Here is a 57,671-nt window from a genome sequence, read left to right as displayed (position 1 = left end):
CGTGATAGCAGTGGCGGCTACCCTGGTCCTCCTATTGATCTTTACCATCAACAAATTTTCTTGGTACCAGCGCTTTCTAAAAGTGCTTTTCAGGAGTAAACAGCACGATGACAATATTTAATCTTAAATAATTTAAAACCAAATCATATGGAACATAAGCATAAGTATGATGCACAGGGAAAACAGCTCTGCTGCAATCAGACAGAAAAAATCTACGATAATGCCGGTGCAAAAGATTTGTTGAAAGATAAGCACCATGCCGGTGATGGGCACGACCATGATCACGAGCATAGTGATGATGATGGCCATAACCATGATGTAACAGATAAAAGTGCTTTTCAGCTATTTTTACCGGCGATCATTTCCCTGGTACTGCTTTTGATCGGTATCGCCCTTGATAACTTTTTTCCCCAACCGTGGTTTACGGGCTGGGTTAGGGTAGCACTTTATGTAGCTGCCTACGCTCCTGTGGGTTTGCCCGTGATCAAAGATGCCATCGGTAGTATAAGTAAGGGCGAGGTATTCTCGGAATTCTTTCTGATGAGCATTGCCACCATAGGTGCATTCATTATCAAGGAATATCCTGAAGGGGTAGCTGTGATGTTGTTCTATGCCGTTGGTGAAGTTTTTCAGACGCTTGCCGTATCCAGGGCAAAAAGTAATATCAAGGCGCTATTGGACCAACGTCCAGACGAAGTGACCATTCTAGAGGATGGTAAGCCACGTACCATGAAAGCGGAGCAGGTAGAGATCGGTGCGGTCATACAGCTTAAGCCAGGGGAAAAGCTTGGATTGGATGGAGAACTGATTTCAGAGTCTGCATCCTTTAATACCGCTGCCCTGACTGGGGAAAGTAAACCTGATTCCAAAAATAAAGGAGAGACGGTACTTGCCGGGATGATCAACCTGAACACGGTAAGTCAGGTAAAGGTCAATACAGCCTACTCCGATAGTAAGCTGAGCAAGATCTTGGAACTGGTACAGAATGCGACAGCGCAGAAGGCTCCGACCGAACTTTTCATCCGAAAGTTTGCGAAAATCTATACGCCTATCGTAGTCCTATTGGCCATCGGAATTTGTGTAGTGCCTTATTTCTTTGTTGAAGGCTATGTGTTCAGGGACTGGCTTTATAGGGCATTGATCTTCTTGGTCATCTCTTGTCCATGTGCGCTTGTGATCTCTATTCCGTTAGGTTACTTCGGAGGGATTGGCGCAGCCAGTCGAAATGGCATCCTTTTCAAGGGCAGTAACTTTTTGGATATCCTTGCAACCGTAAAGAATGTGGTAATGGATAAGACGGGAACGATGACCGAAGGTGTATTCAAGGTACAGCAGGTAACTATCGAAGAAGGTTTTGATCAGCAGGAAATTCTGAAATTGGTCAATGCGTTGGAAAGTCAGAGTACACATCCCGTGGCAACGGCCATTCATAACCATGTTGGCGAAGTAGATAGTTCGGTCAAACTTGATAATGTTGAGGAAATCGCAGGCCATGGCCTGAAGGCTACCGTTGACGGTAAGGAACTATTGGTCGGAAATTTCAAGTTGATGGACAAGTTCCAGATCAAGTATGGTCTAGATCCGTCAGAAATTGTGTATACGGTAATCGCAGTCGCTTTTGGTGGTAAGTTTGCAGGGTATATCACTATTGCAGACAGTATTAAGGCGGATTCTAAACGAACTATTGAAAAGCTCCATGAACTGGGTGTTAGGGCAACCATGCTCAGCGGGGATAAAAGTTCGGTGGTGGCCTACGTGGCCAAACAATTGGGTATCGATAATGCCTTTGGAGATCTTTTGCCGGAAGATAAGGTCAATAAGGTAAAGGAACTGAAGTCGAGGAACGAGAGCGTTGCTTTCGTTGGAGATGGAGTTAACGATGCACCAGTAGTTGCCCTGAGCGATGTTGGCATGGCCATGGGCGGTCTGGGCAGTGATGCTACGATCGAGACGGCAGATGTGGTGATACAGGATGACATGCCAAGCAAGATTCCCATGGCGATCAATATCGGTAAGCAGACCAAAAAAATCGTTTGGCAGAATATCATCCTTGCTTTTTCGGTGAAGGCCGTAGTGCTTGTACTTGGTGCGGGAGGCTTGGCTACGATGTGGGAGGCGGTATTCGCTGACGTAGGTGTGGCACTGATCGCGATATTGAATGCGGTAAGGATACAGCGGATGAAATTTGGATAGGATAATGGGGAACTGATGAAGAAACGGAACAAGCGGTATAAGGGAGGTGCTGAATTTGACCATCCGCTTTTTAGGGCGCCTGGGGTAAAGAATGAAAAAAGACCCATAAAAAAATACCGGCTATGGAAAATCCTGTTGATGATGATCGTAGGACTGATCCTGCTGCTGGCAGTAATTTCGACCGCAAAACATTATTACAGGCATATCAGTGGGGATATACAACATAAGCCCCACCGATAGGAAAACGCTAAAAGATCCTGCTACTAGTTTATACTATCTGGCAGGATCTTTTTGATTCAATTCACAACAACCAGGAAATTAAAGATTTGCAAGTGGAGCTTTCTATAGCTGAATCGTCGTCTTTGTTGGCGACCCTCGGTGAATTTTCGGATGAGAACATCCAACAGTTCAAAAGTGAGACGCGCCTAAGGTGTTTTCGTAATGGGCAATATCTTCTTGAGGCGGGAGAAGTATGTCTAGCTATCTATTTGGTGGTGTCGGGCAATGCCTACCAGTTCGCAACCTTGGACGAGCATGAGTTAATACAGGCTTTCTACGGTAAGGGTGATTGGTGTCTCTGCAGCTTCAGCTTTATCCGTTCAGAACCATCACTGACCTCTATTAGGGCACTTGGCAATCTTGTCGTGCTGGAGCTTACCGCTCAATCCGTACAGAGACTGATCAAATATTCTCCAGCTTTCTGTCAGCTAGGCAGGCTCTTGGACAATTCGCCAACTTATTAGATGGATTTCCCGCATTGTTACCTCTGGGAACAGAAATATTGTAGGAATAATATGATAAAAGCTACGGTCGTCACTATTGCGGACAGTACATTTTTCAATAGTTTCATGTTTGGAATTATTGTATGATGTTTGCTGTTGGATATAATTGATCAGGACATAAATTCACGGACGAAAAGCAAATAGGCAATCCAAAGAATGGCCAATAGGATAGCTTCAGTTCGATGGGATAGGATAAATCCCTTCCAGTTTTTTTTATCGCGCCGGTTATGCGGTTCGTTGTTTTTTGGCATTGTCTGTGGTGGAGTGGTTGACGTGGACATATCTGGAACGTGTAGCAAAGTAGATAAGCACGATGATGGAAATGAAACCTAACAGAAAAAGCATGGCCTTAATCGCACGATAGACTTTTTCAAGCCGATCTCTTTGTTTTTTCAGTTTTGCTTTCTTCTCTACCTTACTTGCGCTCCGCATAATTTCAGATGATCTGGTCAATAGCTTGCTTAATGTTTTTTAGCTGAGATTGGCGATTAATAAACAGTCTGGTCGTTTAAATTCCATTCCATTCAGTGCCCATCAGAATTGGATAGGTGTCTTTTGAAACCGACTTGCGCCGTCCATACGGATACATAGAAAAATGTATACCATTCCTAAGCTACAAAAATTCAATGAAGAAGATCAGTCTGAAGTTTCCGGACTAAGATGGACAGTATGGTGCTAACCTATCAGGAGATGCAGATGGGAGGGCCGCGGAGTTGGTTCCGATAAGCGTATTGGTCACCAGATAGTTGGTTGTCCACATGGTAGTATGTTGCTGGTGAATTATTGATTTGCCTTTGGACCAAAGAGAAGGCTTTTCCTTGAGTTATTAGAATAGCTGCCTTTTTGATAGCGATATGGCTAGCGCCAGTCGTCCCGATGTAGTTTTCAACTTCCTGTCCAATATCGAAATTCGAGAAAAGGAAGCCAATAATGTCCTCTTCAAATTCTAATTGTTCGGGTGGGTGGTGATGGTCAAGTTTGCGGGAAGCTTCCAAGCTCCCAGTTTCGTGATGATGGTGGGTAGCCATGGTGGGACCAAGTGTTAGTATCTTGGCCAGCAACAATAGTATGGCGATATATATTCTCATCAGTTTGCCAAAGATACTTAAAGTTATCTTCGGACAGGGATTCGATAGCATTGTATGAACAGATTTAACATAATGATAACATAGCAAAGGACAGGGAAATGACCCTGTCCTTTAAGATCACTACTTTTTATTTTTGTCGTGATGCTCATTCTCATCATGGTGTTCAGACTCATCATGATGCTCTTTTTCGTTGTGATGTTCGTTTTCACTATGGTGTTCCTTTTCCTTGTGATGTTCCATCTCATTGGCATGACCAGGACCTTCGTGGTGCTCCTTGTGTGGATGGTGTTCCTGATGGTCATGGTGTTCTTTGTGCTGGTGATGCTCTTTGTGAGGATGGTGTTCGCCGTGCTGATGGTTTTCTTTTTTTGAATTTTCAGTGTTCATAACTTTAAATTTAAGTGAATAATTGATTGTGTCCGTGGGAAAATCCCACAGTATCTTGGCTGAAAGGCAAAACAATTTCAGTTCGTATCGATAATTCGATCGAAGGAATATAATCTGGAAATACGGTTAATGCTATCCTATATCAGGAAGCTCTGTTGTTGAAGATAGATTGGAGTTGCTTTTACCAATCGTTTTGGACGGGGTGGGTAGACTTTTAGCTTAGTAGATGCTGCGGTCGAATTATCTCTTATAAGTTGATCAACTATGAGTAAATGATCAAAATGTAGCGAAACGGCAGATGAGCTTTTATCTACTCGTGCCTGCACAGTTACGGAGATAGGGCAGTCACAACATGGGATTTCACATCCATCCGCTAAACTTTCTACAAGGATTTCTTGAGATTGATCCGAAACTCGTTGCATACTATGCTTTTGGGCTCCAACTTCAACTACGAAAAGGAGTAGATAACTAAAAGCAAGAATTGACGCAATGATTCTTCTCATGGTTTTCCACGTTATACTAGTTACTACAAGTGAGATTTGATTTTGTTTTGAAGTATTTCAGAGAATGTTGTTGAATCCGGTCAATCTTAACTTTATGCGGTAGTTCTAGGGCTTCAGCCTGGACTAACTCAGCCCGTCAAACTGATATCTCCAGTGAAATCGTACGGCATCCATCACTAGTATCACCGAAACTAAGGGTAATTGTTGACTTTCCAGAAAACCATATCCGTTGCGTGTCGATGTCTCCTAGGTCTTCATATTCGGTCACCTCCAATTTTCTTTTATGATCCATCGGCAGTCCGAAAAGCTTGATGCATTTATTGAGCAGGAAAATGAATTCTGCATACATAACACCCTGCCTGCGGCCCCTTGCAGATCTGAAAAGTATTAATGAATTCCCGTTTTTGGAAATAGCCGTCTGGAGGCGATCGAAATAATTCAGTACTGGATAAGTTAGTTTGATCACCTGTTGATCACTCCATAAGGAATGATGGATGACAAAGCCGTGCTTCAGCGAATACTTGATGCCCTTAGCAAAGGAGCTGAGGTCTTCTTCGTTATTAAGCAGAAAGGTAGATTTAGCGATAAAGTCCTTTACGGAAAGTACTTGCGTGGTAATCCCGAATATCTTGTAGGTGATGAATGCCTTGGTCTGTACCCCTTTGTCATCCGAGACAAAATAATCTGTCATACTCGCAAAGTAGGCATGGGCGGCATCTCTTTGGAGATCCATGTAGCTATTTTTCTTCCTCTTGCCTCCAGATCGTTCTTCGGTGACGCCCATAAACTCTAGCTGTATGTAGGTGTTGATAAAACGGTTGTAGTCATCTTCCGGTCCGACTGACGTGCTCACGATATCTACAAGCTCTGAAAAACTTTTTCCAAATGCAGTCTCCTTCATCCGCTCGTCAAAGTCAAAGGACCATGCCTCATAGCTGTATTCTTTTCGGTCAACATAGGATCTGAGGAACTGTTGATGTTTGGAAAAGCCTTCCTTGTCATTGATGAAACCACCCGTTTGGTTCAAACCTTTCAGCGCGTCCCTTATCGTACTGATTCCGCTGAACTCTTGACTTAAACCCATTGCCTGTAAGTTCGCTGATAGTAAGGGATCTTGTTTGGCCGCATCAAAGAGAGGAATATCCAGAAGTTGCTTGAACAAGGGTTGGAACGAACTAAGCTCTTCCAAACCAAAAGCTTCCTCGATGAAACCGTTCGGATCTTCCAAGATTTTTTTGGAAACTTCGAAATCAATAGAGCTATATGCTTCACTGGGGGTAGCTAGACTGATTTCGTCTTTTTTTTCGATATGGTCGCGATGGAAGTAGTTGTTTTTAACATATTCCTCCATATGCGCTAGGTCGACCTGACGGAAACTTGCCTCAGAACTTGAAAGGTCGTTCAAATGGGCCTCGGAAAATACAAAAAGAAAGGCATCCTTCAGTTTTTCGATGGTGCTCAACAACTCTTGGTTCATGTGCTTGGAGCCAGGTCTGATCTGTCTATAGATATTACTGTCTAGGTATAGTCTCATGGTTTCTATTTATTCCAACTAAATTTACTGTTTTTATTTCCAATGGCTGTATGAAAATTAAGAACCTCAAAAAATATTTAGGTAGCTGTTAGCCACTTGTCAAGTATAGCCAACTAAGCTGTCCATTTTTGTGTCTGTTAGATCGGTCATTCACCTGATCTTTTTAAGAGTTGCAAATTTAATTAACCGTAGTTCAGTAGCACAGTTCCATCGCCTTAGTTTAAACACCCTTGTGTTTGGCAAGATGTATTTTTGTCCACGGACAAAAACATCTTGCCGCCCTTGCGGTCGGAGCAGGCACTCGGAACTCGTGCCTGCCTGAACACCAATAATGTACCTCATGGGCTTTCAAAAAGAAGAGAAAAGTGAGCGTTTGGATTTTGCCTTAAGGACTAGGGTAGACAAGAAAAGCTTCGAGAGATTGGAGAAATTGCTCGCATCCAGTACCTGCCAATCTATGGGGGAACTGATCCGAAAGCTGATCAATCGTGAGAAGATTAACTGTGTTTACACGGATACGACAATGAATGCGCCAATGGAAGAATTGGTATCTATCCGTAGGGAGCTAAAATCGATCGGAGTAAACATCAATCAGATCACACGTAGCTTCAATCAGGAAAAGACCAAGGATGTAGCAAGGCAATACTATGTGATGCAGGTGGCTGACCTGTATAAAAAGGTGGATATCAAAGTGGATAGGTTGTTGGTCTTGGTTGGAGAGCTTACGGAAAAATGGTTACAAAGATCATAACGGGGAAGAGTATTCGAAGTATCATGCTCTACAATGAAAACAAGGTCAAGGAGCAAAAGGCGAAGATTGTTATCGCTAACAAATTCGGGACTGATATTGAAAAATTGACTGTCGCCTCAAAGCTCAAACGTTTCGAGCTATTGACCTTTCTCAAACCGAATGTGAAGACCAATGCACTACATATCATGCTCAATTTTGATAGCAGCGATACTTTGGATGCTGGCAAACTTCAAAACATAGCAGTTGAGTACATGGACAGGATTGGTTTTGGCGACCAGCCCTATCTGGTCTATCAGCACCTTGATACCGCACATCCGCATTTGCACGTGGTTACCACGAATATCACTGCTGATGGACAGCGGATAGATATGCATGGCATCGGCAGGACGCTTTCCGAGGACGCAAGAAAGGAATTGGAAATTATCTATGGTTTGGTCAAGGCAGAAGGCAGGCAGAGAAGTGAAATCCTTCAAACGGCACCAATCGATCTGGTCAAAGCAGTCTATGGAAAGGCCGCGACCAAGCGTACAATTACCAATGTGGTGTGGGCAGTGATCAGGGATTATAAGTATACCTCGCTTGCAGAGTTCAATGCGATTCTTGGACAGTTTGGAGTGGTTGCCGATAGGGGAAAGAAGGAGACTAAAATGTTTGAAAACCGTGGCCTAGTCTATTCGCTGATGGATGTGGGTGGCAAAAGGATCGGTGTCCCTTTCAAAGCTTCGCAATTGAGTGGTAGACCGTTATTGGATGTGGTAGAGAAGAAGTATGGAAGATGTAAGGAAATCAGGCAGACGTACAAGGAAACTGTTTCACAGCGGATTGATCGGGTGTTGAATAGATATAACCTGTTGACCAAGCACACTTTTGATCGGGAGCTTGCTGCCCAGAAGATCGGAGCGGTCTATCGGATGAATGCAGAAGGCAGGTGTTATGGCGTGACATTCGTAGACCATCGGACCAAATGTGTTTTCAATGGAAGTGATCTCGGCAAGGGATATTCGGCCAAAGCACTAACGGAAACCTTTGCGACTAGGGACGAACCAAAGACTTATTTGGGCGCTGCCATCAGGTCTGCTCATGCAAATGCTCCACACCACGATCAAGTGTCAAAATCCAGCTCACAGAACCAAGGCCTTCTGGATATGGTATTATCAAAGAATTACAATGAAGAATTACCCAGCAGCCTAAAACCTAAAAAGAAACGTAAAAAAGGAAAATCAAGTTCACACGACTTAAATCGTTAAGCATATGAATACAGGGGAAGACATCCAATCACTTCGAAAGATCATAGATTTCACTAGATTGATCAGCATATTTATTTTGGCCATCCATTTCTATGTTGGCTTTTATCGGGCATTCCTAGTATGGAGATTGACCGCTGGTATTACCGATCAGCTTGTTGCCAATATCGCAAAGACTGGGCTGTTTACTGGTTTCCTCGCAGCCAAGGTTGCAGCGCTAATCTGTCTAATTGTTTCAATGGTTGGAGCCAAGGGAAGGAAGGATGAAAAGCTGAAACTGGCGCCGATCTGTGGGCTGATCGGAATTGGACTGTGCATCTATTTTTCCAGTCCTTTAGTACTTTATCTTCAGGTTGGCGTTGTTTTAGTGGCACTGGTTTATATGCTCCTGACCTTGATAGGCTATCTGTTGGTCTTGACTGGCGGGGTAAGATTATCAAGGTTGATCAAAAACCATCTGGATAGTGATATCTTCAATAATCTGGCAGAGACCTTTCCGCAGGAAGAGCGATTGCTCGAAAACAAATATTCGATCAATCTTCCAGCAAAATATCGGTTGAAGGACAAGGTCAGGGACAGCTGGATCAATATCATCAATCCCTTTAGGGGGCTGCTGGTGGCAGGGACCCCGGGGTCTGGTAAATCCTACTTTGTGATCAGGCATTTGATCGAGCAGCATATCAAAAAGGGCTTCTCGATGTTCCTTTACGATTTTAAGTTTGATGACCTTTCGAAGCTGGCCTACAATATGCTCTTAAAATATCGGGGCAACTATAAGGTGCAGCCCCAATTCTATGTGATCAATTTTGATGATCTGAGTAGGACGCACCGCTGCAATCCCCTTGATCCGTTGAGCATGGATGACATTACTGATGCGACTGAGGCCAGTCGGACGATAATGCTTGGACTGAACAGGGACTGGATCAAAAAGCAGGGGGATTTCTTTGTGGAAAGTCCGATCAATTTCTTGACGGCAATTATTTGGTACCTCCGTAGATATGAAGAGGGAAAGTATTGTACGCTGCCGCATGTGATCGAACTGATGCAGACAGACTATGACCAGTTATTTGCGGTGCTCTACCAGCAGGAGGAGATTAGGGTGTTGATCAATCCATTTGTATCGGCTTATCAGAATAAGGCTATGGCACAGCTGGAGGGGCAGATCGCCTCAGCCAAGATTGGGTTGGCAAGGCTTTCATCACCGTCTTTATATTATGTGCTGAGCGGTAATGATTTTACATTGGATGTGAACAATCCGGAAGAACCGAAGATCATCTGCGTGGGCAATAATCCACAGAAATTGCAGGTATATGGTGCTGTATTATCCCTTTATATCTCTAGGATGATCAAATTGGTCAATCAGAAAGGGAAGCTGAAAAGTAGTCTGGTATTTGATGAGTTCCCGACGATATTCTTCAACAATATCGATAGCCTGATCGCTACCGCCCGAAGTAACAAGGTGGCAACGACCTTAGCGGTACAAGATTTTAGTCAACTGAAAAAGGATTATGGTGCCGAGCAGGCCGATGTGATTACGGGTATTGTTGGCAATATCATTTCGGGACAGGTAACGGGAGATACCGCGAGAAAACTTTCAGAGGGATTTGGCAAGATCATGCAGGAAAGGCAGAGCAAGTCAATTAACAGCAGCGATATTTCCATTTCCCAGTCCACCCAGTTGGACTTTGCCATCCCAGCGGCCAAGATTGCAAGCCTATCCAGTGGAGAGTTTGTGGGCATAGTTGCAGACAACCCAGAGCAGAAAATTACGTTGAAAATGTTCCATAGCGGGATCCAGAATGACCACAGGGCCATCGCTGAGGAAGAGGAGACTTTTATCCCAATTCCGAAGGTTCAGGAGATAAGCGAAGAGGATATACAGGAGAACTACATTGCCGTAAAAAAGGACATATTGAAATTACTGGGTAAAGAGTTAGAAAGCTTAAAAACTGGAAATAGCGAAGTGTCTTCATCAGACGTTAGCGAGGATAGCCATAAACAATCATCAATTTCGTTTTAGTGGGGTTACAATAAAGATTTGATCAAATTGTAAAAAAGAAGTTCTCTTATTTAGATGAATGGTAATCCAATTCATTTATTATTTTTGTTTTCTAACGCGGATAACAAATGTCTTATATCGATGATCTCTTAAAGGATTTTACCAAGGATAATGCTATAACATGGATCAAAGATAGCCTCAAATTCTTTCGTAATCCAACATCTTTTGTAAACAGGATTTCTGGTCTGCCAGCTGATAAATTGGTGCCTCAGTATCTATTTTATTTTATCCTTTATACTCTGAGCTTCTTTGTACTTCTGATAGGAAACGAACCACTAGCGGCTCTTAGGCCAGCCATTCTAAACCTGGTTAATGCGGTATTGATGATTGGATTATTTTCTCTACTTACTTTTATCCTCACTAAAACTAATGCTACTAAGGAAATAGCAATTTTTATATTGTCGGTGATGCTGTTTAGTAGTCCATTAATTCTCGTGCTGCAGAGCCAGTTTCTTAATACTGAGAATTTTGCGTATAAACTTGGTGCTGGAACTATTGGTGCGCTAACTCAAATTTTCTGTTTTATACTATTCCCTTTCTTTTTGACGATAACTAAAAAACTTGCATGGCGATGTAGTATATTAATTTTTGTTTTTGTCAATTTGGTATGGCTGGTTTTTTCCTATTTTTCATTCGATGATTACGATAAGAAATTCAATATGTATAGTTTGGATCCGATTATCACTGAATACAACGAAACATTTGAAGAGTTATCCTACAGGGAGTATATACCAACTTTTCGAGTGTTCTACTTTGATGGTAAAAGGACTGAAAGTGGCTTCTGGATACAGGATATTACGGCGAATGATCAAAATTTAAGTCAAGATGTAAGTAATAATGATGTCTATAAAAATTCTATCAAGGAGAATATCTTAACTTTAGAAAAAAGGATAGTTGCTTCTAAATATCAGAGAAATAAAGAGATGTTTATACTATGGAAAAACTATTTTAATGAAGTAGGGGCGCTATGTAAGGTTAATGAGTTTTCGGGATCGGATGTCGAAAGGCTTTTAAAAGAAGGCTCCATAGGAGTAGACACCATCAATGGCCGTAGAAGAACTTATATGCGCATCAATATTGATAGCGTGGTCAAGCTACAGGCTAATCTTAAGATGAAGCATAACGGTCTTGTAGCTGCTTTTGATTTCTCGGAACTCCCAATGATTATAGCCAATCGTGCTCGATATTTTCTGGGCTTTGTAATGGATGGGATTTATTTAGATTATTTTCAAAAACCCAAAAGCAAGCCTTATACGGATAGATTTGAACCTATCAACTCTGGGATTTAGAAATTTTACGCTTACAATTACTGCCCATACGGCTCTAATCTTTAAATAGTACTTTCTAATCTGTTCGTATTTCAAATAAAATGTGCTGTTTTTTCATTGCTTCTCCACAAATTTAGCCTGCATTTCCCATACGGGTTCGCTTCGCCAAGGTAGTACCAAAAAAATGGGTATCCACCTAGCGGCGGAGCCTCCGCATTTTTTTGGTCTCCACCTTGCCCTTAATGGGCTATGCAGGCTATAGGGCTCCATAATCAATTTTTCATTCACTAAATCAGAAAGATTATGGAAACTTTATCAAGAGGTCAGTTAAGTATGGTAGCAGAAGTTACCTTGGGCTACCGTCCGAAAATCAGGCCTAGCAAAAGACCAACAGTTACATGCGCAAGCGATGCCTATCAGGTTTTAAGGAAGTTCTGGAACGAAGATCAGATTGAACTGCGGGAAACGTTTTTTGTGATGCTGCTCAATACCAATGGTAGGGTAATGGGCATAGTGGAATTGTCAAGTGGGGGATTTAGGGGCGTCGTAGTAGAAATCAAAATGATATTCGCAATAGCGCTGAAAGCCTGTGCCAGTTCAATTGTGCTTGCCCATAACCATCCAAGCGGTAACCTGAAACCAAGTGCTGAGGACATCATGGTAACCAAGAAGCTGAAAGCGGCAGGAGAAATCCTTGAGCTGCCAGTATACGATCATCTTATGGTTACCAGTGAGGGATTTACATCGCTGGCGGAAGAAGGATATGTGTAATAGCTTAATGATCGCTCTCTTTTATGATTTGGCTATATTATCTATATAGCCATCAATCTCACTAAATCAGACCACCTTAAACCATCTGACCGCCCTAATTATGGTAGAGGTGTTGGATGGCGTCGAAATCTGTCTTTTTGATCAGTCCCGATTTATGTAGCACCCGTACGGCAGAATAGTTCTTGGGGTTCGCAACGGCACCTATCTTTTTAATTCCCTTTTGCTCGAGTTTTTCCAACAAGCGAGGCAGTAGCTTTCCCATAATGCCTTTGCCTACATGTTCTGATGATAGGCAGAATTCAATAAAATGTGGATAGTACTCCAGTTGGTAATGTTGTTTAGCTGTATTGGGTGTGATGAGTTCGATCATACCTATGGTACGTTGTCCTGTTTTTTGGGTAATGAAATACCATTGGCTGGCGCCATTGTACTGGTTGAAAAGGGCAGTTTGCAATAATGTTTCGGCCTGCTGGATATGGGAGAGTTTCTTGTGTGGCAGAAAAGTCGTCGTCGATTGTTGCCCAAAGAGCTGATGGATATCTTTGCTCAGGCTTTCAAATCTTTTCATGTCTTCGGCACGGAAGGAGTGTAGCAAGAGATCTTCGGTCTCGATAAGTATCGGTTGGGTCATTTGGCGTTTAAGAGTTGATGGTAAGGAAATAACGGTAGAAATTGGAAAAAGTTTGAGACGATTTTGAGTTTCTAAAAATTGACGGAAAAGGTGTAGTTTTTCCTATAATGATAATCTTCCAGCCTGATGTATGTAGCCGCATGAACTAAGTAACTGGGGTTGTATCGGTTGTAATCGTATACGGCACGCTCGATCTTACTTTCCAGTCCCAATTTGTTCCAATGTTCCGTATAGGATTTGATATGCATGGTGATCTCGTTATTCGCATCTATATTGAACTCGTAGTCGTCAAATTTCTTGGCCAGGATATGGATAAGGTCTCTGCGGTATTCGTTCAGGTTGATATGTTTGATGGCCTGTGCGTTGTTATAGGAGAAGATGAAACCAAATTGCGGTTTCTTGTTGGCATAGGCCATGGCCCTGCCGCAAAAGCGGATGAAAGATGCATAGTACTTTTCAGGATTAGGTTCGATAAACTTCTCACAATAGCCCAGGTTGAGCTGCTCGAAGTTGACCACGATATATTCCTTTTTAAGATAGACGAATTTGATCATATCGCCTATGGAAGCCCGCATTTTGCTGCGTTGTAGGTCTTCCCTTAATGCCTTTACAAATTTCTCTAGTTCCGTCACGGAACAAAATTGCTAAAAATATTAGTAAAATGGAAAATATTTTTTTCTTTGAATTTGTTATAAGTTTTTATTTTGGCATATATAAAACTCTTATCATTTCCTCCTTGAAAGTCAATGGGAAATTGTATGCAACACCTTAAAATCTAAATTGAACTGCTTATGGCCATCGATAATATCAATTTTTCGTCTCTAAAACCTTTTAATGGAAAATCTACGCATTCCTTCGAACAATTGGTTTATCAATTAGCAAAGAACGAATATGGGCATATGGGAACTTTTACGCCAATTGATGGTTCGGGTGGCGACGGTGGTGTGGAGTTTTATCTGACCTTTAAAAATGGGGATGTATGGGGATGGCAGTGCAAGTACTATGAAGACAAAGGTAGGTTGTCCGATAGTGGGCGTTTTAAAAAATAGAACAGTCACTAGCTACTTCCTGTATCAATTATCCAAAATTGATCAAATGGACACTTTGCCTGAAGACAGATTTAACGGTAGATATCGTCGTTAAGGGAGGAAAAGTAAAAAAAGGAGAACGAAGCTGGTTTGATAATGACCTGAAATCAGTGGTTCCCAACGGTAGGACTTTAGATTTGGATTTTTATGGTGAAACAGCCCTTTGCGAAGAATTGCAAAAGCCGAGAAACATAGGGATCAGCAGTTTTTTCTTTGGCGGGCTTGAACTGGATTCAGATTGGTTTGACCGAAGGAGCAAACTCTTATTGGAAAGGCTGAAGGATAAGTATGATCCAGAGCTTCATACGATGGGTGTTTACGAGCAATCTATTATAGATGGTATGCTGTTGAATCCACGTTATATAAAAATAATCAATGATTTTAAAACAGAATTACAAGAACTGAAAACTAGCGTACAGTCCGGTATCAGCGAGTACAGGGATGGGTTAACGCAAGAGCAGAAAGAAAAAAAACAACCTTATCTTGATTGTTTTGACAAGCTTGAACCCTATTTTAATTATCCCGATGAAATTTTTGATGAGATCATTGCCTGTGTAAAGCAATTTGATGCTGAACGAATAGCTGAGATTTCAATCTGGCAAAACAATCAGCCTTATCGTAAGCTTTTATTGGAAATGAGTGAGTGCTATACCGATCGTGTAAGCTATTCGGCGATAAAGAATTTCTTTAACAGGTTTGAACAAGTAATAAGAAACTATGTCCACCCAGTGCATCGGGAGCGGTATTTTGTTGGGAGCGCAGCAATCGGGAAAACACACCTGTGTTGTGATATTGTCCATCATCGAATGGTCAACGGACTTCCGGTATTATGTGTGACCGGAGATGTATTCAACAACTCAAACAGTATTGAAGAGACACTTAAAAATGCCTTCGATGTACCTTCAAACTACTCCTTTGAGGTTTTTCTCTCTGCAATGGATACCTATGGCAAAATAAATGGTGCTTGTATTCCAATCATCATAGACGGACTGAATGAAACGGTTTTTGATCGTTATTTCTCCACTTTATGGCATACACATCTACCTGCTTTTGCTGCTAAAATCCGTAGTTATCATAACCTATGTCTAATATGCACGTTAAGGAAATCCTATGTAGATGAGATTTGGGATGATTCGTCTAAGGTTAATCTACAACATCTTTTTGGATTCGATGATCTAGAGGTAACTAGGGCAGCAATGGAAAAATACTTTACAAAATATAGGATCAATACGCAATGGACTTTTGCGAATCTCTACAAGTTTAAAAAACCGATCTTCCTAAAGATTTATTGTGAAATCAAAAACCCGGATTGGGAGTCTGGCTATGAAGTGGAGGTAAATCTCTCAAGTGATACCAATGATGATCTTTTCTCGACCTATTTTCAGCAAATCAATTCTAGGGTTACTAGGAAAGCACATTTTTTGAGGGCAAACACATCATTTATTGTTCCCTTATTGGACAAATTGGCCAGTTTCTTTTGGGAAAACAATTTAAGGGAAATTGATGCTGAAAGCTATTTCAGAATAATGGACGGTGACAATGCCTATGACTCTGCAACATCAAAAGGGGATGTATTGTTGCATGAAGGTCTGATCATGAACAGGGATATGCGTTCCGGCAAGGAATTTATGTTCATTACGTATGAAATCATGGCGGCCTATCTTATTGCCAAGCATCTGGTTAATACTAAGCCGCTAGCTTTTTTCGCACCTGATGGCGAATTTTATGCTAAAATAGCGGAAGATTCCGATCAACAGCATCCCTTATATGAAAATATTATCGAGGAGGTTGCCCTATTGTTTCCAATTACATTGGGTGTAAAGTTGCATACGCTGTACACTTCTCGTACTGATGATCTGGTTTACAGGAAGTCCGTGGAGGTATTGTGGCAACTCGATGGTAGGCTGGTCAATAACGAAGATGTCGAACATGTGGAGCTAATGTTCCAAAACTCGTCCTTCAGAGATAGGGTAATCCCTCAATTTAGATATACGCTTGTGGATATTGACCATCCATTTAATGGACTTGGTCTTTCACGGAATCTTTTTGGATTGTCTGTGACAGAAAGGGACCTATCTTGGACCGAATATGTTAGATATCGTGCACATGAGCTAAAATTATATATCGACGAATTTAATTCGGAAGTATTAAAGAGTTTTGATTGCAAGACGTTTCCTTCTCAGAAGTTCCATCTGGCCGCGCACTATATACAGTTTATTCTTACCAGCACGAATAGAGAACTTCGGGATACGGCGACAAAGGCACTTTACAGGTATGCTCGTATTTATCCAGCAGAATTTGCTACGATGACTTATGATTCGCTTAAATTGAACGATTCGTATGTTCCAGAAAGAATGTTGGCTGCATTATACGGTGCCTGTTTGGTTCAGGAACGATCAGTTTCAGCTACGGGGGATGAGCCAATTTTGTTAACGATCGGTCGAAAAATATTTGACTTGATGTTCGCCAAGGAAGCGAAGTTTTTTACGACACATCGTCTAATGCGAGACTTTGCAGTTAATATCGTGAAGCTCGCCGAATTATCATTTCCTGGAATGCTCAAAAAAAATGAGAAGAAATATATGGTTTCGCCATTTCTATTGGGAAAAAAAACTAAGCATAAAATCTTAAAGGGTAAAGATCCCCACTATCGTGCACCTCTTGGTATGGATTTTTCAAACTACACCATCAGTTGTATTGTCGAGGGGGGAACCTCATACTCGAACCCTCCAGAAAAGACAAAGGTAAGAAAGCAAATCTACCAGAGAATTCTTGACCTCGGTTGGAATGAAGAGAAGTTTGTTGAGCTGGACAAGTTTGTTTCAAATTCTAATCTCCATCAGAATAGGTCAGAAAGACCAAATATAGAGCGTTATGGTAAAAAATATTCATGGATAGCCTATCACGAAATCGCGGGATATCGAGAAGATATGGGATTGATAAAGAACGAATGGAACGATTACAGAAGTTCTGATATTGATATCGATCCCAGTTTTCCGCATGCGATTAAAACAGCGAGCATTGTCGAACACGATTTTTTGGGAGATAGATCGGAAACATTGGCACAATGGATAGCCAATGAGGAGGCACCGGATGTCACTCCTTATTTATATCTGGAAAAAAATGGCGAAAAATGGGTGTGTTTGGACGCTCATTTAGGGCAGAAGGATAAACCAAATTTTCGAGAAATCTTTATTTTTCCAAGAGGTATGTTCGTGAAAAAGGAAGATTATGCTCAGTTCATGAAGTTTTTCCGGAAAAAGGATATCGGATCCAGATGGATTCCAGAGATTAGACAGAACCATTATACCTTTGGAGCGGAAATGTATCTCTTTCCAGAAACTACAGCATCCAATAAAAATATCATTGGTTTCGAAATCAGAAAAGAGAAAAGGACTTACAGTGAGGGCGAAGAGGGGTATTATCCGGAAATATCAATAGATCCGGTTTCATTTGTGATCAGTCAATACTTTCCATCAGAGAGAACCATTGAAGTTTCGATCAAAAAAGAATTTGAAGTATTAATTCCGGTGATGGAATATTCTTGGGAGTCTTATCATAGTGAGCTGAACGCTGCGGGCCATCATACGATATTGTCGAAAGAAATTGCACTGGAACTCGGATTGTTCCAACAACCGGAGAGCTTTGAGCTTTTAGACAAATTTGGGAAACCAGCGGTTTTAAATATAGATTTCAAGCAAGATGAAGATAATCGGCATCGGATGACGTACCTTAGAAAAGATTTGTTGGACCAGTACCTGAAATCAAGTGGCTATAGGTTGGTTTGGGGAATTTGGGGAGAAAGAGAAATCAGATCTGATATGGAACCCTTCAAGTACACTAAATTCCAGAGCAAGTTAATCTATAGAAAGTAACAAAATTATATAGTTGTGAAGCTTAAATTTTGTTTTACACTAAGTTTTAGTTGGACTGGCTCGATTGTTGTTCAGTTTGTCAAACTAATTGTTGGATAGCAGTAGTTCTTGGATTGATGTCAATGTTACTTTTTGGTTGCCCTGAGCCGACTTTTTTTCAATACGCAATGGGAGTGATAAGTTTAAATAATTTTCTAAAACAACTAAATGTAAACGATATGAAAAATAGCATAATAAGGTGGTACGGGGCAAATATGGAAGTAAGGCAGAAAAGTTAATCTATTGAAATCGCTAAGAACGAAATTATTATATACGCCCCCGGGTTCGAGTCCCGAGCTTCCACGAAGCCAGAATTAACGTTCTGGCTTTTTTATTTAATCACTAGTTTTATTAGAGGCTAGCTATGAAAAAGAAATGGAGATACAACCGAAGTCGCATCCCCATCATCTAAATTAACGCTCTCAATACAAATGTAATAAATTAACGGGATTTTTAAAGATGTTTGCCCCTGGAGGTTGATTTGCTAAATTGTTGTCAGTACGTTTACTGATAATGAAAATGGCTTGTGTTAATAAAGATTCTAAATATTTCTTAGTTGATAGCTAGAGTGGAATCAAAAACCCATCCACATCCTCAACTTCAATTTCTTCATCAAATATCACCTTTTTGAATTCCCTTTTGGTTTTGACGTTCATCGATTCGATGATCATCTCTACCACGTTGTCAATATATTTTTTTGCGATCAGCACATGCTCATGTCTCAGGTGGCTGATGTTGCTGGGCAATTCCCCCCGCTGCTCATTTTCGATGATAAATGTCAATCCGTCCTCCTTTATAATGTACCTTTCCAGGGACTTGTTCAGTTTCGCGTGGACAAAATCATTGCGAAGATTCACGAGTTTGAGATAGTTCTTGTAACGTTCATCATTTTGGTCTATGATGGGAATTTTAAAGCCATCACAATAGACTGGAAGCAGTTGCAGTTTGATGTCGATTTGCTCTTTTGACAATTTTTCCTTTATCCGTTCGGTCCTCAACTCATTTTTTAGGTAAAGTTCGTAGGTGATATTTAGGAAGCCTTCAAAAGCGGAAAGGAACATTAAGAATGCAGAGCGATGAAGGTCATCTCTCTTAAACCATAGCTCAAAAATGTTATGCTTTTCGTCCAGACGTTCTAAAATGAGGTCGTCAATGCTTTGGGAGACTGCCAGCAGGTTTTCGGCAGTACTGTAATGGGTTATAAAGGAATTTTCCAACAGCTTATGGTCACAGTTCCTGATCTTGGCAGCAATTGCTTTTTTTTGATGGTCCGCACCGGCCACGATCAGCTTTTCTATTTGCTTCGCCAATTTTTCCGCCTTTTCTCTGTCGCCCTGCTGATGAAAAACTTGGATCGAGATACTCAGGAGTTTCCAATCCCCGATTTCTATCAAGAAATCCTTGTGCTTCATTAGGTATTGCCATTGGGTTTTATCTTCATCGAAGCTGAAATCATTTGCTTCACCGAAGTGATTTCTCATTACGGAATAGGCAACGAATGGCTGTATATCTGGCCGATGGACGTAGGTAAAATCAATGGTTCCTATTGCTGAGGTTGGAACCTCTTCATCAGTCAATTGAAGATCTTTTAGACTTTTTATTGATTCGGCTTTCATATCTGTAACGGAATAATTGAACACTTTTTTTGAGGCTAGGAAATCTAACCTAAGCAAATTCAGCAATAAATGAAATATCTGACCGCTTGTTATTTGTTAAAGTATTTAACCTTAATACCTAATAGTTGGATACCCTTAATGATATCGCGATCAGTTTTTGTTTGGACATGTACGCATTTTATCGCCTGTTTCGGGATGGCTATTTCATAACCGAGGATATCTGCGGACTTATCGGGGATATTCCTACCGGCAAGGATGATGCGCTGTTCCCTTTGCCCCTTATATTTTTTGACTATGGTGGTAAACATTCTGACAAAAAAGGCATCTGTCTCCCTTGGATTTCTGAAGATACCGAGGACTGATTTGTAGAACTTTGATTTGCCTATCTTATGCCATAGTATATCATAGCCTGAAGAAGTTTCAAATAGAGTAGGCTTATCGCTGTATTTCACGTTTTTAAAGCAGTCGCCTAGACCTATTGTGTTTTCGAAATGTTTTTCAAGACAGTTTTTGTCATATTCAATTACCAGCCCTTTTGCTGCATTAGGAAAGAACCTCATTCCGTAGGAAGTTGGAATGCCTTTGGTAAAACAGCATATACCGATCTGGGCCGAATCTTTGGCAAGGGCCAACTTATCTGAAAATAGTCTCTCGAATGCCTGGTCAATAGACTCATTGTTCCTTACGAAAGATAAGATGTTGGCATCATCGCTGTCGTTAAAGGTTGAGGGTCTTGCAAACCAAAGGTAGGGTTTGGTGAGTTCTGCTATGGTTTGGAGATTGGCTTGACGGACTCTGTAAATTACTGACATGTTAATGGTTTGTCTGCGTAAAGTTAGGATTATCGAAATGATTTTTTTTACGCTTTTATGGAAACTTTCAGGTAGGCTTATTACTCGGTTAAAATACAATGGTTGGAGTTTTTAAGCGTTAAGATGAACAAGAAGCTGAAATTTTATGGAGCTGTGGGTTGTCTTTTTAATGTTTTATGTGGTGTGTAATATGTGTTTTCTCTCCACTCGGAAAAAGAAAGCGATGAAAGTCTTCCATATCAAATCCGGTTAGCCCAAAAAGAATGAATTTTCTCTGACTATCGACCTGTTGCGAATATACATCAAATATTTCCCTACCTAAAAGCTCCATGTCATCAAGTAGGTTCAAGGTGACCTGTCTTAAGTAATCCACTAGGGGATAACTGCCATCGCCCAGTCCCAATAGATCGGGCAGGATATTTGGTGACCTGAACATTCCTGTGTTTTTTGGCAGGGTGATCAAGGGGACATATTTGTCTTCAAAGGAGACGATTGGCGATTTGCCGTGATGTACGATCGAATCACGAATCATCTTGATATTGGATAGGTTATCCTCCATGTTCAAGATGGCAAAGGCGATGTTCTGGTTTATGAATGTTGAGTCGGTCGTCTTATTTTTGCATTTCTTAATGAGGTCATTCATTGATTTCGGACATTTTGCCCTACTTTCTAAAACTTGTTTTGGGTAAGTAATTCTTGGAAAAATGGCCAAGTGGTCGTAGATAGAACGTACGGTTGAGAAATACTTTTCACTTAGGGTAGCGTAGTTGAGGGTGCGCTGAATATTGCTCATTTCTGGATCAGCCTGAAATTTGAGAAACATTTGCCAACAGTTGCTTAAGGTATGGATATCATTTTCCAATGCAGTGATCGCCTGTCTGGTTTCACCCAAACGTTTTTTTGCTTCAGTCCCATAAGGTAACTTGAATTGACCGCTGAAATCGAAAGTCACGTCACTCCAGTTTTCTGTGGCCATTATAATAGTCGAAACGAATATCGACATATCCGTTTTCCATTGTTGAAAGGATAGACCATAAAGTGTGGCTTTGATGATGAATTTTTTGTTTTCCATATCTTCAAAAGAATAAAATAGGTGATGTGGTGCCAAGGTTTTTCCGCTAGCTTCCTATTGTTGATATCCGTGGTCCCGAAAAAATACAACATCTGTTTTTCCGACCTATTTTGTCACGACTAAAGATAGCAATGGTTTTTATTATAAAAATTGTATATTGTAAAAATGTCTGCCGATAGAGTAAAAGTTTGATATCTAAAACTTCTCGATATGGCCAAAAAAATTATTCTAAGAACGGGAGAGACTAATCCTATAGTCCTGTTGGAAATCGTGTGTATCTGTGTGATCGCGGCAATCGTAGTGCATGTTGAATATGAGCCCGACTGGTTTCTATTGCTGGTAATGATTGTTTTCGGGTCGCTTGTGCTGGGTATGCTGTTTATGTACGTAAGGATTTTTCGCTACATTTTTGCCATCTTGTGTTCGTTGGGCTGGGGCTATTTGGCCTATGCGGTTATTGGTCGGCTGAGCTCTTCAGGCGTCAGTCCCTGGTTGGCTGGTGTTGGAATCGGCGTGTTGAGTTTATATGGCCACTACAGTTATTTCCGTTTCAATAAGGAGGCCGAGGTAATTGATGTTCGGAGAGAATAGTATAAGCTATGCTCTATTGTTCGATGTATAGGTTTGCATTTACTAGTCTCTTGGTTTGAGACGAGCTCAATTTTTTTATGAATGCGTATTAGAATGTAATTTCTTATAGCATTCTTAATTTTCTCATATCTTCTTCCTAAAGGGTATTCAAAATATTCTTGAATAAATTTTGAAACGGTTAAATATCTCGCTTAACGAGAATGGAAACATCTACATTTAAAGCGTCACAAACCTCTAAAAGAGTAGAAAAATTATAATCTTCACGAGCATTTTCCATTTTACTAATTTTAGCAGCGTTAACAGTATCACATCTACTAGCCAATTCTTCTTGTGACCATTTCTTTGCCGTCCTTAGTGCTCTCAGTTTTTTACCAACTGAAACGAAATGTTCAGTATACTTATCCTTCATTACGGAAAGTGGATAAACTTTGAAAAATAAATCTTGTCGAATTCGACAAGATTTATTTTTTTTTCATTACCTTTATCTAGAAATTTAACAACACTATTATTGAGTCAAATTATATTATAGATTAACATATAATAACTTAAACGAACCCTCGCAATCGAAATCCGCTAAATTTTACCATGCGAGTGTAAGTAATGCGCCATATCTCTTATCTTTGGAGGAAAATTCCTAGGGTAGGATTGGCGCTTGCTTTATCACTGTATGGTAGTCAGTTTCCTGAAACTGATGAAGTTGAAAATTGTCCCTAGGCAATTAGTAAACGGGCTTTTAGCGGAGCCTCGATTGCAACGATATGCAAGTGACCAGTCCATTTTAATGAAGAGTCTTTTTATCTGGGTTCGTCAAAACGACGAGCATGCCTGTTTATCAGAACCTTTCGGATAATGAGTTGATTGCCTTTTTAAGGGAAGGGGATGCTGTTGCCTATACGGAGATCTATGATCGTTATTTTCAGTTGATGTTTGTATTTGCCTATAAAAAGCTGCGTGATGAGGAATTGGCGAAGGATTTTGTGCAGGAATTGTTCATTAAGTTATGGGAGCGGAGGGAGAGACTAGGGGAGGTGGTTAACTTATCATCTTATTTATATGTGACAATGCGGAACCGGATACTCGACTATTTTGCGCATGAGAAGGTGGCAAAGCGGTACATCGATCATTTGGGCTATTATCTGGAAAGGAACCAAATGCCTGAGGCGGATTATCTGGTGCGTGAAAAGCAACTTGCTACGTATATAGAGGCTCAGATACAGGCATTGCCGTACAAGATGCGTCGGATATTCGAGTTGAGCCGTAAGGGGCAGCTTTCCCATAGGGAGATTTCCGTCTTGTTGGAGACATCGGAGAACAATGTTTCGACACAGGTAATGAATGCTTTACGCATTCTTAAAACCAAATTGAAAATCTTGACAATATTGATGATCGGATAGGTAGCCTTGCGGGCAGACTATAGGCACTACTCGAAATTGATTTGTCTGGCCAATAGTAATGCTCTTATGGAAGTATCTTGGATGGCATTTTCAAACAGTTCCTCGTTATACAGGTTTACCTCTTCGATATGTCGGCCGAGTTCCTCGAAAATCTGATCGATCAATCTTTGTCCGGGAATGAGTACATCTAGATGGCACTTAACGATCCACAGGCTGGAATTCAGGAGTTCTTGTAATTGGATCTCCACCCGCGGGAATGCACCTTTCAGATTATCGTAGTAATATTCTAGGACGTTCATGATCCTGACCAGTGTATGTGGATGCGATTTTTCTTTGGTATAGAAGGGCTGTAGCTCTGGTGTGCCATTGGAATGGATCATTTTTAGATAAAATAGAATCTTGGAAATGAAGAGGCTTCCAAGTCCCAAAGCGATCAATAGTTTATCGACTTCGGGATCACGGAAATTTCTGGAGGTGGAAAAAACATGGCGTATCACGTCGTAAGCCCCAAACCTGTCGGCATCAAATTCCCAGAGATGTTTCTGGAAATCAAATGGTATTGAGCTGGGGTTCTCACTGAAGCGATAGTCCTTTGCGATCTTGTTGCTGTTGAACTGTAGGATATGCTGGAATTCATGTCCCAAAGTAAAATGGATGGCACATTCCAACATGAACTGGTGCATTTGCGCAGTGGCTGATCGTGTAATCTTTTCGTAACCGGACTGCATGATCTTATCGATGGAGAGCAGGCCTTTTTTGACCATAGATTCAAATTGGCCTGCACTGAAAATGTCCATCATTCTGATGGCATAGCCATGGGTGATCCCGATGATGTTATAACCTTTGGGCCTAGTGGCAAAAGCATTGCAGCTGATATCGTTCCTGATATAGAATACGCAGTCCCTCAAATTGAAAATACCTGCCTTATCATTGAAGAGGCTTTCAAATCTAACGTAGAAGTAATCATATTTTTCACGCAGGTCCTCGTCGAGTTCTGAATGGTCAAAGTGATCTATTATAACATGGTGTTTGATCAGCGTTTCTAGTAAGGTCATTTGATTAGAATAGAAGGTTGAATGTAGCAATATTTAGTTGTGGACTTTGCTGATCGATTCAATATTTTTTTCAGATGATGAAAAAAAATGGGGATGCATCTTATTACCATGGAGTTCTTTTTCGTCCTGTTCCTAAATTTCCGAATTTATGGCTGACCTGGAACTAAAAGATTTACTGGAGCGATATCGTAAAGATCAATGTACCGAAAGGGAAAGGGCTCTTGTTGAGCGGGCATTCTTGGAGTTCAACGAACAGGAGCAGGGACTGCCACAGGAACGTATCGATCAAATTAAGGATGAGGTATATGTCAATCTTCCGATTCACAGGAAACGTAGTTTAAAGCTATACCTATGGAGTGGTGTTGCCGCTGCACTGGTAGTATCTATACTTGCCTTTGCGCATTGGAAACTAGAGGAAAACCTACAAAATCTGGAAGTAGCGAAAGTGGTGGAAGACGTTGCGCCGATCGGCAACCGTGCAATCCTGAAAATTGGGGACAAAGTGCTTACGCTCAATGGAGATAAGGAGGGCTTGGCTGTTTCAAACGGGGCAGTCCAATATTTGGATGGGTCGGTAGTAGAAAAGAATATTACATCACAAATGTCGCAGAAGCTTTCGACCCCCAAAGGTGGGCAGTATCAGGTGGTTTTATCGGATGGAACGAAGGTTTGGTTAAATGCGGCTTCATCCATTAGCTATCCGTCTTCCTTTGTTGGGGCGAAAGAGCGTCGTGTGGTAATTACTGGGGAGGCTTATTTCGAGGTGACTAAAAATAAAGACCAATCTTTTGTGGTGGATACGAAAAGTCAATCGATAAAGGTATTGGGTACCCATTTCAACGTGAACACTTATGGCGATAATGGCACGAGTGCGACTACTTTGCTTGAGGGGAGTGTGCGTGTTTCTTCTGCATTTGGACGTGTGGAAAAGGTCTTGAAACCTTTACAGACTTTGATCGATGGTAGTGGTGTGAGATACATCAAGCCTGCCGATGTGGAACTGGTTATGGCATGGAAAAACGGGATGTTGGAGTTTAAGGATGCTTCATTGAAGAGTATTCTGAGTGAGGTGGCAAGATGGTATGATCTCGATGTGGAATATAGGGGAGAGGTCCCTGATCGTGTTTTCAATGGCAGTGTTTCCCGAAAATCTAATCTATCCGTACTGTTGAAGATTTTATCCTATTCCGATATCAATTTCCGAATTGAAACTAATGGCTCTCCAACCAAGAAACTAATCGTTGAACCTTAAATAGAAATGCATTTGCCAATGAAGTAGATTTTTAAAATTTAGTACTAGTTAATTAATTCCCCATCAATAAAAAGCCGGAGGTGTTCGAAGCACTTCCGGCGGTTTTAGGGGGATCAATCGAAGGTGTCTAGGACACCAATTCAACAAGTTCAATTCATCACTAACCCTAAACTACAAATTTATGATTTTTTTTGATAACTGCTGTTCCCAGTCGGGGGTTAAGCAGTCGCTGTCTATTTTTAGGCACTTTGGCCGTTTCTTTAGGCCGCCTACTTTAATTCGTCTATTAACGCTCGTCATATTTCTTTCTTTTTCACTTGTTACTTATGCGGTACAGGTCACACTTAACCTAAAAGCGGTGCCTCTGGAAATCGCTTTTGCTGAAATTAAGAAACAGACTGGCTATGGCTTTTGGTATGAGAAGAAGGATCTTGCTGATCTGTCTCGAGTAACGATTAACGTGAAAAATGCTGACCTGATTGCGGTAATGGAAGCTTGTTTGAAAGGACAGCCACTGACTTATCAGGTATTTGATAAGACGGTTGTAGTAAAGCCTAAAGCTTCTTTGCCTAATGTAACTCCTGTTAAGAAACCATTACAGGATAAGATAAAGGGAAAGGTGGTTGACGCGCAAACAAAGGAGCCTTTGGCTGGAGTATTAGTCAGGGTCAAATCTCCTGAAATGTCTGTGGTCACCAATGATAAGGGCGAATTTGAATTGACCTTGTCGTCTGGCAAATATGAGTTGTTGGTGCAATATCTGGGCTATAATATCCGTGAATTCAGTTTCACTGCTCCCACCTCTGAATTATTCTCTCTTGATTTAATTGCTACTGAAAATACGCTAAGCCAAGTCGAGGTTGTAAATACTGGTTATCAGAGTTTACCAAAGGAAAGGGCTACTGGAAGTTTTTTTGTAGTGGGGCCAGAATTGGTAAACCGTGGGGTTGGGGCAAATATTCTTGATCGTTTGGATGGGGTTACCGGTAGTCTTATTTTCAATCGAAATAATCAGGGAGGTGGTTATAATGGGTCATCTATGTCTATTCGGGGTAGGAGCACAATAAATGGAGATGCTGAACCGCTGATTGTACTTGATAATTTCCCGTTCTATGGAGATATATCCACCATCAATCCTAATGATATTGAGCAGGTAACCGTATTAAAGGATGCGGCTGCCGCCTCGATTTGGGGTGCTAGAGCTGGTAATGGGGTAATTGTTATCACTACTAAAAAGGGTAAAACGAACACTCCATTACAGCTAAGCCTAAATAGTAGCCTAAAGCAATCCGGCAAACCGAGGTTATTTACAAGGCGACAGTTGACCAGTGCCGAGTTTATCGAGGTGGAACAGTTCCTATTCGATAGAGGGAGATATGATGCTGCGATAAATAATGGATTTGGTTCAATATCGCCCGCGGTGGAAATTATGTTGGCGCAAAGAAAAGGGCAGCTTGACCTCAATTCTAAAAATAGGATGTTGGATTCGTTGGCACAATTCGATGTAAGACAGGAAGAATTGGAATACTTACTAACGCGTCCAACTGAACAACAATATCAACTAAATATAGCTGGGGGTACGACCACTCACAGGTACATGGTTTCTGCTGGATATGATCGGCAACTTCCAGAAAGTAATGTTGCCAGCAATGACAGGTTTACGATAAATGCGAACCATCATTTTATGACATTGAATAATAAACTAGAAATTGGTTTTATTATACAGTTCTCCCAAAAGTATGGCAGACGAAATACCTCTATGCTTAGCAATCGGTTTCCCTATGAGCATATCTCAGATGGTGGGAGGGCGTTACCCATAACTGACGGTATTTTGAATTTGCAGTATGCCACAGCGGCCCAGCAGGCAGGGCTGTTGGATTGGCTTTACCGGCCGCTGGAAGAGAATTCCACAAATCTAAAGGAAAGGGAGATTGGTGGGCGTGGAAATATTTCGATAGCCTACAAACCGATTGAAAAGCTAAAAGTAAGCTCTAACTATCAGCATCAGCGTAGCGATGGAAAAAGGGAAGACTTAAGTCCGCTTAATTCCTATCGCACGCGCAACCAGATCAACACACTGACACAATTAGATCCGGTTACTGGGGTGCTGACACGTCCCATTCCATTGGGAGATATATTAAATAGTAGGTTTACTGATTTGGTCGGTAATTCGGCAAGAGTGCAAGTGGATTTTGATCAAGCTTGGGGCGAACATAGACTTACTGCATTGGCAGGATATGAAATCGGGCAGCTGAGCAGTAATTCGACAGCAAGTACACTATATGGTTATAATCCTGCAACTGGGACCAATCTAAATGCGACCATAGATTATATCAAATACCATCGATTTTACTACAACAGTACTACCAACCAAATTTCGATGGGATTGCAAAACTCAGGAACCTTGGACAGGAACCGTTCAATATTTGCCAATATTTCATACGACTTCCTCGGTCGTTATATTTTATCTGGAAGCATCAGGAGGGATGAGTCTAATATTTTCGGTGTAAAGGCGAATGAAAAAGGCGTGCCGTTATGGAGTGCTGGATTGGCATGGAAAATTGCCGAAGAAAATTTTATGGGGACGGGCTGGCTGACGCTACTTACATTAAAGGCAAGCTATGGTTATAGTGGTAATGTCTACAAAGGTATCTCGGCCTATCTTACTTCCAGTGCGCCAACATTTATCAATCCGTGGCAGGGTAACTATGCAAATATTGTCAACCCTCCCAATCCGTCGCTTAGATGGGAGAGGGTAAGAAACCTGAATTTGGAGTTGGATTTTGCGTTGAAGAATAATTTGCTCAGGGGAAATGTGGCCTATTACCGTAAACTATCTACCGATCTCATTGGTAGGGCGCCAGTTGCTCCGCAGACTGGAGTAAGTAGTTTTGTAGGGAATTCTGCGGTACTTGGTACTAACGGTGTCGATGTTTCTCTATCTACTACACACCATTTTTCGGGCTTCAGGTGGACAGGTACGCTGTTATATAATTGGGTAATCGACAGGATTAAGGAATATCAAGTTACAGCTGGTAGTAACTATGATGTGGTTAATGGAAACTTTAACAATCCCTTGGTTGACTACCCCTATAATGCTGTTTTTGCTTTTCCGTGGGCAGGACTTGATCCAGCTGGCGCACCTAGGGTATATCTTGCCGGCTCGGCAAGCACAAACTATACCGCTGTTCGGAATTCATCGGAACGAGGAGATATAGTTTATATAGGTTCAGCAATACCAACGGTTTTTGGCAGCTTTCGGAATGAATTCAACTGGAAGTATTTTAATCTTTCTTTTAATATCACGTACAAATTTGGTTATTATTTTAGAAGAGCCTCGCTAAATAATAGCAGCCTTTTTAGCGGTAATTATAAAATGCCTGACTACGGTGAACGATGGAAAAATACAGGAGATGAAAATCTTACCAACGTTCCTGCCCTAGTTTATCCAGCTAATGCAAACAGGACTGCAATTTATACGCTGTCTGATATATTGGTAGAATCTGGCAGTCACATACGTCTACAGGATATACGCCTGGATTGCGATATGCAACAGCTTATGAAAGATGTCAAGTTACCACAGATGCAGGTATTCGTATACGCACAACAGTTGGGATTGTTGTGGAAGGCTAATAAAAATGGAATAGATCCCGATAACCAGCAGATGTTGCCGAGTAGTTCTGTGGCGGTAGGTCTACGTTTAAATTTTTAAGGACATGAAATCAAAATATTTTCTTCAAAAGTTATTGACGCTCGTTTTGGTCACATGTGTTGCAGGTTGTACAGATACTTTTTTGGATGCGAAGCCAAGCACAGATATCGTGATGCCTAGTAGCCTTGCGGACCTAGAGGTTTTATTGGATAATACGAATATAGTGATCAAAACCCCTGCACTTGGACATATGTCTTCGGACGAAATAGAGTTTTTAGGTTTTGCACAATGGAACGCTACTGGCACAGCTACCGAAAGAAACTGTTACATCTGGGCCAAGGATATATATGAGGGAGAGCAGGAACGCCCAGATTGGAATACACCATATAAAGGGGTATTCTATGCCAACAATGTCTTGGCTATATTAGATAAATTGGACCCAAATACTGAACCCCAGCGGTATAATCAACTTAAGGGATGGGCTCATTTTATTCGGGGATATGCATTTTTTGTGCTCGCCGAACATTTTGCACCTGCTTATGATCAGCTCTCTGCCGACAGCGACTATGGTATCCCTTTGCGACTTTCACCGAATGTTGATGAGATTGTCCAAAGATCAAGTGTAAAACAAACCTATGCGCAGATTTTGGATGATGTCCAACTTGCTTCACAGTTGCTGACTTCCCAATTCCAGATAAGTCGCAGGAACAGGCCTTCAAAAGTAGCTGCTTTTGCTCTTCTGTCAAGGATTTATTTGGCTATGTCCAATTTCGTTAAGGCGGAGGAGAATGCCGACAAGGTATTGGTCAGTTATGATAAGCTATTAGATTATAACCAGATTTCTCAAACCAGTACCCAACCTTTTACAAATGTCAATGATGAGGTGCTCTACGGCTGCCAACAGGTAGCCAATGTCTACTATACTACGGCAGTAGGAAACTCGGCTGTTACCATCAAGGTTTCTCCTGAATTGATAGCACTATATAGCAGTAACGATCTTAGGTTACGGATTTTTTATGCACAGCGTGGGGTTGGCAATTATTACCCCAAGAGAGGTTACTATGGAGGCGATAGTTTTATGTTCACCGGACTTGGGGTTAATGAAATATATTTGGGAAAGGCGGAGTGCTTAGCTCGAAGGGGAGCTTATACGCAGTCAATGCAGCTGCTTAACCAATTGTTGGTTAAGCGATTTAGTAACCAACAGCCATTTGTGCCACTCTCAGCCAGAAACTCACAAGAAGCCTTAGCTAATGTACTTTTAGAAAGGAGAAAGGAGTTGGCATGGAGGGGATTGAGATGGGGCGATATCAGAAGATTGAACAAATTGGGTGCGGAAATAACGCTCAGTCGCACGCTTAATGGAGTTACGTATGTTTTGCCACCAAACGACAAAAAATATGTGTTCCCCATTCCAATGGATGAAATAACTAGAAGTGGCATTTATCAAAACGAAAGGTAGAAATAATGGATATAAGAAAAATAATAAAGTGTTACACTAGTATAGTGACATTGGTAGCTTTTTGTTACACGGCGCAAGCTAGAACAGAGATAGTTTACTTGAAAGGAGATGTTAGAGATAAGTTAGCTGAAGGATCAGATTTAATCATCAATATCTACAGTTTACATACAAAGTTTGGAGTTAATTCGCTGTCAAGTGAATATAAAGCAAAAATTTCCGACAAAGGAACATTTGACTTGGAGATTACCGCACCCGATTCACTCTTTTATGCAGAATTTCAATTCCGATCAGTGAACACGCAGAAAAATATACTTTCTACCGGTGGGGTAAAAGAACTTTATTTGTTGGCTATGGGAGATAGCTGCCAACTCAAGCTCAATTTTGAGCTCAATTCCATCCGGGCAATTGGTAAGGGTGCAGATAGAATCAATTGTCAAAATGAGCTTTATCGGATTAGTTATAGACCCTCTGGAGCAACAGATAGGGCATTTTCACTGGCAAGGAGTGGGGAAATTGAACGTGGAATGGAAATGGAGGAGGTCATTAAATATCACATGGTAGATTTGCAGCTCAAGATCCTTGATTCCTACAGAGGACAATTTTCAAATGAAGTCTATAGGCGAGTTTACCTCGATTGTTTAGGGTTGGCTAAATTGAAGTCTATCAGCTATCTCTTGGCCATGTATGATTTTAACAGGGATAAACTGCTGATTGCCAAAAGGAAATTTTCGAAGTTGTACCACTCGGAAATAGAGAAGTTTGTAGTTGACACCGTAGGATTGGCTAATTCAGCATATTTTACTGATTATATCTTCGAGTTGGAACGTATAAATTTAATTTTTGGACAAAATGTAGATACAGTTAAGAATTCTTATAGTTCTCATGATCTTTACACCGTTTTCAATAATAAATATACCGGAGAACTAAACCAAAAACTTAAGCTGTCTCTCGTCTATTTTATGGCTTTAAAGCAGGAGGTGAATACAAGTTTGATTGACCGAATTGCTCCAGAGCTTAAGAGTAGGAAATACATAGTAGCTTTTGAAAATTGGAAGAAGGAAAGAATGAAACTATTCGAGTTTGATCTTCCCGATGTAGTTGGTAGGCGTTGGAAGTCGACAGATTTCAGGGGTAAATTGGTGGTGATGGATTTTTGGTTTAACGGCTGTTTTGGTTGTGCACAGATGAAAGAAGTTTTATCACCAGTGGTCAAAAAATATAAATTAGACACGAATGTGGTTTTTATTGCTGTCAGCGTCGATCCAACTAAAAAGTCTTGGATGGCTGGGTTACGAAAGGGCATTTACACCTTTTCAGGTCATTTGAACCTTTATACGGAAGGTCTGGGATCTAGACATCCATTGATTAAGAATTATAATTTTACAGGTTATCCACAGTTATTAATTTTTGATAAGGAGGGCAGAAATATTCCCCTCAATGTGAGTCATCCCGCTATGTTGGGACCTGACGGCATAGATAGGCTAATACGTAAACATAAATAAATTAGACATTAAAAGATTATAGGTAACTGTTTACATTAGCAAGGAATTTCAGAGCTGCCCAATATGGGCAGCTCTTTTTTTGGATTTATAACCTTACTCGTTTGAATTCGTTAGATATTCTCCATTTGGGCTATCATTGTAAGGCTCCCAGTCTTGTGGAAGATCCTGAGGTTGGAAATTAGGCCCCATGTCGGTATCTGTAGTAATCTGGCACACTTGAGAGGAAATCGAGTTACATGACTCAACTGTTCCAGCATTACGTAACTCATACTTTCCATCAACGTGTTGATAGATGTAATTTAGTTTTTTAGCTTGTGGTTTAAATGCACTGAAGCCGACTGCAAGAACTGCCACTAGCAGTCCAAATGCGAAATTTTTTAAATTTTTCATTTCTTAATTGATTATTAGTTTAAATTTTTGTCTTTCGGTTGCTGTTTTTGTGGAGGTAGATGCCGAAGATGGCAATCAGGATAAAACCGATGTTGAACACTAGGTGCTGTCCCCAAGTGAGCGTTTCTATGGCTCCCCCGCAATGGCAGGGTTTCTTTTCTGCCCAAAGTAACATCGAGGCGATGTATAGCGTGAATATACTCATCATGATGGTGAAGAGGTATAGTCCTATTTTTTGGGTCCATGGGAGGATGATTACTGCGGCAATGGCTATTTCGCTGATGGGTACCAGCCAACTGATGGTTAGGGCATAGTCCTTTAGGAATTGGATTTTCTGTAAGCCTTTAAAAAATCTCTCGTGGTCTGCTAGTTTTTCCTTTGCGGTATAGACTAGGAGAAATATACAAAGTAGTTTGATGCCTAGGATCAGGAGCTGCTTGATCTGGTCCCATTGCAGAAACGGCCGTTTTGCGGTAATACTGGTGCTGTTCATGGTCTTATGATTTGGTTATACTTCGGTGTGGTGGAATCTGCCACCTTGGGCGATTGGCCCGATTTTTTGCTTTTCTGATCGTTGTCACAGACCTCCTTTCTTGTTGCTTTGGTTTTGTTTACCCAAAGTTCAGCACCATTATTGGTATAAAAAATATCCGAAAGGATAATAATGCATTGGTTTTGAGTTACTTGTTTTTGTTGAATTGTAATCTCGCTCCACTGAATCGGGAGGGGGTCATTCTTAGGAAAGAGGAGCTGACTTTGGCGGGCAGCTCATTTATTGGGTATTGTTTGGCGAAATGGTTGACTTTCTCATAGTCGGAATAAGTCATCAGTTCGGAGTGCCATTTGTCGAGTTCCCATTGTTGGAGCATGTAGTGTTCTAACAAGAAATTTGTTTCCTGGAAGGTTCTTAAATAATGGAAATTGCGGCGTTCGATGCTCAGTAGCCTACTTCCGCTGATGATCATAAATTTGTGGTTGGAATCGGTCTCTGTGAGAAAGCTGTTGATGTCGGTAAAGATCTGTTTCGGGCCGTAAATGGAGTATACTTCCTCCTTCCCGGTGGTGAGTGTTCGGTATTCTGCAATCCAGCAGTCGACGCTGAACCAGGCGTAGTGGATGTCTTTGGAGAGGATGGTCAGTTCTTTTTTTGCCTTGACGAGCTGTAGCTCCATGCATTGATGTAGCGCACCTTCGAAGTCCTCGGATAGGGGGAGCCAATTTTTTAGCAGGGATAGCAGCTCGTTGATGTTCTTGGTCTTGAATTCCATGTCCTATGTTCCTTTGAGCAGTTGTCGGTTTAATCTTCCTAGATGTTTACGGCTGATGTGCAGGTAACTGGCAATATATTTTTGTGGGATTTGGTGTGCGGTATCGTTCAGCGCCCTAAACTTTTGGTAGCGTAGCAGGGCGGTTTCTTCGTATAGCAGGCTGATCTCTTGGTTGATCCTATGGGTCCACTGGTCGAGCAGGTGGAGGAAAAGTTCGGCGATTTCCGCATTTCGATGATAGCAGTCGATAATCTGGGCGTAGCTGCATTGATAGACTACGCTGTGGTCCAGGGCGGAAATATGGTTGGGAGCATTGTGATGGGTAGTGGGTAGTATGGGAAAGAAAAGACCTGTCCGATGAAACCGGATGCTTTTGACGGAACTATGTTTTAGCTCAGTTGGTTTTTTTTGGCGGGGTGTCGTTTCAAAATATTCGTGTAACATTCCGCTGGCCAAAAAGTTCAGTGTTCGTTCCACCGTGGGTGGATAGAGTTCTCCCTTTTTGACTTCTTTGGCGGTGAAACAGCTGCCAAACAGGAATTTGGTACTGTTATGGCAGCTGCTGATCGCCGACAATCCATCTAGGATAAGGTTTATGTCGACTGTCTTCATCTTTAGGATTTAGTTTTGTTGACATAGGTAATATCGATAGACAGGTCTCCACCTGCTATGATATTACCTTCATTATCTGTTTCGATGGAGAGGTTGCTCTTTGGCTTGAAGAGCTTGTCTTCGTCTCCGGTGGCATCGCCCTCCTTGTTAAGGCTTACTGGTAGGCGGTTGCCTATGGCAAAGCTCCCCTGGTCGCCAATAAAGGAGGCTATGGATAGGGGCATCTGTTCCAGATAGGTCAGTTGGCTAATGTTCAGCTCGAAGCGGTCGTTGATCCAGAGCTTGGGTTGCTGTTTAAGGGCGGTAGCCTGCTCGTGGAGTTCTTGGTCGGTTAAGGCGTATAGCTCAAGTAGGATGGCTTGAAGTCCGTTTTCATTGAAAGGTTGTTTTTGCATGTTGATTTGATTTTAAATGGGACCATTTGTTGTTTTGGGCAATATAAAGGCACTATTTGATCGATGGAAATTTTTTGGAAGGTCATTTTCTGAGTGGTGCCTTCAAAATTTCCGAGTGGTCATTTCAGGGAATTTTGTTAATTTGGGCCTGTTCGGCTAGCTACTTACTTAACGCCATGTGATATGCTGAAAAAACTTACCGCTCATCTCCGCTCGAAATTTTTCCTACGTAAATTGGTGGTCTTTATCCTGGTGGCCTTACTGGCGGGAAATTTTATTGTTAGCCATGGTCGAAGGGAAACCTGGTCCGAATTATTGGCTATACCTTCCTACTATTATTCCGTGGGCTACAGCGGCCTGATCGCCCTGATACTCCAGTTGGTCATCTATGCGGTAAGTTATCGGTTATCTCTGACCTATGGTGGTCAGGGTTTGACTTTCAACTGGGGGATCAGACAATTCGCATACGGTTTTGTGATGGTGCTGGCACTAGAACTTGTCTTGGCAGCTGCATTGTTTGCCCTACATGGCCTGTGGTTGCCCGAAACTGCCTTCTTTAGAAAATTATTTGGGGATATTGTCCTTTTTATATTGGTCATCAACCTTGGACATATCATCTATTTTATGAATTTAAACCCGAAAGTGAAACACACCGTTCGACTGGTCGTACAGAAAAAGACCAAGACAGAATCCACGTCCCTAGGGGAGATGGATGCACCCGCCCTGATACTGAAGTGTGAAGAGGGACTGTTCGCCTATGACTTCCAAGGAAATAAAACGGGTTGGGTCGAGCCGATCAATGCTTCGCTAAAACGATTGGGGGCCAATGATTATTATAGTGGGCAGCGTCACTGGATGGTACATCGTTTGGCAATTGATGAGCTGGAATCTATTCCAGTGAAACGCATCCTGCTTAGATTGAATATTCCAGTTCCCTGTGAGATCATTGTTTCCAGGAGAAGATCTCCAGAATTCAAGGCATGGTACGAGGGATTTTTGGAAGAAGGTAGCGCAGATTGAGCTAGGTTTGCTTTTCGCGATTGCGGATAGTTTCTGCTTTTAGCCTTGAGAGGGTTTCCCTGGTAACGCCCAGATAGGAAGCAATGTTGACCTGTGTGGTCATTAGTTCTATATTCGGATGCTGTTTCAATAGATTTGAATATCGTGCCATAACCTTAGGGGTGTGTCGCTGCATGTAGATTTCAGTTGCGAAGACCAGGTACTTTTGGGTGATGATCCTTCCTATCAGGTTAGCTTCGCTGAAGTCCGCATATAGTGCATTTAATTGATTCCAAGTAATGGAGACCAAGATGCTGTCCTGTAATACTTCGATATTCTCTAGTGAGGGTTTCTGCTCAAAGAAACTCGTTACGGCACAGGCAAGGTCGCCATTTGCCAAAAACCAGTTGGTACATTCGTTACCATAGTCGTCCAAATGGTAAGACCTGACCAATCCCGATTCTACAAAGTATAGTTTGCGACAGATTTCGCCTTCTCTAAGAAGGTGCTGTCTGGCAGGAATATTTTCGGTGACTAATTGTTCGGCCAGGCGTTGTTGGTACTCGGCAGATGTTGGTCCAACGCTGCCTAGGAGCTGGAGCAGTGATGAACTGTCAGTTTCATTGGTTTCCATGATTTCTAAGTTTTTGGTTAGGGTGTTGTTGATTACCATTTTTTAACGCCCAATATTTTGAGATGTTTTGATCACACGCATTTTGGGACATTTGCTCCCTTTTTATCAGTCAATATTTACTAATTGGCTTGGGCTTCTTTTGATAAGTACATCATTTTGTGATAATTATCACGGTTAATTTAGAATGTTTGGCTATCGTGCGCGTTGGAACTCATTTTAGAAAATGAAAACATTAATAATTGTCAACTTGATCTTGGTGACGTTATCGGAACTTTGTATCTGCTAATCAATAAATCAGCGTATGGTACAATGATACTTTTTGACATCCTGAGTAAAAGTTATGGCCAGTGTACGGGCTAGGGATGGCTGTATTTAGATTCTTTTTTATGATACATGATGTTATTCAAGACCAGCTAAAAACGCTCGAAAATGAAATGGGTAGGATTGCCTTTGAAGAGTTGAATCCGATCGAAAAACTAAAACAGACGATTGATGTCGTTGAAACATCCTTGGTTCAGCTAAAGGCATACGTCCTAGAGAATCCTTTTATTTCCGATGCTGCCGAAATCCAATTCTTCAAAAAGTTCAAACCGCAATTCTATTGCTGGAAAATCTATGCTTTTGAACGTTACAGCGTAGAGTCTTGGATTCCAAAAGAGGGAGAAAAGAAGAAGCGCGATTTTCTGCTGGGGGAGATTAGGAATATAGAACGTTTCTTTCGCCTGCACGATTTCCATTACCAGTATTACAGGATGGAGGCTTGTGAGCTTGATCAGCTTTTCTTTTTAAGGAGCAGTGCACAGGGAGGGAGTATTCTGATGCCCAACGTCGTCGAGCCAGATCCGACCTTCGCCACCAAGGGAGATTACCTTTTTGCCAAATTTATGGCGCTTGAAAAACTGGCTTCATGGATACAACAACAAATCTTTGGACTGGATGGGCTATCGCCTGTAACCATTGGACAGGCACGAGCCAAGAAACTCAAATGGACGGGAGAGAGCATCAATCTGCTGGAAATTGCCTATGGTCTTTATTGTACGGGGCAGCTGAACGAAGGTAAGGCCAATATTATTGATATCGTGAAGGAATTAGAAGATGTTTTTGAGGTCAATTTGGGCCGGCCCTATCGACGGCTTGCCGAAATCCGGCAGCGAAAAAGACTGAGCAGGACAAAGTTTATTGAAGAGATGTCCCATGCAGTGATCAAGAAATTAGATGATGAGGATGAGTTCAGACCCAAATCAGTTTAGCATATAGCCTAGAGCGATCCTTGCCGCTATTCCAATGTTTTATGATACAAGCTGTTGATGGTTAACTAAAGATTTCCTACCATTGCATCTGGTAATGAATTAAGTTAACGCTTATGCTCCTATTTCTAAAACGCTTTGGAAGACTATTCAAACAGCATGTCTTAAAGTTTCAGCAATATCTGACCCGGAAAAAGATAATCTATTTGATGTTGCCGTTTCTTTCGGTAGTTGTTTTTCGTGATGTTTTGCAGGATAAATTTGATCAATGGCTGGTCTGGGATTTTCTGGCGACGATTAAAACTAGTCTACTGACCGATCTAATTGCCTTGCTTGCCTTGTTATGGATTGGGCGTAATCTATATCAGGGCCTGAGGAGAGATTATCTGGTAAATGCGGACTGGTTTTTACCCCAATTGTTTTTTGTGGCGGCCTATCTTCACTATAGATTGTTCGATAACAAATATGATTTTACGCTCTTTGAATCTATTCCTTGGTTAGCTTATGCAGATATACTCTGCTTGGCTGTTGGTGCTACTTTATTTGTGCTGATCATCCAAATATTTTCAAAGGTAAAGGAACCCATTTATCAGGAATCACCATTTTTAGTGGATGTTCCAATTACCGCTGGTGCGGACGATCTGTTGAACAGACAGAAATTTGCCCAAAGGATCGCAGAAAAAATACAGTCAAAGCCAGCGGTGGAAGCCTCGGGCTCTTTGGCGATAGGAATTACCGGAGAGTGGGGATCTGGAAAGACTTCCTTCACGAATATGGTGTTTGAAGCTCTGGATAAGGAAAACAGGATCATTTTACATTTCAATCCATGGCGTAGCTCTAGTCCGCAGAAAATCATAGAGGATTTTTTTGAGTTAATGATTTCAGAGCTCAGAAGGTATGATTCCAATCTTTCCAGTAACATAAATACCTATGCCAAGACCCTGACGCAGATCGATGATAGTTTGTTGGCTAAAGGACTACAGGCCTTTGGAGAATTGTTCGAACAGCCCAATAAGAATGAGATCTATGATGCCATCAATGATTCCATTGCGGCTACCGGAAAGCAGATCATCATCTTTATAGATGATCTGGACCGATTGGACCGCAAAGAGATTACAGAAGTTTTAAGGATTATCAGGAATACGGCGAATTTTGACCATTTGGTTTACGTGGTGGCCTATGATCCAAGGTATATTCTTGAAGCCGTGAAATCTTTCAATACCTCCAATTATAGTTCATTTTTAGAGAAGATATTCCAGTTCGAATTCACTTTGCCGATGTACGAGGCAGGTATCATCAGAACCTATATGAAGAAGCTCCTTCGTGGTGGCCTAGCACCAATATTGCACGATCAGATCGATGGCGTGATAGATGCCAGGACCCCAAAGGGCATCAGCCTGACCAACGAGATTGTCCAAACGCACAGGGTGGCAATACGATTGGCCAATTCTATCTTGTTCGAAATAAAGGGCTTGGAGGAAGAGGTATTGCTCTATGACTTTTATCTGCTACAACTTTTAAAGGCAAGGTATCCCGTCGTATTCAAGACGCTGTTCGATCATAGTGCAGTATTTTTTATTACTGATGCAAAATATGGCGACCGGTACAATAGACTCAGAAAAAGACATGAGGAGCTGATTGACAGTCAACGCCAAGAATTTTTGCGTATGATGGACATGACTGAGCAAAATACCGCTGGTCTTTCAAAAGATGATCAAGAACCAATTTTTTATCAGTTCCTTTCAAAGCTTGAGGAAGAAAATGCTTTGAGTCCTAATGATGTGCGTGTGATCAAAGCACTGATCGAAGATCTAATGAACCCAGAACGATATGACATCGGGCAGCAACAAAACCTGAGATACCTCGCTTTCGCCAAGGAAAGTAATTTCTATAAATATTTCGCTTTTGAACTGTTGAATGGCGATCTGTCATCAAAGGAATTCGAAACCTATCGACGATTGGATTATGAAACCTATAAGGAGAAGATCGAGGAATGGAAGAAAGAAAACAGGACTAGTGCTTTCATAGATAAATTGATGAAGGTCGAAACCTTCACCGAGCGTCAGGAGTTCGAGAACCATATCAGGGCACTGATGGAGATCGGTAGGGAGTATACGGCAGCTGGCAACGTGTATAGTTTCGATTTTAACTATTTTACCAAGATTTTGGGCCAGCCAAAAAATGCGTTCAAAAATGGGACGTTCTCCGTATATGATTCAGAACAGGAGTATCTAGAATTTGTCAGGATGATACTGGAAAATGTACCTGTTCCTATGACCTTTGAAAGTTATCTGATCATGATGGTATTGGAAAGGTATATCGATTTTCCATTGCCAAATGAAGAAATTGCCGCCTTTACTCTTAAATATTTTAAGCGATACCTAGACGAGGTTGGAACCTTGAACGATGATTTCTGGTCATTGTTGCATAATGTGAGAACTTACGATAGCGAACATGAAAGGCCTCTGAAAAATCCGCTGGCACAAGTAATTGGTGTTGATTTTTGGAAGAAAAACGTTGAGGTTTGTGCACTTGGCAGATTGATCATGCAGGTCACTCCCCGAAGCGAATTTTATGTCCTTGATAAGGATCGCTGGGGATTTTATTTCGATAACTTGGAGGAATTGGAAGCTTGGGTCAAATCTGCGGATCAGATTGACAGGAGTAGCGAATGTTACTCGGAATTTGATGAGTTTCTGCAAGCATATAAATCGGTACAGCCGAGTGGTGTGAGATGGAGGTTCAAACACCTGACTCCAGATAAATGGCAATAACTTTTGGGTAGATTGTACTAGTTAAAGGGGAATAACTTCGATGACCGATTTTGCTAATTTCTTCGCAATCGGTCGGGTATCCCCTTCGATGATTGCATGGGAAGCATTTCTGCCTTTTTGGTAAACTTTATACCCTTCGTTCATTGGGACAGCTGCCAGTAAGACTGCAAGGTCATTATCGGGGCTTTTTACAGCAATTTCGGCGGGGGTAATTAGGTTGGCGATGTTGACCGAAAGCCCATCTTCGTCTTTTCGGGTTTTGAAATTGAAACTGGAAAGGACTTTTTTGCCTTTTATAATTTTCCAGCAGTTTGGATTGCCCTTTGGTATCCTCCGATATAGTTTGTCAGTTGCGCTAATAATATACGCCATATATGTAATTCTCTAAAAGACATTTGATTTCTTCAGCCTGAAATAACTTATAGGGTTCATCCAAAAGTTCCCCGTCTTCGTCATAGAATAAAAGATGCATCAGCCCATCTGGGTCGATCTCCAGCTCCGAGCTCATTTCTTCTCCATCAAAATCAAACTGTATTCCACCATCTCTCATCGGAAAAACATTGACCGCTATCTCTGAGGATAATAGACCGTCTGTATTTAGTTGTGTTAATGTTCTTCGTGCGACGGCAGCGGCTATGGGAGATATCACATAGGCATCATTGCCGTCCCAGTCCTTTTTCAATGCCATAAAATCATCAATCTCCTGTTGGAGTTCGAGATAGGTAATGGTGTTCGTCCGCTCCGAGTAACTTGGTCTGGTACTCATCACTTTATCATAATCCGCTAAATAGCCAGCGATAATTCCCATGCTGTACTTTAGGAGCTGTTCATCGCCAGAGGGCTTAATTTTTAGTGTCAACATCGTTTTTATACGCTTGTTTAAATTGATAATTGCTCAACTTCAGGATGATCAACAGCGCCAGAAGGGCAGACTCCAAGCTGTAATCGACGTTGTCCATCAGTCCGTGGGCTATCCTGTTCCTCAAGTTATATCCCGCTTTGTCCGTTAATACAAACTTGATAAACTGGTGGTCGTTCTCATCTATCTTGTCCTTAAGGTCATCTAACAGATTATCCAGGGTTTTCTCCATGATAATGCCCACCTGCTTGGGATTTGGCTTGAAAGTGGGGATGGCCAAAAAGGTGCAGATCTCCCTTAATAAATATTCCGACTTTAGTACCAAGCTATCGGTGGCAAGCACGAAATTGGGTTCGTAGGTCTTATCGGCTTCCCATTTTTGCAACTCGTCAAAGAACGAATGAATACCGGGAGCTAAAAGTTTGAGGTAGCTGAAGTCAATTTCCATCCCATTGTGGGTGCGGCTGACTGGTACGCTCATCCAACTATCTTCTAGGAACTGCATGATACCATCTTTAGACAACTTGCCTTTGTGAAGGGCTTCAAGCAGGTAGTGCGCAAGCGTTTGCAGGGCGATCTGGAGATGGAACTCATAGGTTCGAAGGAAAGAGAAATGATTCCTTTCCTCTTCGGTATTATACTGCGCAATGGTGTTGCCGAACTTATCCTGTATGCTTCCTGGAAGCATATTCATCAAAGTCGAGGCCTTAAAAGATTCCTCGCTAGATTTTCTGATATAGTCCAATCGGGGAATCATGGGGGTGATGGAAAAGGTCGTGATGATTTCGTGCTCACTTTTTGTAGCAACTTCGTTTTCGATCAACTCCCTTAGCCGTTTGCCTTCATCTTCTGGAAACTCTTGCTGAATTTCGCTAAGGTGGGATTCTGAACGTACTTTTTGATATTTCTGCTGAATCCGTAATAGCTCCGCTGGATTGCCCAGATGCTTTTGGATTTCCATCGCTTTCTCTATGAAGGAAACGGCGGCCAGATCATTTGGCCTTGCATCGGCCATTTGCTCGTATTGTTGGGCTTTAAAGTGGGAAAGTTTCGCGACATCGGCATTCAGTTTCCTGCTGAGATTGATCGAGGCGTCAGTGACGTAGATCGCCCCCCAAGGGTTATCCTTACTTAAAACTTGGGCAGCCTCCCAATTTTTATCTATAAATGCCTGTATATTAACACTGCCCTTGAAATCCCTAAAATACTCCGCGGCTAATCTGCTCAGATCGATCATTGACCGCAGGGTTGAGAAATGATCCAGGTCCCAATTTTTGTGCAGATCAGCGGTATAGGTGATCAGTTCCTGGAATACGTTATTGATTTCGGCAGCGGACTTTCTGCTGGATGCGATGTGAAGGGCATTAGAAAGTACGTTGCGGGCATAGATAACATAGTGGTTCTTTCCTCCACCTTTTGATTTATCAAAATAGCGCTTGGCCAGCTCAAACAGGGTTTTGACCAAACTGACCACAAAATCATTATTCTGTTGCTTTTTCGAGTAGAATAAGACTAGACCGTATTCAGACTTTGCATAAAGATTTTTGACAGTTTGAAACCTGTTGTATAAATAATCAAAATCCTTTTGGTCAAACTCACGGATATCAGGCCATTCGAAATCGACTTCAGAGCCATCTTCCATCGTCTTTTTACCAGCAGCTCGATAGGAAAGTTTTTTGTCCATTTTACTAAAGAGAAAAGCTTGCCGGTCGATCTCGGCAAAATGCTGTTCCGCTGCTAGTCCCGTTTCAATCAACTCGGCGTTGACCGTCTGTAATGCGCTGTTGATTTCCTGTTCCTGAGCTACATCCCAATCACTTTGGTCTAATGTGATATAAAACTTTTCTAAGGCGTTCATGTAAATCTTTACTATTTCTACGAAGATACTAAAATAACTTCACTAACTGGCTGGCGTAAAATCAAGGTTTTTGTAATTATTTATAGGGAGGTGGCTAGTGCGTTGGCAATTAAAAATTTGGGTTCTTGGAAACTTTGCTTTCGAATTCAGTGGCGATGGTGCCGCTGATAAAAGCGAAGTATATGTTACAAGAATTTACATGGCAACAATTTCTGGTTGCTGCAATGGTACTTTCCTTTTTATGGTATGGCGCTGTCTGGTTTTTTTATCTCAGGCACAGGACTAAGGAGGTTGGAAATAGTAGGGGTAAAAAGAGCAAGGTTATTCCCGATAAATTGCCCCATCACTGGGAAAGGGATGTCGTAGACATTTCAGAGGGTGGAGACTTGATGGGTAAGACCAAATTGCCCGAGGGTATGAGTCTGATGGGAAGTAATGAGGTCAATTTTAGCGGAGATAAAGAGAAGAATGATCAGCTGGGACTGATACCCGATCTTTTGCAGGAACTGAAAATTCTATTTCAGCAACTGGCGGAAAAGGATGGCAGCAAGAGTGATTTCTTCATGCTCTTTGGAAAGTTGAAGACTGATTTTCCCAAGATGGGTGGTCATCCACAGATCCATGCGGTCAACGAGTTTATCATTGATCACGCACCCTTCCATCTGACCCAAGAGGATATCGAAAATCTTTGGGATTAACCTTAATCTTTCAACTATAGCGGCAAACAATGAAAAAGATAAAAATAATGATTTCCAGATTCAAGGAGCATTGGAACTTCATGCATCAGCATATCCCTAATATACCTAAACAAGAGGCCTTATTGAAGACCTTGATGTTTATGGCAATGCTGGCGACATTCAATTATTGCTTGGGACAAGATGGTAATGCCGGCATCGCAGAGGCGACCAATCGTGTGAGGAGCTACTTCGATACGGGCTGCGACCTGATGTATGCCATTGGTGCAGTCGTTGGGATCATTGGGGCCATCAAGGTATTCAATAAGTGGAATGCTGGCGAACCCGATACCAATAAGGTCGCTGCCGCCTGGTTCGGTTCCTGTATTTTTTTGGTGGTCGTAGCCACAGTACTCAAATCCTTCTTTGGGATATAACTTTTGACTTTAAACTTTTTTTATGGCATCGGTATATCAGATCAATAAAGGGGTAGGAAAGCCCATCATGTTCAAGGGATTGAAGGCACAGTACATTGCTTATCTGGCAGTCGGAATGGTATTGTTGTTGGTTGCTTTTGCGGTATTATATATCTCTGGCGTCAGTCTGTTTTTGGTATTGCCGATCGTATTTGGTCAGGGTGCTGGGCTGTTTTTAGTGGTGGGCAAGTTGTCTGCCCGCTTCGGGGAGCATGGGCTGATGAAATATTTCGCCAGACGGAATTATCCCAAATACCTACAGTTCCAATCTAGACAACTTTTCCTTTCACTCAAATATAAAGATCATGGTCAGGGCAAATGACATATTTCCGATTTTCAAGATAGAACATAACTGCATCATCTCTATGCAGGGCGATTTTTCGGTGGTATATAAAGCGATCTTACCCGAGATATTTACGCTTTCGGATAGTGATTATGAGGCTTATCATCAGATTTTGGTCAAGGCGATCAAGGTCTTGCCAAAGCATAGCGTGTTCCATAAAATGGACTGGTTTGTAAAAGAGCATTATCAGGCAGATTATGATCGAGCGGGAGATAGTTTTTTAGCAAGGAGCAGCGAGACCTTTTTCAATGAAAGGGAGAGCTTAGGGCATACCTGCTACTTTATCTTGACCAAAAAGCCTGAAGGACGAAGATCGGCTAGTTCGATTTACAGCAACCTCTTGCGTAAAAGTATCGTGCCGGCCCAACTGACAGATGATAAGATACGTCTTGATTTCTTGGACAGTTGTGGCCAATTTGAAAGGATATTAAAGGACAGTGGTTTTGTCTCCTTGTCCAGAATGGACGATGATGAATTAGCTGGTACGGCTAACAAGGCTGGGCTGATCGAGCGGTTTACGTTTCTGCTGGCTGAAAATGAAGCTTCACTTTTGCGTGATATCAGTATCCGTGATGGTCTGAAAGTGGGAGAAAAGGAGTTGGAAATCTATCGCCTTTCGGAAATGGAAGACCTGCCAGCACTTTGTGGCAGCCGTATCAATTATGATCGCTACAGTACCGACCGTAGTAAGTTTTCTATCGGTTTTGCAAGTCCCTTGGGACAGCTCTTGGATTGTAACCATATCTATAACCAGTACATTTTTATCGGGGATGATCGTGAAACGATCAAACGCCTGGAAGCAAAGAAACTTCGATTACAGTCACTTTCGGGCTATTCTAGGGAAAATGCGGTTTCTCGTGATGCGGTAAACGATTTTCTGAACGAAGCGGTGGTTCACCAACGCCTGCCAATCAAGGCGCACTTTAATGTGTTGGCATGGTCGGATGATCCAATGGAGATGCGTGATCTGAAGAATAAGGTCAGCTCTGCTATGGCTCAATTGGATGCGGTAGCCAAACTGGAAACCGAGGGTGCACCGCAGATTTGGTTTGCGGGTATGCCGGGTAATGAGGGCGATTTTCCGATGAACGATACCTTTGATACCTTCATAGAACAGGCCACCTGCTTTTTTAATCTGGAAAGTAATTACAGGGATAGTATTTCTCCTTTTGGGCTGCGGTTGGGGGATCGTTTGACTGGTCGTCCCGTTCATGTGGATATCTCCGATGAGCCGATGCGCTTGGGCTATATTACCAATCGTAACAAGTTCATCCTAGGACCGTCAGGTTCAGGAAAATCTTTTTTTACCAACCATATGGATAGGAGTTACTTTGAACAGGGTGCACATCTGGTACTGGTAGATGTGGGGCATAGTTATCGCGGCCTGTGTGAGCTTGTAGGTGGTTATTATTTTACCTATGCGGAAAACGATCCGATCAGGTTCAATCCATTTTTTATTGGAGAGGGAGAAGTCTTGGATACCGAAAAAAAGGAGAGTATCAAAACTCTGCTACTTGCACTCTGGAAGAAGGATGATGAGCATTTCAAAAGATCGGAATACGTAGCTCTTTCCAATGCACTGACTTTATACTATGGCTACCTTTCAGCCAACGCTGATATTTTCCCTTGTTTCAATTCCTTCTATGAATGGTTGCTCGCCGACTATACCCGGATTTTGGAAAAGGGAAAGGTTAAGGATAAGGACTTCGATGTATCTAGTTTCCTATATGTACTGCAACCTTACTACAAGGGTGGGGAGTTTGATTACCTGTTAAATGCAACGGAGAACCTAGACCTCCTTCATCAGCCCTTTATTGTATTCGAACTCGATAACATCAAAGATCATCCCATTCTTTTTCCGGTAGTAACGCTGATCCTGATGGAAATGTTCATTTCCAAGATGCGAAAGTTAAAGGGTGTTCGAAAGGTACTGCTGATCGAGGAATGCTGGAAGGCGATTGCCAAGGAAGGGATGGCCGAGTATATCAAATACCTTTTTAAAACGGTAAGGAAATACTTTGGAGAGGCGATCGTGGTTACCCAAGATGTAGAGGATATCATCTCTTCGCCAATCGTCAAACAGTCGATCATCAATAATGCGGACTGTAAGATACTGTTGGACCAGAGTAAGTACCAGAATAAGTTCGATGCCATCCAAGAACTGTTGGGATTGACCGACAAGGAAAAGGCATTGATCCTCTCTATGAACAAGGCCAACGATCCTAAACGAAAGTACAAGGAAGTGTTTATCTCCCTCGGAGGGCAGCATAGCAAGGTGTTTAGAACAGAGGTAAGCCTGGAAGAATACCTATGCTATACTACCGAAGAAACCGAAAAAATTAAGGTTCAGGAATATGCAGACCGATTTGGAAGTATCCAAAAAGGCATCCAGATGCTTGCCCTTGAAATGAAAACCAAAAATCAATAGATATGAAAAAAGTGTTGTTTTTTGCTGTCATAACGATGTTTTTGGCAGCTTGTAATCCCAAATCCGAAAATCAGCTTGTTGGTAGCTATGTCAATCACTCCGAAGGAACCTATAGTATCGCTGACGATACATCGGAAGTATCCTTAGTGTCTGAGAGCCAATTCCAGATCTTTCGTCGCACAGGGTTTAATTTGATCAGGGATGGTAAAACCGGATATCGTCAGTACGAAACTGAAAATTGGCAGGTAAACTATCAGCCCGAGGATCATCTCTTGACTGAGCAGCTCCGAGGTAGGCGTATCAAAATCGATTTTGATAACAGAAAGCTGATCATCGGTAACCGGGAGTACATCAAAATCAAACCTTAAAATTTATAGGATGAATACAATGAAATATTTCAGATGGCAGATCAAATCTGTGGTCTGGTGGGTGGATACTGTTAAAAATTTAATCAGAGGAGTTATGAAAAAATATATGATCATCCTGCCCCTGAGTACCATGACGCTATTTGTGGGGCTGCCTACGGGAGCCAATGCGCAGGTTGCGGTACTGGAAGTGATCAGGGCGGGCGTAAAAAAAGTAATTAAGGCGGTAGACCTTAGGGTACAGCGCCTGCAGAACGAGACCATCTGGCTACAGAATGCGCAGAGGGTCTTAGAAAACCAGTTGTCAAGGCTCAAACTCACTGAGATTGCGGATTGGACAGACAGGCAAAAGGAACAGTATGCCAAGTACTATGAAGAGCTCTGGCGTATCAAGTCCACGATAGCCTATTATAAACGGATCAAGGACCTGACCCAAACACAGATCGCTATTGTCGATGAATACAAATGGGCTTGGGGACTGTTCCAGAAGGATAACCGGTTCAAGCCCGAAGAATTGGAATACATGGGCAAGGTCTATTCGGGTATCCTAGATGAGAGCATCAAGAACCTTGACCAGATATTTTTGGTCATCAATTCCTTCAAGATGCAGATGTCCGATGCGGCACGATTAGAGTTGATTGCAAAGGCCGCCAATGAAATGGAAGCTAATTATTCGGCGATCAAAAAGTTCAATACGGGCAATATCAGTTTAAGCATCAGCCGTTCGGTATCGCTGGAAGAAACTGCCAAATTAAAGGAGATATATGGGGTGGATTAAGTTTAGGTACAAAGTTTTAAGCGCTAGGTTTAAGATTTTGAAAGGTGTACTGTGCAGCGTACTGCTATTGGTGTTAAGTTTTCAGCCTTTGATGGCGCAGACTTGGTCGGAGTGGTTCCGTCAGAAGAAAACTCAGAAAAGGTATTTGATTGAGCAGATTGCGGCATTGCGGGCATACGCTGATATGGCACAAAAAGGATATCGTTTGGCAAGTTCGGGACTGAATACGATTTCAGATCTTTCCAAGGGAGAGTTCAACCTGCACAATGCGTTTATCTCTGGTTTGAAGCAGGTCAATCCTAGTATCCGAAACAGCGCAAAAGCCGCTGAAGTCATAGAAATGCAGCTGTTGATCTCTAAAGGATTTAGGGAGATAAGTGATCATGGGCAGTTGAATTTTTCCAATCAACAGTATGTGCAACAGGTACGGGAAAATCTTTGGCAGATTTGCCTAGATGACCTAGAAGAACTCTTGTTAGTCATTACGGCTGGAAAGTTAGAAATGGATGATCGGCAACGCTTGGAACGTTTGGATAAGGTCTATTTCTCCATGAGGGAACACCTTGCCTTCGCCCAGCATTTTCAGCAAGCGGTATGGGGTTTAATTAATTCAAGGGAAGATGAACAGAGAACAATCAAATCGCTATGGAACCTCCATGGCATTAGGTAAACCGGCTAGATCGAGTTGGGTCGGGAAGCTTTGGATGCTAGCCATCTGTGTGCTGGGTTTTGTGAATGTGAATGCACAGTCACACGAGGCGCAACAGTTATTGTTGAATGTAGAGAAATTGGGCCAAATGAAAAATATCCTTCGGGATATGAAGCGAGGCTATGAGGTGCTCAGTGGAGGATATAATACGGTCAAGAATATTGCCCAAGGTAATTTTTCGTTGCACGAAGTATTTCTGGACGGGCTGATGGTGGTCAGTCCGGAAGTCAGAAAATACCGCAAGGTCATTGATATTGTGGAACATCAACAGTATATCGTCCGTGAGTACAAGGCGGCCTTTAAACGCTTTGGGTCTGCTTCGCTTTTTAACGTAGGCGAAATGGCCTATATCGAGCGGGTCTACGGACAACTGTTCTCTCGAAGTCTCGATAACCTAGAGGAACTGGCGATGGTCATTACCTCCTCCAAATTGAGGATGAGTGATGAGGAAAGGCTCAGCGCAATTGATCGGATTTTTGAGGATATGCAGCAGAAGGTTTTGTTCCTGCGTGATTTTAACGAGAAAACGACTTCGCTGGGTATGCTTAGGGAACGTCAAAGCCGTGACCTGAAATCAGTAGGCAGTCTTTATTCTAACCTTTAAAATTTTAGTCATGAAAGGAATAATCATCAAATCTATTTTTATGGTGCTGCTGCTCTTTTGTTTGCCTGTTTCGCTTTGGGCTAGAGGGATTGCGGATAGCATAGGTGGATTGCACGCCGTATTGGATCAGGTCTACAACGAGATGATCCCGTTATGTGCGGGACTGATCGATGTGGCTCGGGGCATTGCGGGATTTGCGGCACTCTGGTATATCGCCAGCCGTGTTTGGCGCCAAATTGCAGCTGCCGAACCCATCGACTTTTACCCCTTATTGCGCCCATTTGCACTCGGTCTAGCTATCGTCCTATTCCCCGTGGTGCTCGCTGTTTTCAATGGTATACTTCAACCAACAGTTTTGGCTACCCGTGGGATGGTTTCCGATAGTGATCGGACCATTAAGGCCTTGCTACAGCGAAAAGAAGCGGAATTGAAAAAATCCACCAAATGGAAACTCTACGTTGGGGAGAACGGTAGTGGCAATCGTTCGGAATGGTATAAGTACACCTATCCTAAAGACCCGGATGGAAGTGGGGAGGGCTGGATAGAGTCTATAGGGAATGACATTATGTTTTGGGCAGATCGGACAGATTATAAGGTACGTCATAGTTTCAAACAGTTTATGTCCGAACTATTGGAACTGGTCTATCAGGCGGCGGCACTCTGTATCAATACGCTCCGTACTTTCTTTCTGATCGTGATGGCGATTTTGGGACCGCTGGTTCTTGGTTTTGCGGTCTTCGATGGGCTGCAGCACACGCTTTCGGTATGGATAGCCAGGTATATCAATATCTTTTTGTGGCTCCCCATAGCAAACATCTTTGGGGCGATACTGGGCAAGATCCAACAGAATATGATCAAGTTGGATATCTCAGAAGTAGCCTCGGGTGGAGATACCTTCTTTTCCGCTACAGATATGGCCTACATGATCTTTTTGGTCATTGGGATTGTGGGTTATTTCTGCGTGCCAACGGTGGCTAATTATGTGGTACATGCCGGTGGTGGAAACTCGATACTGATGAAAGTGAATACGATGACAGCGGGTGCTGGAAATTTGGGAAGTGCTGCTGGCGGTATGGCAGGAGGGCTAGCTGCAAGTGGCGCCAAACGAGCAGGAAAAGCGGGATGGGAAGGCATGAAATCAACTGGTGGAATGGTTGCCGATAGTTTCGGCGACGGCAGTAGGCAAATGGGTGGAATGGTAGAGGCTTCAGGTCAGGACTATTTCAAGGATAAGATAAGTGGGGACTCAAAAAAATAGGATCATGTTTACACATTTCAAGAATATAGATACGGCATTCAGCCACATCAAACGCTTCAGTATATTTCTAATCATTGCTTGTGTAGCCATCTGTGGAATGGTGCTTTGGAAGTGTTTCGGGATGGTACGCCAGACGCAGGAAAGGATTTATATCCTGGCAGGTGCTAAGGCGATAGAGGCCTTTAGTACGACCAGAAAGGATAATCTGCCAGTGGAGCTTAGGGATCATATCAAGACATTCCATCATTGGTTCTTTACGCTCGATCCTGATGATAAGGTCATCCGTTCCAATATCGGTAGGGCATTGAACTTGGCCGATGAAAGTGCACGAAAAGCGGATAATAACCTAAAGGAAAAGGGATATTACAACAATGTGATCTCGGCAAATATTTCTCAATCGATCGAGGTGGACAGTATTGTGCTTGACCTCAATGTCTATCCCTATCCATTCCGCTGTTATGCGACCCAGCAACTGTTGCGCTCAAGCTCCAACCTGAAACGGAAACTTGTCACCCAAGGGGAGATCAGAAACGTTTCGAGATCGGACAATAATCCACACGGTTTCCTGATTCAACGCTGGGAGACTTTGGAAAATGTAGATCAACAGGTGGTACGATGAGAGAACCAAGAAATAAATCAGTTCAGCAGTGGTTCGATGCGATTGCTGAAAGGTTCGATGTGGCTACTAATACAAAGAAACGGAAGCTTGCAGACTGGCTAAATGATAGGTGTAGGCAAGTTCCATCTAGGAAAATGAAATGCTATCTGATCATTACTTCCACTGTCGTTTCGATGTACTTGGCCTATGTGATCATCATGGCCTTTAACTAAATATTCATTCATAAAATTTTAGATCATGGATCAAAAGAAAGAAAAGAACAAAGTCAGGTTCTGGCTTTTTCTGCCACTCCTGTTATTGCCTTTTTTGGCATTGGGCTTTTATGCGCTCGGTGGTGGTAAAGGAAACAAATCAGGAATGCAGACTGCAAGCGGCATCAATGCCAGCTTGCCAGATGCTACCTTCTCGAAGGATACGCTAAAGAACAAAACGGAATACTATGACCAAGCCGAGCGCAGCTCATCGAAAACGGATAGCAATGGCATCCAGTCTATAGCTGAAAAATTGGGTTTTAGCGGGCTGGCTAATTCCGATCGTCAAAGTACAGGGGCAGCTAAGCAGACTGAAGAAATCGACAACAGGATTGCCGCTTTACAAAGGGAAATTACCAGACCTCAGCCTACTTCTGTTTCACAGCGAAGTAATCCGGGCCTAAGAGAACCAGCTGGGGGCATCAAAAATGATGTAGATCGCTTGGAAAAACTAATGTTCGCGATGCAACAGAGTAAAGGGGAAGATCAGGAAATGCAGCAGCTCAACCAATTGATGCAGGGAATATTGGATGTGCAACATCCTGAAAGGGTCATCCAACGACAGGCTGCGGATCGCTCACTCTATCCTGATACGCAGTTCAAAGCCTTGCCAGCCTATATTGATGGCAATCAAAAAGTGGTTGATGGAGCCGCAGTCAAGCTTAAACTGATCGATACGGTCGTGATCTCTGGTCTGACTTTGCCCAAGGGGCAGCAATTATTTGGGGTATGCAGGTTGTCTAATCAAAGGTTGTTGTTGGATATTAAAAATGTCCGTCTGGGAAATGCGATAGTGCCTGTTGACCTTACCGTGTTCAGTTTGGATGGGATGGCTGGCATTGCAGCCCCCGAAGCGGTGTTAACCGGAACATTGAACGCAGGTACGGACAATGCAGTACGTGGTATTGGAATGGGTGGTTTTGACAGTTCGATGGGGATGCAAGTCGCTACCGCGGGAATTGATGCTGCCAGACAATTGGTATCGAGGAAAGTTCGAAAGGTCAAGGTCAAACTGAAAGCGGGTACGGTGGTACTGCTAAGGGACAACAAATTAAAACGCTGACCTATGCTCTTCAAGCGCAGGAATCTGCTCTGGTCAGCAGAACATCTCTCGGGATGCCTGATCAATGGCTATGATTTTGTCCTCTATCCCAAGGATAAAAGACTTTACGATCATGAAGAGATCACAGCGGTTCGTGGGGAAGGATTGGCAAAGGCAAATGCCGAAAGAAACAATGTTGACTACGCACCCCTGCAACCTTTTTTGGAAACCCTTTTAAGGACTATCGATCGGGGTTCGATGCATGATTACGTCGAAACTGGTTACCAACATGGCGATGGATTTGATGATGGGCATTACCAGAAGACAATGTCGTTTGACAGACAGGTCTTTATATGGACGGTTGAACATCTTCGTGAGGCGAACAAAGCAGGCTTTGATTACGTGGTCTATCCACGAAATAAATATATGCTAGCATTCGACGATGTTTTTGCCATCAAAGGGTTGGAAACCGCCATTGATTTCGCTATGGCAAATCTCGGGTGGCAGGTTTCGCCTATCGATCCTTGCTTGAGTACGCTCGTATCAGTACTACAAAACGAAAATCTTCCCGACGTCGTGACAACGGGATACTATCATAATCAACTTAATAACAGTTATATGAATTTAAACAATTTGGAGAATCTCAGAGAAGAGATGAAGAAACTCGGTTTTGCTGAATCGCTGATCGAGAAGATGGAAGAGCACATGAAAGCGAACGAACCAGCTTTCAAATTGTTCGACAGGGTAGATGCCGCCAAGGGCGTTGTCGATATTACCCTACATTTTAAACAGTCTGGCCAGTCCGACTATTATTACCTCAACCGTCTGGAAGCATTGAACAACCAGGGCAAGGTATTGGAAGAAGGCGAGAAGTATAAGGTACTGATCAAGGATGCCGAAGGCAAGACCAACTCTGCCAAACCATTGGATAGTTTTGCCGAGGCCGTTGAAATGTTCAAAAAGCAGACTGGCGATGTTTTATTGGCCATTACCAAGGATAAAAAGGTGGTAGCTGAAGTTGCGTCGATGGAAGCTGGCAAGGTCAACTATGTCAATAATTCCTTTAAGCGAGAATACTTTTCTCCACCGATGTCGCAGACTTTTTGGTTGGAATATGGTAAGGGCTTTAACCGTGAACAGGCTGCCAATCTTGTGCAGGGACGTTCGGTGTATCGTGATGATCTTTTGAGTAGGGAAGGAAACCCTTATCAAGCATGGATGCAGTTGGATACCGATAAGGGAAGGGACAATAATAATAACCTGACCTTCCGCCAGTTTACGGATGCCTATGGTTATGATGTGAAAACCCAATTGGATGAGTACAAGATTGCCGAAATGGAAGACCCTAAGAAAGCTGAACGTTTGGAGGAAATACTTAAAAATGGTGGTCGACCGTTAATTACTGTAGAAAAGGATGGTCAGCCCACCAAGATGTTCTTGGAAACAGCGGTACGTTATGGTAAACTGAATTTCTATGCGGAAAACGGCAAGCCTGAAAAACGAGAACAGTTCCAAAAGGAAACTGGGCTGGAAAAGGTAGAGGGACTGGATAAAAAAGTAGGGCAGGCTAAAGAGAAAGAAGCTGCTCAGGCTCAGGGGATGTCAATGTAGACGTAAAAACACTATATTCGTTGCAGTTTAATTAACCGATTATTCATATTTAACAAAACAGACCAAAATGGAAAAATTCCAAAAAGTAAAAGAGTTGGTGACAGCGATCGAAGCTGATGCTGATAAGCTCTATAACAATGGTAACAGTGCAGCTGGAACACGCGTTAGAAAAGGGATGCAAGACCTAAAGGTGTTGGCTCAAGAAATTAGAACTGAAGTTACTGAGCAGAAAAATGCCAAATAAATCTTCAATGATTTGGAAATTATACGAAGCCCGACCATTGGTCGGGCTTTTCTTGTATTCATCTCTTCCTGTTCTTAAAGGGCAAATGGTAATTTGTCCTAACTAACCGAGTTTTGGAACCTCCACGGAATTGATTACCTCGTATTTTATCAGGGTTGCTTTATCACCGCCATCGTTATTCCATACACACTTATCTGATCCCCAGAAAAAAGCGTAGAACTTTTGCTCGGAGTTATTAAATTTATTAAAGCCATTCAGCCCTTTGCCAGTATATATTATCATGTACTGATTTTTCTGTAATTGCACTTCTGGTAAAATACAGATGTGTCGGAATTCATTGGATACTTTTCCGTCTTGGTCAAAAGTCCTGTCAACAATAGCAAATCCTTTTACCAGGAAGTCTTCACTAGCCTGAATCCATACCTTTTCTTCATTTGGTGTGTCACCGTTGTCGACATGTGTGATTTCAATACTCATAACGTTAATTTTAATTTTTAATGAAAATTCAATATTCGTAAAAATAATCTGTTGGCGGAAGAATTAACATATGTCTTGAGATCATTTTTTTGGTATCGCATTAAATGGACGTTGTGCGATATGGTCACTAGTCCATAACAGATGAAAATTAAAAGATTGAATACTATCCATAGGCAAATTACCTATTCATAATTGGTTGACTGTTATTTTGTTCTAGTGAATGTCGATATCTATTATATTTGCTTTGTGAATAACTGTTATTCACAACAGAAGTTCGATCCCAAAATGTAGGAATGAAGATAATAGCTATAATCAATCATTTGAACAATGGCGCACGCCTTGCCATCGCAACAGGGGTAGCCCTGTTTGTTGCTATCCTAAACAGTGGCGTTAAGCAGCTTAGTGTTCACTGGATGAGTGTTTGGCTGGCATTCTCACTTACACATCTATTTTTTTCGTGGTTCACGATCGTTACCTGTAATGTTGACAAGATCAAGGAGGTAGCGAAGGATCAGGACTCGGGCCGCACCATACTATCCCTATTTATTCTACTGACTACAGGGATCAGTCTCATCGGTATTGTGTTGCTATATGCATCCGTTGGAGAAAGATCGGGCTCTTCATTATTGATCCATGTGCTGATGACGCTGTCATCGGTCGCTACGGCTTGGACGATGGTTCATACCACCTTGGTATTCAAATATGCACACCTTTACTATCGGGATGGTGGACTAGATTTTCCCGGAAATGACCTTAAGCTGGATTATATGGATTTTGTATACTTTTCTTTTGTCATTGGAACTACCTTTCAGGTATCCGACGTTTCGATCACCAGTAAAAGGATGAGGCGCACCGCGTGGGTTCATGGTCTGCTTTCTTTTGCCTTCAATACCGTCATTGTTGCGCTGAACATCAATATTATTTCAAGCGTGATTTCATAAGGTATCGGTAACTACGGCTACATATCTTCTCTGCAGGCACTGTTTTAAGGCGACCTCGATAGCCGTTTAGGACGTTTTTCAAACTGCCCTTTCTCTTATTCTCCATGTTTACTATGGTTTAGCATTGCTTATTGCCAATACGTTTAGTTTCTGGTAATCCGATCAATTGCTAGAAAATTCCTCGAACCTTTTTGTGCCGAAATTTCTGAACAATCCATTGGCCTGTCAAGACCGGGCCCTTCGGGTTTGCTGAAAAAAAATCTCCACACCTCGCTGCGCTCGGGTCGTATTTTTTTTCGCAAAGTCTTGCCCTTCCATTGGATTGTGGTCAGGTCAGGCACTTAACAAAAAGGCAGGAGGCCTCAGCCGACTGCATTTTATAAGGAGGAAGAACCAATGCACAGCACAAAGGGCAGAAGCCCACCACCACAGCAAATGCCTACCATGAAAAAATAATTAATCAGTACGTAAAATTTAAATTTAGAAATCATGAAAACAGCAGTAATCGGAAGTGAAAAATCAGCAACAGAGGTAAAAGATGTAAAAGGTGCGGCAACGGACAAAACCAATATCCGCCCAAATGTGCCATTGAAACAGGAAGGCAAAAAGGAAGAGGGAAAAGATAAACCCGAACCGACCAATCAAGGCGCAGCACCTAAGGAAGCGGACAAAACAGGCGATTTGCCTTTTGACTTTAAAGTACCTGCCCTAAACTTGGATTCAACAATCAAGATTGCCTTAGAACTTAACCGCAAGATCAATCAAAGGGGCAAGTTGTTGGAGACGATTGACACCCTTGAAACTTTTGAGGTGGCGCAGAAAGATGATGCGGACGAGACAGAAAGCAATCATTTTCAACGTTGTGAGTTGACCATCGGGGACGATAAGGGCAGGGATTTTACAACGAAAAACCCCTACATCATCAATGCCGTGGCAAAAATGGTCAATCAGCTTTGCGTAGATAAGTTGGCAGAGATCGAGGTGGAAATCCAATTTCCTAATCAAAAGTAGACCGTTAATGCAAGCCCCGACTATGTCGGGGCTATTATTCCAAAATCATGAAATACGAAACTATTTTTCTGATGGTACGTGTGGCAGTCCACGCCGACCATATCCACCTCTCCGATATTGTGAACGAAATCGAGACACAGTCCAAACTCACTTTGACCGATACGGCAAACGTGAACATTTTGG

57 protein-coding genes (2 of these 57 cut by a window edge) are annotated in these 57,671 nt (G+C 42.1%); 36 read left to right on the top strand and 21 right to left on the bottom strand.

Annotation, left to right across the window (positions count from 1 at the left end; translation table 11 throughout):
* The 3 genes from AC23ME_RS06085 to AC23ME_RS06075 form a co-directional block, all read left to right on the top strand.
* Positions 1-121 carry the final stretch of an MgtC/SapB family protein gene (locus AC23ME_RS06085; RefSeq protein ID WP_487726870.1) on the top strand. The gene continues 341 nt to the left of window position 1, outside the view, so 121 of the gene's 462 nt are visible here — the last part of the coding sequence; its start codon lies off the left edge, out of view; its stop codon occupies positions 119-121.
* Between the two features lie 26 nt (positions 122-147).
* A complete protein-coding gene (locus tag AC23ME_RS06080) occupies positions 148-2,193 on the top strand; it encodes a heavy metal translocating P-type ATPase (protein ID WP_487726869.1) in 2,046 nt (681 codons plus the stop codon).
* 332 nt (positions 2,194-2,525) lie between these two features.
* Positions 2,526-2,936 carry a Crp/Fnr family transcriptional regulator gene (locus AC23ME_RS06075; protein WP_487726868.1) on the top strand — a complete coding sequence of 137 codons (411 nt, stop codon included), beginning with the start codon at positions 2,526-2,528 and terminating at the stop codon, positions 2,934-2,936.
* Between the two features lie 722 nt (positions 2,937-3,658).
* Here the strand turns inward: AC23ME_RS06075 and AC23ME_RS06070 are convergent.
* The 4 genes from AC23ME_RS06070 to AC23ME_RS06055 all read right to left on the bottom strand — a co-directional run bounded on the left by AC23ME_RS06070 (position 3,659) and on the right by AC23ME_RS06055 (position 6,430).
* Positions 3,659-4,063, bottom strand: a complete 405-nt coding sequence (locus AC23ME_RS06070) for a hypothetical protein (RefSeq protein ID WP_487726867.1) — start codon at positions 4,061-4,063, stop codon at positions 3,659-3,661.
* A gap of 120 nt (positions 4,064-4,183) precedes the next feature.
* The gene (locus tag AC23ME_RS06065; RefSeq protein ID WP_487726866.1) at positions 4,184-4,450 is read right to left on the bottom strand and encodes a hypothetical protein; all 267 of its coding nucleotides are present in this window, start codon (positions 4,448-4,450) and stop codon (positions 4,184-4,186) included.
* Between the two features lie 137 nt (positions 4,451-4,587).
* Positions 4,588-4,953 carry a hypothetical protein gene (locus AC23ME_RS06060; protein WP_487726865.1) on the bottom strand — a complete coding sequence of 122 codons (366 nt, stop codon included), beginning with the start codon at positions 4,951-4,953 and terminating at the stop codon, positions 4,588-4,590.
* A 136-nt stretch (positions 4,954-5,089) separates the two neighbouring features.
* Positions 5,090-6,430, bottom strand: coding sequence for a hypothetical protein (locus AC23ME_RS06055; protein ID WP_487726864.1), 1,341 nt, complete (start codon positions 6,428-6,430; stop codon positions 5,090-5,092).
* 397 nt (positions 6,431-6,827) lie between these two features.
* Between AC23ME_RS06055 and AC23ME_RS06050 the strand changes: the two genes are divergently transcribed.
* From AC23ME_RS06050 to AC23ME_RS06030, 5 genes are all read left to right on the top strand, one after another.
* The gene (locus AC23ME_RS06050) at positions 6,828-7,238 is read left to right on the top strand and encodes a plasmid mobilization protein (RefSeq protein WP_487726863.1); all 411 of its coding nucleotides are present in this window, start codon (positions 6,828-6,830) and stop codon (positions 7,236-7,238) included.
* A 23-nt stretch (positions 7,239-7,261) separates the two neighbouring features.
* Positions 7,262-8,485, top strand: a complete 1,224-nt coding sequence (locus tag AC23ME_RS06045) for a relaxase/mobilization nuclease domain-containing protein (RefSeq protein ID WP_487726862.1) — start codon at positions 7,262-7,264, stop codon at positions 8,483-8,485.
* 4 nt (positions 8,486-8,489) lie between these two features.
* Positions 8,490-10,502, top strand: coding sequence for a conjugal transfer protein MobC (mobC, locus tag AC23ME_RS06040; RefSeq protein ID WP_487726861.1), 2,013 nt, complete (start codon positions 8,490-8,492; stop codon positions 10,500-10,502).
* A gap of 107 nt (positions 10,503-10,609) precedes the next feature.
* Positions 10,610-11,830: a hypothetical protein gene (locus AC23ME_RS06035; protein WP_487726860.1), complete on the top strand. Its 1,221-nt coding sequence runs from the start codon at positions 10,610-10,612 to the stop codon at positions 11,828-11,830.
* Positions 11,831-12,112: 282 nt separating this feature from the next.
* The gene (locus AC23ME_RS06030; protein WP_487726859.1) at positions 12,113-12,580 is read left to right on the top strand and encodes a JAB domain-containing protein; all 468 of its coding nucleotides are present in this window, start codon (positions 12,113-12,115) and stop codon (positions 12,578-12,580) included.
* 94 nt (positions 12,581-12,674) lie between these two features.
* Here AC23ME_RS06030 and AC23ME_RS06025 read toward each other — a convergent pair whose 3' ends face one another.
* Complete coding sequence (locus tag AC23ME_RS06025; protein ID WP_487726858.1) at positions 12,675-13,175, bottom strand: GNAT family N-acetyltransferase; 501 nt, start codon at positions 13,173-13,175, stop codon at positions 12,675-12,677.
* Between the two features lie 107 nt (positions 13,176-13,282).
* Entirely contained in the window at positions 13,283-13,786 is a 504-nt protein-coding gene (locus AC23ME_RS06020) for a hypothetical protein (RefSeq protein ID WP_487726857.1), read from the bottom strand.
* A gap of 216 nt (positions 13,787-14,002) precedes the next feature.
* Here AC23ME_RS06020 and AC23ME_RS06015 point away from each other — a divergent pair, with 216 nt between their 5' ends.
* On the top strand, positions 14,003-14,260 hold the full coding sequence (locus AC23ME_RS06015) for a hypothetical protein (RefSeq protein ID WP_487726856.1): 258 nt from the start codon (positions 14,003-14,005) through the stop codon (positions 14,258-14,260).
* A 38-nt stretch (positions 14,261-14,298) separates the two neighbouring features.
* Positions 14,299-18,174, top strand: a complete 3,876-nt coding sequence (locus tag AC23ME_RS06010) for a hypothetical protein (RefSeq protein WP_487726855.1) — start codon at positions 14,299-14,301, stop codon at positions 18,172-18,174.
* 602 nt (positions 18,175-18,776) lie between these two features.
* Here AC23ME_RS06010 and AC23ME_RS06005 read toward each other — a convergent pair.
* From AC23ME_RS06005 to AC23ME_RS05995, 3 genes are all read right to left on the bottom strand, one after another.
* Positions 18,777-19,829 carry a hypothetical protein gene (locus tag AC23ME_RS06005; protein WP_487726854.1) on the bottom strand — a complete coding sequence of 351 codons (1,053 nt, stop codon included), beginning with the start codon at positions 19,827-19,829 and terminating at the stop codon, positions 18,777-18,779.
* Between the two features lie 89 nt (positions 19,830-19,918).
* Complete coding sequence (locus AC23ME_RS06000; RefSeq protein WP_487726853.1) at positions 19,919-20,641, bottom strand: hypothetical protein; 723 nt, start codon at positions 20,639-20,641, stop codon at positions 19,919-19,921.
* 166 nt (positions 20,642-20,807) lie between these two features.
* A complete protein-coding gene (locus AC23ME_RS05995; RefSeq protein WP_487726852.1) occupies positions 20,808-21,749 on the bottom strand; it encodes a hypothetical protein in 942 nt (313 codons plus the stop codon).
* Between the two features lie 174 nt (positions 21,750-21,923).
* On the opposite strand from AC23ME_RS05995, the gene AC23ME_RS05990 reads away from it, so the two are divergent.
* Entirely contained in the window at positions 21,924-22,304 is a 381-nt protein-coding gene (locus AC23ME_RS05990; RefSeq protein ID WP_487726851.1) for a hypothetical protein, read from the top strand.
* Between the two features lie 178 nt (positions 22,305-22,482).
* On the opposite strand, the gene AC23ME_RS05985 is transcribed toward AC23ME_RS05990, so the two are convergent.
* Positions 22,483-22,713 (bottom strand): helix-turn-helix domain-containing protein, encoded by a 231-nt coding sequence (locus AC23ME_RS05985; protein ID WP_487726850.1) that lies wholly within the window; start codon positions 22,711-22,713, stop codon positions 22,483-22,485.
* 412 nt (positions 22,714-23,125) lie between these two features.
* On the opposite strand from AC23ME_RS05985, the gene AC23ME_RS05980 reads away from it, so the two are divergent.
* Positions 23,126-23,698, top strand: coding sequence for an RNA polymerase sigma factor (locus tag AC23ME_RS05980; RefSeq protein WP_487726849.1), 573 nt, complete (start codon positions 23,126-23,128; stop codon positions 23,696-23,698).
* A 26-nt stretch (positions 23,699-23,724) separates the two neighbouring features.
* Here AC23ME_RS05980 and AC23ME_RS05975 read toward each other — a convergent pair whose 3' ends face one another.
* Positions 23,725-24,753 carry a hypothetical protein gene (locus AC23ME_RS05975; protein ID WP_487726848.1) on the bottom strand — a complete coding sequence of 343 codons (1,029 nt, stop codon included), beginning with the start codon at positions 24,751-24,753 and terminating at the stop codon, positions 23,725-23,727.
* 148 nt (positions 24,754-24,901) lie between these two features.
* Here AC23ME_RS05975 and AC23ME_RS05970 point away from each other — a divergent pair, with 148 nt between their 5' ends.
* The 4 genes from AC23ME_RS05970 (at position 24,902) to AC23ME_RS05955 (ending at position 32,621) form a co-directional block, all read left to right on the top strand.
* Positions 24,902-26,005: a FecR family protein gene (locus tag AC23ME_RS05970; protein WP_487726847.1), complete on the top strand. Its 1,104-nt coding sequence runs from the start codon at positions 24,902-24,904 to the stop codon at positions 26,003-26,005.
* A gap of 181 nt (positions 26,006-26,186) precedes the next feature.
* Positions 26,187-29,717: a SusC/RagA family TonB-linked outer membrane protein gene (locus AC23ME_RS05965; RefSeq protein WP_487726846.1), complete on the top strand. Its 3,531-nt coding sequence runs from the start codon at positions 26,187-26,189 to the stop codon at positions 29,715-29,717.
* An 82-nt stretch (positions 29,718-29,799) separates the two neighbouring features.
* Positions 29,800-31,119, top strand: coding sequence for a RagB/SusD family nutrient uptake outer membrane protein (locus tag AC23ME_RS05960; RefSeq protein WP_487726845.1), 1,320 nt, complete (start codon positions 29,800-29,802; stop codon positions 31,117-31,119).
* Between the two features lie 5 nt (positions 31,120-31,124).
* Entirely contained in the window at positions 31,125-32,621 is a 1,497-nt protein-coding gene (locus tag AC23ME_RS05955) for a TlpA family protein disulfide reductase (RefSeq protein ID WP_487726844.1), read from the top strand.
* A gap of 93 nt (positions 32,622-32,714) precedes the next feature.
* Here the strand turns inward: AC23ME_RS05955 and AC23ME_RS05950 are convergent, their stop codons facing one another.
* The 5 genes from AC23ME_RS05950 to AC23ME_RS05930 form a co-directional block, all read right to left on the bottom strand.
* Complete coding sequence (locus AC23ME_RS05950) at positions 32,715-33,011, bottom strand: hypothetical protein (RefSeq protein ID WP_487726843.1); 297 nt, start codon at positions 33,009-33,011, stop codon at positions 32,715-32,717.
* Positions 33,012-33,030: 19 nt separating this feature from the next.
* Positions 33,031-33,504: a MauE/DoxX family redox-associated membrane protein gene (locus AC23ME_RS05945; RefSeq protein WP_487726842.1), complete on the bottom strand. Its 474-nt coding sequence runs from the start codon at positions 33,502-33,504 to the stop codon at positions 33,031-33,033.
* 187 nt (positions 33,505-33,691) lie between these two features.
* A complete protein-coding gene (locus AC23ME_RS05940) occupies positions 33,692-34,279 on the bottom strand; it encodes a cyclic nucleotide-binding domain-containing protein (protein WP_487726841.1) in 588 nt (195 codons plus the stop codon).
* Positions 34,280-34,282: 3 nt separating this feature from the next.
* Positions 34,283-34,891, bottom strand: coding sequence for a cyclic nucleotide-binding domain-containing protein (locus tag AC23ME_RS05935; RefSeq protein ID WP_487726840.1), 609 nt, complete (start codon positions 34,889-34,891; stop codon positions 34,283-34,285).
* 2 nt (positions 34,892-34,893) lie between these two features.
* The gene (locus AC23ME_RS05930) at positions 34,894-35,286 is read right to left on the bottom strand and encodes a hypothetical protein (RefSeq protein WP_487726839.1); all 393 of its coding nucleotides are present in this window, start codon (positions 35,284-35,286) and stop codon (positions 34,894-34,896) included.
* Positions 35,287-35,469: 183 nt separating this feature from the next.
* Between AC23ME_RS05930 and AC23ME_RS05925 the strand changes: the two genes are divergently transcribed.
* Positions 35,470-36,306, top strand: coding sequence for a hypothetical protein (locus AC23ME_RS05925; protein ID WP_487726838.1), 837 nt, complete (start codon positions 35,470-35,472; stop codon positions 36,304-36,306).
* A gap of 1 nt (position 36,307) precedes the next feature.
* On the opposite strand, the gene AC23ME_RS05920 is transcribed toward AC23ME_RS05925, so the two are convergent.
* A complete protein-coding gene (locus AC23ME_RS05920; protein ID WP_487726837.1) occupies positions 36,308-36,919 on the bottom strand; it encodes a Crp/Fnr family transcriptional regulator in 612 nt (203 codons plus the stop codon).
* A gap of 386 nt (positions 36,920-37,305) precedes the next feature.
* On the opposite strand from AC23ME_RS05920, the gene AC23ME_RS05915 reads away from it, so the two are divergent.
* Both AC23ME_RS05915 and AC23ME_RS05910 read left to right on the top strand, forming a co-directional pair.
* The gene (locus tag AC23ME_RS05915; RefSeq protein WP_487726836.1) at positions 37,306-38,169 is read left to right on the top strand and encodes an RteC domain-containing protein; all 864 of its coding nucleotides are present in this window, start codon (positions 37,306-37,308) and stop codon (positions 38,167-38,169) included.
* Positions 38,170-38,495: 326 nt separating this feature from the next.
* Complete coding sequence (locus tag AC23ME_RS05910) at positions 38,496-40,940, top strand: P-loop NTPase fold protein (RefSeq protein WP_487726835.1); 2,445 nt, start codon at positions 38,496-38,498, stop codon at positions 40,938-40,940.
* 21 nt (positions 40,941-40,961) lie between these two features.
* Here the strand turns inward: AC23ME_RS05910 and AC23ME_RS05905 are convergent, their stop codons facing one another.
* From AC23ME_RS05905 to AC23ME_RS05895, 3 genes are read right to left on the bottom strand one after another with little or no spacing between them, the layout of a single operon-like run.
* A complete protein-coding gene (locus AC23ME_RS05905) occupies positions 40,962-41,312 on the bottom strand; it encodes a hypothetical protein (RefSeq protein WP_487726834.1) in 351 nt (116 codons plus the stop codon).
* The gene (locus tag AC23ME_RS05900) at positions 41,296-41,802 is read right to left on the bottom strand and encodes a hypothetical protein (RefSeq protein WP_487726833.1); all 507 of its coding nucleotides are present in this window, start codon (positions 41,800-41,802) and stop codon (positions 41,296-41,298) included. Before AC23ME_RS05900 ends, AC23ME_RS05905 begins: the two co-directional genes overlap by 17 nt.
* Positions 41,783-43,657 carry a hypothetical protein gene (locus tag AC23ME_RS05895; RefSeq protein WP_487726832.1) on the bottom strand — a complete coding sequence of 625 codons (1,875 nt, stop codon included), beginning with the start codon at positions 43,655-43,657 and terminating at the stop codon, positions 41,783-41,785. Before AC23ME_RS05895 ends, AC23ME_RS05900 begins: the two co-directional genes overlap by 20 nt.
* 125 nt (positions 43,658-43,782) lie before the next feature.
* Here AC23ME_RS05895 and AC23ME_RS05890 point away from each other — a divergent pair, with 125 nt between their 5' ends.
* The 14 genes from AC23ME_RS05890 to AC23ME_RS05825 all read left to right on the top strand — a co-directional run bounded on the left by AC23ME_RS05890 (position 43,783) and on the right by AC23ME_RS05825 (position 55,059).
* Entirely contained in the window at positions 43,783-44,355 is a 573-nt protein-coding gene (locus AC23ME_RS05890; RefSeq protein WP_487726831.1) for a hypothetical protein, read from the top strand.
* A gap of 134 nt (positions 44,356-44,489) precedes the next feature.
* Complete coding sequence (locus AC23ME_RS05885) at positions 44,490-44,768, top strand: DUF4134 domain-containing protein (RefSeq protein ID WP_487727740.1); 279 nt, start codon at positions 44,490-44,492, stop codon at positions 44,766-44,768.
* 22 nt (positions 44,769-44,790) lie between these two features.
* Positions 44,791-45,129: a DUF4133 domain-containing protein gene (locus AC23ME_RS05880; protein ID WP_487726830.1), complete on the top strand. Its 339-nt coding sequence runs from the start codon at positions 44,791-44,793 to the stop codon at positions 45,127-45,129.
* A complete protein-coding gene (locus AC23ME_RS05875; RefSeq protein ID WP_487726829.1) occupies positions 45,113-47,578 on the top strand; it encodes a TraG family conjugative transposon ATPase in 2,466 nt (821 codons plus the stop codon). The genes AC23ME_RS05880 and AC23ME_RS05875 overlap by 17 nt, the downstream gene beginning before the upstream one ends.
* A 2-nt stretch (positions 47,579-47,580) precedes the next feature.
* Positions 47,581-47,946 carry a membrane lipoprotein lipid attachment site-containing protein gene (locus AC23ME_RS05870; RefSeq protein WP_487726828.1) on the top strand — a complete coding sequence of 122 codons (366 nt, stop codon included), beginning with the start codon at positions 47,581-47,583 and terminating at the stop codon, positions 47,944-47,946.
* A gap of 10 nt (positions 47,947-47,956) precedes the next feature.
* Positions 47,957-48,721 (top strand): conjugal transfer protein TraI, encoded by a 765-nt coding sequence (locus AC23ME_RS05865; RefSeq protein WP_487726827.1) that lies wholly within the window; start codon positions 47,957-47,959, stop codon positions 48,719-48,721.
* Entirely contained in the window at positions 48,708-49,391 is a 684-nt protein-coding gene (locus AC23ME_RS05860; RefSeq protein ID WP_487726826.1) for a hypothetical protein, read from the top strand. Before AC23ME_RS05865 ends, AC23ME_RS05860 begins: the two co-directional genes overlap by 14 nt.
* A 34-nt stretch (positions 49,392-49,425) precedes the next feature.
* Entirely contained in the window at positions 49,426-50,034 is a 609-nt protein-coding gene (locus tag AC23ME_RS05855) for a TerB family tellurite resistance protein (protein ID WP_487727739.1), read from the top strand.
* A 10-nt stretch (positions 50,035-50,044) separates the two neighbouring features.
* Entirely contained in the window at positions 50,045-51,292 is a 1,248-nt protein-coding gene (gene traJ, locus AC23ME_RS05850; protein ID WP_487726825.1) for a conjugative transposon protein TraJ, read from the top strand.
* A 4-nt stretch (positions 51,293-51,296) separates the two neighbouring features.
* Positions 51,297-51,911, top strand: coding sequence for a conjugative transposon protein TraK (gene traK, locus AC23ME_RS05845; protein WP_487726824.1), 615 nt, complete (start codon positions 51,297-51,299; stop codon positions 51,909-51,911).
* On the top strand, positions 51,908-52,123 hold the full coding sequence (locus AC23ME_RS05840; RefSeq protein WP_487726823.1) for a hypothetical protein: 216 nt from the start codon (positions 51,908-51,910) through the stop codon (positions 52,121-52,123). The genes traK and AC23ME_RS05840 overlap by 4 nt, the downstream gene beginning before the upstream one ends.
* A gap of 25 nt (positions 52,124-52,148) precedes the next feature.
* Entirely contained in the window at positions 52,149-53,225 is a 1,077-nt protein-coding gene (gene traM, locus AC23ME_RS05835; RefSeq protein ID WP_487726822.1) for a conjugative transposon protein TraM, read from the top strand.
* A 3-nt stretch (positions 53,226-53,228) separates the two neighbouring features.
* Positions 53,229-54,815: a hypothetical protein gene (locus AC23ME_RS05830; protein WP_487726821.1), complete on the top strand. Its 1,587-nt coding sequence runs from the start codon at positions 53,229-53,231 to the stop codon at positions 54,813-54,815.
* A gap of 67 nt (positions 54,816-54,882) precedes the next feature.
* A complete protein-coding gene (locus AC23ME_RS05825; protein WP_487726820.1) occupies positions 54,883-55,059 on the top strand; it encodes a histone H1 in 177 nt (58 codons plus the stop codon).
* Between the two features lie 102 nt (positions 55,060-55,161).
* Here the strand turns inward: AC23ME_RS05825 and AC23ME_RS05820 are convergent, their stop codons facing one another.
* Positions 55,162-55,536: a hypothetical protein gene (locus AC23ME_RS05820; protein WP_487726819.1), complete on the bottom strand. Its 375-nt coding sequence runs from the start codon at positions 55,534-55,536 to the stop codon at positions 55,162-55,164.
* Between the two features lie 293 nt (positions 55,537-55,829).
* On the opposite strand from AC23ME_RS05820, the gene AC23ME_RS05815 reads away from it, so the two are divergent.
* The 3 genes from AC23ME_RS05815 to AC23ME_RS05805 form a co-directional block, all read left to right on the top strand.
* The gene (locus AC23ME_RS05815; protein WP_487726818.1) at positions 55,830-56,477 is read left to right on the top strand and encodes a DUF1345 domain-containing protein; all 648 of its coding nucleotides are present in this window, start codon (positions 55,830-55,832) and stop codon (positions 56,475-56,477) included.
* 489 nt (positions 56,478-56,966) lie between these two features.
* A complete protein-coding gene (locus AC23ME_RS05810; RefSeq protein WP_487726817.1) occupies positions 56,967-57,488 on the top strand; it encodes a hypothetical protein in 522 nt (173 codons plus the stop codon).
* A gap of 47 nt (positions 57,489-57,535) precedes the next feature.
* Positions 57,536-57,671 carry the 5' portion of a hypothetical protein gene (locus tag AC23ME_RS05805; RefSeq protein WP_487726816.1) on the top strand. It continues 71 nt past the right edge of the window, so only the first 136 of its 207 coding nucleotides appear in the window; the start codon lies at positions 57,536-57,538; its stop codon lies off the right edge, out of view.

The organism is Pedobacter sp. T50_32 (genome assembly GCF_057652195.1).
The sequence above is the reverse complement of the archived record's forward strand: the minus strand, read 5'-3'. Positions and strand labels throughout refer to the sequence as shown.

Bases quoted from the DNA above. Each gene is read 5' to 3' on its own strand.
- AC23ME_RS06080 (WP_487726869.1), top strand. From the start codon at position 148: ATGGAACATAAGCATAAGTATGATGCACAGGGAAAACAGCTCTGCTGC.
- AC23ME_RS06070 (WP_487726867.1), bottom strand. From the start codon at position 4,063: ATGAGAATATATATCGCCATACTATTGTTGCTGGCCAAGATACTAACA.
- AC23ME_RS06065 (WP_487726866.1), bottom strand. From the start codon at position 4,450: ATGAACACTGAAAATTCAAAAAAAGAAAACCATCAGCACGGCGAACAC.
- AC23ME_RS06060 (WP_487726865.1), bottom strand. From the start codon at position 4,953: ATGAGAAGAATCATTGCGTCAATTCTTGCTTTTAGTTATCTACTCCTT.
- AC23ME_RS06055 (WP_487726864.1), bottom strand. From the start codon at position 6,430: ATGAACCAAGAGTTGTTGAGCACCATCGAAAAACTGAAGGATGCCTTT.
- AC23ME_RS06050 (WP_487726863.1), top strand. From the start codon at position 6,828: ATGGGCTTTCAAAAAGAAGAGAAAAGTGAGCGTTTGGATTTTGCCTTA.
- AC23ME_RS06045 (WP_487726862.1), top strand. From the start codon at position 7,262: ATGCTCTACAATGAAAACAAGGTCAAGGAGCAAAAGGCGAAGATTGTT.
- mobC (WP_487726861.1), top strand. From the start codon at position 8,490: ATGAATACAGGGGAAGACATCCAATCACTTCGAAAGATCATAGATTTC.
- AC23ME_RS06035 (WP_487726860.1), top strand. From the start codon at position 10,610: ATGTCTTATATCGATGATCTCTTAAAGGATTTTACCAAGGATAATGCT.
- AC23ME_RS06030 (WP_487726859.1), top strand. From the start codon at position 12,113: ATGGAAACTTTATCAAGAGGTCAGTTAAGTATGGTAGCAGAAGTTACC.
- AC23ME_RS06020 (WP_487726857.1), bottom strand. From the start codon at position 13,786: ATGCGGGCTTCCATAGGCGATATGATCAAATTCGTCTATCTTAAAAAG.
- AC23ME_RS06015 (WP_487726856.1), top strand. From the start codon at position 14,003: ATGGCCATCGATAATATCAATTTTTCGTCTCTAAAACCTTTTAATGGA.
- AC23ME_RS06005 (WP_487726854.1), bottom strand. From the start codon at position 19,829: ATGAAAGCCGAATCAATAAAAAGTCTAAAAGATCTTCAATTGACTGAT.
- AC23ME_RS06000 (WP_487726853.1), bottom strand. From the start codon at position 20,641: ATGTCAGTAATTTACAGAGTCCGTCAAGCCAATCTCCAAACCATAGCA.
- AC23ME_RS05990 (WP_487726851.1), top strand. From the start codon at position 21,924: ATGGCCAAAAAAATTATTCTAAGAACGGGAGAGACTAATCCTATAGTC.
- AC23ME_RS05985 (WP_487726850.1), bottom strand. From the start codon at position 22,713: ATGAAGGATAAGTATACTGAACATTTCGTTTCAGTTGGTAAAAAACTG.
- AC23ME_RS05980 (WP_487726849.1), top strand. From the start codon at position 23,126: ATGCCTGTTTATCAGAACCTTTCGGATAATGAGTTGATTGCCTTTTTA.
- AC23ME_RS05975 (WP_487726848.1), bottom strand. From the start codon at position 24,753: ATGACCTTACTAGAAACGCTGATCAAACACCATGTTATAATAGATCAC.
- AC23ME_RS05970 (WP_487726847.1), top strand. From the start codon at position 24,902: ATGGCTGACCTGGAACTAAAAGATTTACTGGAGCGATATCGTAAAGAT.
- AC23ME_RS05965 (WP_487726846.1), top strand. From the start codon at position 26,187: ATGATTTTTTTTGATAACTGCTGTTCCCAGTCGGGGGTTAAGCAGTCG.
- AC23ME_RS05955 (WP_487726844.1), top strand. From the start codon at position 31,125: ATGGATATAAGAAAAATAATAAAGTGTTACACTAGTATAGTGACATTG.
- AC23ME_RS05950 (WP_487726843.1), bottom strand. From the start codon at position 33,011: ATGAAAAATTTAAAAAATTTCGCATTTGGACTGCTAGTGGCAGTTCTT.
- AC23ME_RS05945 (WP_487726842.1), bottom strand. From the start codon at position 33,504: ATGAACAGCACCAGTATTACCGCAAAACGGCCGTTTCTGCAATGGGAC.
- AC23ME_RS05940 (WP_487726841.1), bottom strand. From the start codon at position 34,279: ATGGAATTCAAGACCAAGAACATCAACGAGCTGCTATCCCTGCTAAAA.
- AC23ME_RS05935 (WP_487726840.1), bottom strand. From the start codon at position 34,891: ATGAAGACAGTCGACATAAACCTTATCCTAGATGGATTGTCGGCGATC.
- AC23ME_RS05930 (WP_487726839.1), bottom strand. From the start codon at position 35,286: ATGCAAAAACAACCTTTCAATGAAAACGGACTTCAAGCCATCCTACTT.
- AC23ME_RS05925 (WP_487726838.1), top strand. From the start codon at position 35,470: ATGCTGAAAAAACTTACCGCTCATCTCCGCTCGAAATTTTTCCTACGT.
- AC23ME_RS05920 (WP_487726837.1), bottom strand. From the start codon at position 36,919: ATGGAAACCAATGAAACTGACAGTTCATCACTGCTCCAGCTCCTAGGC.
- AC23ME_RS05915 (WP_487726836.1), top strand. From the start codon at position 37,306: ATGATACATGATGTTATTCAAGACCAGCTAAAAACGCTCGAAAATGAA.
- AC23ME_RS05905 (WP_487726834.1), bottom strand. From the start codon at position 41,312: ATGGCGTATATTATTAGCGCAACTGACAAACTATATCGGAGGATACCA.
- AC23ME_RS05900 (WP_487726833.1), bottom strand. From the start codon at position 41,802: ATGTTGACACTAAAAATTAAGCCCTCTGGCGATGAACAGCTCCTAAAG.
- AC23ME_RS05895 (WP_487726832.1), bottom strand. From the start codon at position 43,657: ATGAACGCCTTAGAAAAGTTTTATATCACATTAGACCAAAGTGATTGG.
- AC23ME_RS05885 (WP_487727740.1), top strand. From the start codon at position 44,490: ATGTTTATGGCAATGCTGGCGACATTCAATTATTGCTTGGGACAAGAT.
- AC23ME_RS05880 (WP_487726830.1), top strand. From the start codon at position 44,791: ATGGCATCGGTATATCAGATCAATAAAGGGGTAGGAAAGCCCATCATG.
- AC23ME_RS05875 (WP_487726829.1), top strand. From the start codon at position 45,113: ATGGTCAGGGCAAATGACATATTTCCGATTTTCAAGATAGAACATAAC.
- AC23ME_RS05870 (WP_487726828.1), top strand. From the start codon at position 47,581: ATGAAAAAAGTGTTGTTTTTTGCTGTCATAACGATGTTTTTGGCAGCT.
- AC23ME_RS05865 (WP_487726827.1), top strand. From the start codon at position 47,957: ATGAATACAATGAAATATTTCAGATGGCAGATCAAATCTGTGGTCTGG.
- AC23ME_RS05860 (WP_487726826.1), top strand. From the start codon at position 48,708: ATGGGGTGGATTAAGTTTAGGTACAAAGTTTTAAGCGCTAGGTTTAAG.
- AC23ME_RS05855 (WP_487727739.1), top strand. From the start codon at position 49,426: ATGCTAGCCATCTGTGTGCTGGGTTTTGTGAATGTGAATGCACAGTCA.
- traJ (WP_487726825.1), top strand. From the start codon at position 50,045: ATGAAAGGAATAATCATCAAATCTATTTTTATGGTGCTGCTGCTCTTT.
- traK (WP_487726824.1), top strand. From the start codon at position 51,297: ATGTTTACACATTTCAAGAATATAGATACGGCATTCAGCCACATCAAA.
- AC23ME_RS05840 (WP_487726823.1), top strand. From the start codon at position 51,908: ATGAGAGAACCAAGAAATAAATCAGTTCAGCAGTGGTTCGATGCGATT.
- traM (WP_487726822.1), top strand. From the start codon at position 52,149: ATGGATCAAAAGAAAGAAAAGAACAAAGTCAGGTTCTGGCTTTTTCTG.
- AC23ME_RS05830 (WP_487726821.1), top strand. From the start codon at position 53,229: ATGCTCTTCAAGCGCAGGAATCTGCTCTGGTCAGCAGAACATCTCTCG.
- AC23ME_RS05825 (WP_487726820.1), top strand. From the start codon at position 54,883: ATGGAAAAATTCCAAAAAGTAAAAGAGTTGGTGACAGCGATCGAAGCT.
- AC23ME_RS05820 (WP_487726819.1), bottom strand. From the start codon at position 55,536: ATGAGTATTGAAATCACACATGTCGACAACGGTGACACACCAAATGAA.
- AC23ME_RS05815 (WP_487726818.1), top strand. From the start codon at position 55,830: ATGAAGATAATAGCTATAATCAATCATTTGAACAATGGCGCACGCCTT.
- AC23ME_RS05810 (WP_487726817.1), top strand. From the start codon at position 56,967: ATGAAAACAGCAGTAATCGGAAGTGAAAAATCAGCAACAGAGGTAAAA.